General features: G+C 40.0%; 50 protein-coding genes and 3 tRNA genes (1 of these 53 running past the window's edge). 28 read left to right on the top strand and 25 right to left on the bottom strand.

The features are described from left to right. Both pta and G4Y78_RS08085 read left to right on the top strand, forming a co-directional pair. Positions 1–1,417, top strand: partial view of a phosphate acetyltransferase gene (pta, locus tag G4Y78_RS08090; protein ID WP_163832545.1) — the 3' portion only. 692 nt of this gene lie to the left of the window's left edge; the window shows 1,417 of its 2,109 coding nt (coding positions 693–2,109); its start codon lies off the left edge, out of view; it ends in the stop codon at positions 1,415–1,417. A 398-nt stretch (positions 1,418–1,815) separates the two neighbouring features. Then, positions 1,816–2,727 (top strand): acyltransferase, encoded by a 912-nt coding sequence (locus tag G4Y78_RS08085; protein ID WP_163832544.1) that lies wholly within the window; start codon positions 1,816–1,818, stop codon positions 2,725–2,727. A gap of 62 nt (positions 2,728–2,789) precedes the next feature. Here G4Y78_RS08085 and G4Y78_RS08080 read toward each other — a convergent pair whose 3' ends face one another. Further along, complete coding sequence (locus G4Y78_RS08080; RefSeq protein WP_163832543.1) at positions 2,790–4,607, bottom strand: hypothetical protein; 1,818 nt, start codon at positions 4,605–4,607, stop codon at positions 2,790–2,792. A 553-nt stretch (positions 4,608–5,160) separates the two neighbouring features. On the opposite strand from G4Y78_RS08080, the gene G4Y78_RS08075 reads away from it, so the two are divergent. The 7 genes from G4Y78_RS08075 to G4Y78_RS08045 all read left to right on the top strand — a co-directional run bounded on the left by G4Y78_RS08075 (position 5,161) and on the right by G4Y78_RS08045 (position 10,576). Continuing rightward, positions 5,161–6,579 (top strand): ATP-binding protein, encoded by a 1,419-nt coding sequence (locus G4Y78_RS08075; protein ID WP_163832542.1) that lies wholly within the window; start codon positions 5,161–5,163, stop codon positions 6,577–6,579. 19 nt (positions 6,580–6,598) lie between these two features. Further along, positions 6,599–7,273 carry a response regulator gene (locus G4Y78_RS08070; protein WP_163832541.1) on the top strand — a complete coding sequence of 225 codons (675 nt, stop codon included), beginning with the start codon at positions 6,599–6,601 and terminating at the stop codon, positions 7,271–7,273. 303 nt (positions 7,274–7,576) lie between these two features. Further along, entirely contained in the window at positions 7,577–7,996 is a 420-nt protein-coding gene (locus G4Y78_RS08065; RefSeq protein ID WP_163832540.1) for a Spy/CpxP family protein refolding chaperone, read from the top strand. A gap of 416 nt (positions 7,997–8,412) precedes the next feature. Further along, positions 8,413–8,787 carry a COG4315 family predicted lipoprotein gene (locus G4Y78_RS08060; RefSeq protein WP_163832539.1) on the top strand — a complete coding sequence of 125 codons (375 nt, stop codon included), beginning with the start codon at positions 8,413–8,415 and terminating at the stop codon, positions 8,785–8,787. Between the two features lie 24 nt (positions 8,788–8,811). Further along, positions 8,812–9,318, top strand: coding sequence for a sigma-70 family RNA polymerase sigma factor (locus G4Y78_RS08055; RefSeq protein ID WP_163832538.1), 507 nt, complete (start codon positions 8,812–8,814; stop codon positions 9,316–9,318). After that, the gene (locus G4Y78_RS08050) at positions 9,315–10,100 is read left to right on the top strand and encodes an anti-sigma factor family protein (protein WP_163832537.1); all 786 of its coding nucleotides are present in this window, start codon (positions 9,315–9,317) and stop codon (positions 10,098–10,100) included. Before G4Y78_RS08055 ends, G4Y78_RS08050 begins: the two co-directional genes overlap by 4 nt. 83 nt (positions 10,101–10,183) lie before the next feature. Next, positions 10,184–10,576, top strand: a complete 393-nt coding sequence (locus G4Y78_RS08045) for a hypothetical protein (RefSeq protein ID WP_163832536.1) — start codon at positions 10,184–10,186, stop codon at positions 10,574–10,576. A 64-nt stretch (positions 10,577–10,640) separates the two neighbouring features. Here G4Y78_RS08045 and G4Y78_RS08040 read toward each other — a convergent pair whose 3' ends face one another. The 3 genes from G4Y78_RS08040 to G4Y78_RS08030 all read right to left on the bottom strand — a co-directional run bounded on the left by G4Y78_RS08040 (position 10,641) and on the right by G4Y78_RS08030 (position 14,655). Beyond that, a complete protein-coding gene (locus tag G4Y78_RS08040) occupies positions 10,641–11,291 on the bottom strand; it encodes an OmpA family protein (protein WP_222937662.1) in 651 nt (216 codons plus the stop codon). A gap of 346 nt (positions 11,292–11,637) precedes the next feature. Beyond that, positions 11,638–12,819 carry a response regulator gene (locus tag G4Y78_RS08035; protein ID WP_163832535.1) on the bottom strand — a complete coding sequence of 394 codons (1,182 nt, stop codon included), beginning with the start codon at positions 12,817–12,819 and terminating at the stop codon, positions 11,638–11,640. 192 nt (positions 12,820–13,011) lie between these two features. Then, a complete protein-coding gene (locus tag G4Y78_RS08030) occupies positions 13,012–14,655 on the bottom strand; it encodes a fatty acid--CoA ligase (RefSeq protein WP_163832534.1) in 1,644 nt (547 codons plus the stop codon). A 201-nt stretch (positions 14,656–14,856) separates the two neighbouring features. On the opposite strand from G4Y78_RS08030, the gene G4Y78_RS08025 reads away from it, so the two are divergent. Then, positions 14,857–16,038: an acetyl-CoA C-acyltransferase gene (locus tag G4Y78_RS08025; protein WP_163832533.1), complete on the top strand. Its 1,182-nt coding sequence runs from the start codon at positions 14,857–14,859 to the stop codon at positions 16,036–16,038. A gap of 81 nt (positions 16,039–16,119) precedes the next feature. Continuing rightward, positions 16,120–16,311: a DUF3094 family protein gene (locus tag G4Y78_RS08020; RefSeq protein WP_163832532.1), complete on the top strand. Its 192-nt coding sequence runs from the start codon at positions 16,120–16,122 to the stop codon at positions 16,309–16,311. Positions 16,312–16,401: 90 nt separating this feature from the next. Here the strand turns inward: G4Y78_RS08020 and G4Y78_RS08015 are convergent. The 3 genes from G4Y78_RS08015 to G4Y78_RS08005 form a co-directional block, all read right to left on the bottom strand. Further along, positions 16,402–16,477: transfer RNA gene (locus tag G4Y78_RS08015), tRNA-Lys, on the bottom strand. 9 nt (positions 16,478–16,486) lie between these two features. Beyond that, a tRNA-Pro gene (locus tag G4Y78_RS08010) sits at positions 16,487–16,563 on the bottom strand. A 2-nt stretch (positions 16,564–16,565) separates the two neighbouring features. Beyond that, a tRNA-Asn gene (locus tag G4Y78_RS08005) sits at positions 16,566–16,641 on the bottom strand. 450 nt (positions 16,642–17,091) lie between these two features. Here G4Y78_RS08005 and G4Y78_RS08000 point away from each other — a divergent pair. The 7 genes from G4Y78_RS08000 to G4Y78_RS07970 all read left to right on the top strand — a co-directional run bounded on the left by G4Y78_RS08000 (position 17,092) and on the right by G4Y78_RS07970 (position 27,122). Continuing rightward, positions 17,092–19,560: a DUF1631 domain-containing protein gene (locus G4Y78_RS08000; protein WP_163832531.1), complete on the top strand. Its 2,469-nt coding sequence runs from the start codon at positions 17,092–17,094 to the stop codon at positions 19,558–19,560. A 55-nt stretch (positions 19,561–19,615) separates the two neighbouring features. After that, the gene (locus G4Y78_RS07995; RefSeq protein ID WP_163832530.1) at positions 19,616–19,960 is read left to right on the top strand and encodes a PilZ domain-containing protein; all 345 of its coding nucleotides are present in this window, start codon (positions 19,616–19,618) and stop codon (positions 19,958–19,960) included. 692 nt (positions 19,961–20,652) lie between these two features. Continuing rightward, positions 20,653–21,117, top strand: a complete 465-nt coding sequence (locus tag G4Y78_RS07990) for a hypothetical protein (protein WP_163832529.1) — start codon at positions 20,653–20,655, stop codon at positions 21,115–21,117. Between the two features lie 88 nt (positions 21,118–21,205). After that, positions 21,206–21,601: a hypothetical protein gene (locus tag G4Y78_RS07985; protein WP_163832528.1), complete on the top strand. Its 396-nt coding sequence runs from the start codon at positions 21,206–21,208 to the stop codon at positions 21,599–21,601. Positions 21,602–21,745: 144 nt separating this feature from the next. Further along, positions 21,746–23,746: a type VI secretion system Vgr family protein gene (locus G4Y78_RS07980; RefSeq protein WP_163832527.1), complete on the top strand. Its 2,001-nt coding sequence runs from the start codon at positions 21,746–21,748 to the stop codon at positions 23,744–23,746. Positions 23,747–23,759: 13 nt separating this feature from the next. Then, a complete protein-coding gene (locus tag G4Y78_RS07975; protein WP_163832526.1) occupies positions 23,760–24,962 on the top strand; it encodes a DUF4123 domain-containing protein in 1,203 nt (400 codons plus the stop codon). 501 nt (positions 24,963–25,463) lie between these two features. Next, positions 25,464–27,122: a hypothetical protein gene (locus tag G4Y78_RS07970; protein ID WP_230425714.1), complete on the top strand. Its 1,659-nt coding sequence runs from the start codon at positions 25,464–25,466 to the stop codon at positions 27,120–27,122. A 9-nt stretch (positions 27,123–27,131) separates the two neighbouring features. Here G4Y78_RS07970 and G4Y78_RS07965 read toward each other — a convergent pair whose 3' ends face one another. Further along, a complete protein-coding gene (locus tag G4Y78_RS07965) occupies positions 27,132–28,013 on the bottom strand; it encodes a formylglycine-generating enzyme family protein (RefSeq protein WP_163832524.1) in 882 nt (293 codons plus the stop codon). A 174-nt stretch (positions 28,014–28,187) separates the two neighbouring features. Here G4Y78_RS07965 and G4Y78_RS07960 point away from each other — a divergent pair, with 174 nt between their 5' ends. Next, positions 28,188–29,012 carry a hypothetical protein gene (locus G4Y78_RS07960; RefSeq protein ID WP_163832523.1) on the top strand — a complete coding sequence of 275 codons (825 nt, stop codon included), beginning with the start codon at positions 28,188–28,190 and terminating at the stop codon, positions 29,010–29,012. Here the strand turns inward: G4Y78_RS07960 and G4Y78_RS07955 are convergent. Further along, positions 29,009–29,485: a DUF3592 domain-containing protein gene (locus G4Y78_RS07955; protein ID WP_163832522.1), complete on the bottom strand. Its 477-nt coding sequence runs from the start codon at positions 29,483–29,485 to the stop codon at positions 29,009–29,011. The genes G4Y78_RS07960 and G4Y78_RS07955 overlap by 4 nt on opposite strands. Before the next feature lie 310 nt (positions 29,486–29,795). After that, complete coding sequence (locus tag G4Y78_RS07950) at positions 29,796–30,704, bottom strand: formylglycine-generating enzyme family protein (RefSeq protein ID WP_163832521.1); 909 nt, start codon at positions 30,702–30,704, stop codon at positions 29,796–29,798. A gap of 406 nt (positions 30,705–31,110) precedes the next feature. Between G4Y78_RS07950 and G4Y78_RS07945 the strand changes: the two genes are divergently transcribed. Further along, positions 31,111–31,365, top strand: coding sequence for a hypothetical protein (locus tag G4Y78_RS07945; RefSeq protein ID WP_163832520.1), 255 nt, complete (start codon positions 31,111–31,113; stop codon positions 31,363–31,365). A gap of 400 nt (positions 31,366–31,765) precedes the next feature. On the opposite strand, the gene G4Y78_RS07940 is transcribed toward G4Y78_RS07945, so the two are convergent. Continuing rightward, positions 31,766–32,476, bottom strand: coding sequence for a tetratricopeptide repeat protein (locus tag G4Y78_RS07940; RefSeq protein WP_163832519.1), 711 nt, complete (start codon positions 32,474–32,476; stop codon positions 31,766–31,768). Positions 32,477–32,570: 94 nt separating this feature from the next. Continuing rightward, positions 32,571–32,981, bottom strand: a complete 411-nt coding sequence (locus G4Y78_RS07935) for a hypothetical protein (protein WP_163832518.1) — start codon at positions 32,979–32,981, stop codon at positions 32,571–32,573. 310 nt (positions 32,982–33,291) lie between these two features. On the opposite strand from G4Y78_RS07935, the gene G4Y78_RS07930 reads away from it, so the two are divergent. Then, positions 33,292–33,576 carry a hypothetical protein gene (locus G4Y78_RS07930; protein WP_163832517.1) on the top strand — a complete coding sequence of 95 codons (285 nt, stop codon included), beginning with the start codon at positions 33,292–33,294 and terminating at the stop codon, positions 33,574–33,576. A 237-nt stretch (positions 33,577–33,813) separates the two neighbouring features. After that, the gene (locus G4Y78_RS07925) at positions 33,814–34,503 is read left to right on the top strand and encodes a tetratricopeptide repeat protein (RefSeq protein WP_163832516.1); all 690 of its coding nucleotides are present in this window, start codon (positions 33,814–33,816) and stop codon (positions 34,501–34,503) included. A 182-nt stretch (positions 34,504–34,685) separates the two neighbouring features. Here G4Y78_RS07925 and G4Y78_RS07920 read toward each other — a convergent pair whose 3' ends face one another. Both G4Y78_RS07920 and G4Y78_RS07915 read right to left on the bottom strand, forming a co-directional pair. Further along, positions 34,686–35,810, bottom strand: a complete 1,125-nt coding sequence (locus tag G4Y78_RS07920; RefSeq protein WP_163832515.1) for a M29 family metallopeptidase — start codon at positions 35,808–35,810, stop codon at positions 34,686–34,688. Positions 35,811–35,887: 77 nt separating this feature from the next. After that, on the bottom strand, positions 35,888–36,049 hold the full coding sequence (locus G4Y78_RS07915) for a hypothetical protein (protein ID WP_163832514.1): 162 nt from the start codon (positions 36,047–36,049) through the stop codon (positions 35,888–35,890). 318 nt (positions 36,050–36,367) lie between these two features. Here G4Y78_RS07915 and G4Y78_RS07910 point away from each other — a divergent pair, with 318 nt between their 5' ends. Beyond that, positions 36,368–37,207, top strand: coding sequence for a TIGR02285 family protein (locus G4Y78_RS07910; protein WP_222937661.1), 840 nt, complete (start codon positions 36,368–36,370; stop codon positions 37,205–37,207). Between the two features lie 306 nt (positions 37,208–37,513). On the opposite strand, the gene pmbA is transcribed toward G4Y78_RS07910, so the two are convergent. Beyond that, complete coding sequence (gene pmbA, locus G4Y78_RS07905; protein ID WP_163832512.1) at positions 37,514–38,878, bottom strand: metalloprotease PmbA; 1,365 nt, start codon at positions 38,876–38,878, stop codon at positions 37,514–37,516. Positions 38,879–39,093: 215 nt separating this feature from the next. Between pmbA and yjgA the strand changes: the two genes are divergently transcribed. After that, complete coding sequence (gene yjgA, locus G4Y78_RS07900; RefSeq protein WP_163832511.1) at positions 39,094–39,633, top strand: ribosome biogenesis factor YjgA; 540 nt, start codon at positions 39,094–39,096, stop codon at positions 39,631–39,633. A gap of 258 nt (positions 39,634–39,891) precedes the next feature. Here the strand turns inward: yjgA and tldD are convergent, their stop codons facing one another. From tldD to G4Y78_RS07860, 8 genes are all read right to left on the bottom strand, one after another. Next, positions 39,892–41,334 (bottom strand): metalloprotease TldD, encoded by a 1,443-nt coding sequence (gene tldD / locus G4Y78_RS07895; RefSeq protein ID WP_163832510.1) that lies wholly within the window; start codon positions 41,332–41,334, stop codon positions 39,892–39,894. A gap of 94 nt (positions 41,335–41,428) precedes the next feature. Beyond that, entirely contained in the window at positions 41,429–42,289 is an 861-nt protein-coding gene (locus G4Y78_RS07890; protein ID WP_163832509.1) for a carbon-nitrogen hydrolase family protein, read from the bottom strand. Positions 42,290–42,297: 8 nt separating this feature from the next. After that, positions 42,298–46,167, bottom strand: coding sequence for a YhdP family protein (locus G4Y78_RS07885; RefSeq protein ID WP_163832508.1), 3,870 nt, complete (start codon positions 46,165–46,167; stop codon positions 42,298–42,300). A 45-nt stretch (positions 46,168–46,212) separates the two neighbouring features. Beyond that, entirely contained in the window at positions 46,213–47,688 is a 1,476-nt protein-coding gene (gene rng, locus G4Y78_RS07880; RefSeq protein WP_163832507.1) for a ribonuclease G, read from the bottom strand. Positions 47,689–47,743: 55 nt separating this feature from the next. Further along, complete coding sequence (locus G4Y78_RS07875; RefSeq protein WP_163832506.1) at positions 47,744–48,349, bottom strand: Maf family protein; 606 nt, start codon at positions 48,347–48,349, stop codon at positions 47,744–47,746. A 51-nt stretch (positions 48,350–48,400) separates the two neighbouring features. Further along, positions 48,401–48,889, bottom strand: a complete 489-nt coding sequence (mreD, locus tag G4Y78_RS07870) for a rod shape-determining protein MreD (protein WP_163832505.1) — start codon at positions 48,887–48,889, stop codon at positions 48,401–48,403. Further along, positions 48,879–49,772, bottom strand: coding sequence for a rod shape-determining protein MreC (gene mreC / locus G4Y78_RS07865; RefSeq protein ID WP_163836409.1), 894 nt, complete (start codon positions 49,770–49,772; stop codon positions 48,879–48,881). The genes mreD and mreC overlap by 11 nt, the downstream gene beginning before the upstream one ends. A gap of 246 nt (positions 49,773–50,018) precedes the next feature. Beyond that, complete coding sequence (locus tag G4Y78_RS07860; RefSeq protein ID WP_163832504.1) at positions 50,019–51,056, bottom strand: rod shape-determining protein; 1,038 nt, start codon at positions 51,054–51,056, stop codon at positions 50,019–50,021. Between the two features lie 585 nt (positions 51,057–51,641). On the opposite strand from G4Y78_RS07860, the gene gatC reads away from it, so the two are divergent. From gatC to gatB, 3 genes are all read left to right on the top strand, one after another. Continuing rightward, positions 51,642–51,929, top strand: coding sequence for an Asp-tRNA(Asn)/Glu-tRNA(Gln) amidotransferase subunit GatC (gene gatC, locus G4Y78_RS07855; RefSeq protein WP_163832503.1), 288 nt, complete (start codon positions 51,642–51,644; stop codon positions 51,927–51,929). Between the two features lie 72 nt (positions 51,930–52,001). After that, on the top strand, positions 52,002–53,459 hold the full coding sequence (gatA, locus tag G4Y78_RS07850) for an Asp-tRNA(Asn)/Glu-tRNA(Gln) amidotransferase subunit GatA (protein ID WP_163832502.1): 1,458 nt from the start codon (positions 52,002–52,004) through the stop codon (positions 53,457–53,459). 11 nt (positions 53,460–53,470) lie between these two features. Beyond that, positions 53,471–54,916, top strand: a complete 1,446-nt coding sequence (gene gatB / locus G4Y78_RS07845) for an Asp-tRNA(Asn)/Glu-tRNA(Gln) amidotransferase subunit GatB (RefSeq protein WP_230425712.1) — start codon at positions 53,471–53,473, stop codon at positions 54,914–54,916. Positions 54,917–55,084: 168 nt separating this feature from the next. Here gatB and G4Y78_RS07840 read toward each other — a convergent pair whose 3' ends face one another. Then, on the bottom strand, positions 55,085–55,402 hold the full coding sequence (locus G4Y78_RS07840; RefSeq protein WP_163832501.1) for a hypothetical protein: 318 nt from the start codon (positions 55,400–55,402) through the stop codon (positions 55,085–55,087). Between the two features lie 251 nt (positions 55,403–55,653). Here G4Y78_RS07840 and G4Y78_RS07835 point away from each other — a divergent pair, with 251 nt between their 5' ends. Next, positions 55,654–56,589, top strand: coding sequence for an IS1595 family transposase (locus G4Y78_RS07835; RefSeq protein WP_163830705.1), 936 nt, complete (start codon positions 55,654–55,656; stop codon positions 56,587–56,589). 164 nt (positions 56,590–56,753) lie between these two features. Here G4Y78_RS07835 and G4Y78_RS07830 read toward each other — a convergent pair whose 3' ends face one another. Beyond that, a complete protein-coding gene (locus G4Y78_RS07830) occupies positions 56,754–57,344 on the bottom strand; it encodes a class I SAM-dependent methyltransferase (protein WP_163832500.1) in 591 nt (196 codons plus the stop codon). Positions 57,345–57,671: the final 327 nt, after the last annotated feature.

Raw genomic sequence — 57,671 nt, 5'->3', positions numbered from 1 at the left:
AGGGGATATTGAACACCGCCGAATAACGGGTAAAGTGCTGTGTGCTAGAACAGCAGCCAATATTTGTCATTTACTCAAGCCAGGTAAACTCATTATTTGCCCTGGCGACCGGGATGATATTATTTTAGCCACTTGCATGGCTGCAAGTAATGGTGTGCCACTTGCTGGACTATTATTAACTAATGGTATTGAGCCCCATGAACAAATAATGAACTTATGCAAAAAAAATGTTCAGCAGCATGGGCTCCCTATTTTACTGACTCAACTCAATTCCTATAACACGGCAACTACCCTAGATCGACTAAATAATGAAGTGCCTATTGATGATAGAGAACGCATTGAGTTGGTAATGAACTCAGTGGCCGATAAGCTCAATGCTGAATGGCTTAAAGAACGTTGTGGCACTCAGGTAGAAATACGACTCTCGCCGCCTGCTTTCCGCTATCAATTAATTAAACGGGCCAACCAGGCTAGCAAGCGAATCGTTTTGCCAGAAGGTAATGAACCAAGAACCGTCCGAGCAGCGTCTATTTGTCATGAACGAGGCATTGCTGAGTGTATTTTATTAGGTAAAACCGAAGAAATTCACCTAGTAGCTCAAGATCAAGGCTTTCAGTTACCCGACAGTGTCATCATTATGGATCCAGATGAAGTCAGGGGCCGTTATATAAAACCCATGGTTGAGTTAAGAAAATATAAAGGCCTTAACGCCCCAATGGCTGAAGCCCAGCTGGAAGATAATGTAGTCTTAGGGACTATGATGCTCGCTCAAAATGAAGTAGATGGTTTGGTATCAGGTGCCGTACATACCACGGCCAACACTATTCGCCCAGCATTCCAATTAATTAAAACCCACCCAGATGCAAAACTGGTGTCTTCCATTTTCTTTATGTTACTACCAGAGCAGGTATTGGTATATGGCGACTGTGCAGTAAACCCAGACCCGAATGCTGAAGAACTAGCAGATATTGCTATTCAAAGTGCTGACTCTGCAGCCGCCTTTGGTATTTCACCTAAAGTCGCCATGATTAGCTATAGCACCGGCAGTTCAGGCACAGGAAGTGATGTGGAAAAAGTGCGCGAAGCAACCAAAATAGCCCAACAAAAGCGGCCCGATTTATTAATAGACGGTCCGCTACAATACGATGCCGCTGCAATCGAAAGTGTCGCCAAGAAAAAAGCACCCAACAGCCCAGTAGCAGGTAAAGCGACAGTATTCGTATTCCCTGACCTCAACACAGGTAATACGACATATAAAGCCGTTCAGCGCAGTGCTGATGTAATCAGTGTCGGCCCCATGCTACAAGGCTTGCGTAAACCTGTTAATGATTTATCACGGGGAGCATTAGTGGATGATATCGTCTACACCATCGCCCTCACCGCCATTCAAGCGGATCAGTTTAGTAATAGGAAATAATTTCTTCATCCACCTTTCTGAAGACTAAAGTAAAAACAAGTTGATCTTGGATGTCGTTTTTGTCTATTCATAGAACAAGATCTATGAATAGGGCTAGATGAACGATATAGGCATGGATGCCGAGGGATAGACTCGCTGCGCGCTCTGTATCGGTTATATAGCCCTCATATCACCAAAACTCTTCTAGCCACCTAATATTCACACTCTCGAAGCAAAGTGCTATTTTACTGTCATAATTTAATATACCCACTGCGAATGGCTTTTAGGGGCGGCTGTCAAGCTACGAAGCCTCATGAGCCTATAAATAATAGGTGATTGAGGTGAGGAGTGATGACAACAAACCCTAAAAATCATACGCGAAGGGTATAAGCAGTAACCTAATAGGATGTACCTTTCATATGCTTAAAAAACTGCCTCCACCCATTAAAGGCTGCATTGCCAGTTTAATGCTGGCTTTAAATACCATCATACTCAGCTGTCCATTACTGATCATTGCCCTGTTAAAACTATTGATCCCTATTAAAGCCTGGCAACAAGCCTGTGCAAAAATACTGATCAAAATCGCTGAACTGTGGATGAGCATAAACAGCTTATGGATGAAACTGACCCAACAACTTACATTGGATATAAAAGGCTTAAGTAGCCTAAAAAAAGACGGCTGGTATTTAGTGACCAGTAATCATCAATCCTGGGCAGATATCACCTTATTACAGCATGTCCTTAACCGTCGTATCCCCATGCTTAAATTCTTTATCAAACAAGAACTCTTCTGGGTCCCTGTTATTGGCCTATGTTGGTGGGCATTAGATTTTCCTTTTATGAAACGATACAGCAAAGCCTATTTAGAAAAACATCCCGAAAAAAAAGGCCAAGACTTAGCCACCACTCGTAAAGCCTGCGAAAAATTCAAAGAAACCCCAGTCGCCGTATTTAACTTTATAGAAGGTACCCGCTTTACCGAGGAAAAGCACCGTGACCAGCAATCCCCTTTTAATCACTTATTAAAACCCAAAGCCGGCGGCATCGGCTTCGCCCTCGGCGCCATGGGCGATCAACTAAAAAGCTTATTAGATATCACCATCTACTACCCAGAAAAACAACTTAGTTACTGGGACTTCCTCTGCGGAAAAATCAATGACATTGCTATTCGAATAGAGCAAATCGAAATCCCCAAAGAATTTCTTAATAAAGATTATATTAATGACGGCCAATTCCGCGAGCAGTTTCAGTTATGGGTAACAGAACTGTGGGAGAAAAAAGATCAGTTGCTGGGTGAGTTGAGTAAACAAAAGCCTTCCATTCAACATTAAAACGCCTATACCAAAAAGCCCGCATAATGCGGGTTTTAATATCTGTATATTAGCAATCTAAATCAATGTTTAGGCTGCCATGCAGCTGATAAGACAGGGGCTAACGAAGCTTGCACTTCAGCAGTTACATTACCGTCTGCGGTTTCATAGTCATTAAAGGCGGCCATGGCTTGCACAAGCACTTCTATATCATCTTTAACAAGTAAATGATCGTTGGTTTCAATAACATCAACTTGAACATCAACCTGCCGCCACTTATAAGAAGAATACCAATCTTCTATTATAAATTGGTCATTTGAGCCAATCACATTAATTTGTAAATTATCATCTTGTTGGCTAAACCATAGGTTATCTTTTGAAAAATCTCTTAGTTTTAATATGTTTTTATACTTATCGGCTGTATCAGAAAAAATATCGAGTACTTCTTGGCTATTGATAGTAAAACCATTCTCAAAAGTAATTCTGTTCACTTCATAATCATCACTATTAGGAAAAAATGAACTCCACGTTAGTTTAGCATTTGCTCCAAGTGCTGTTAGTACTACACTATCACCTCTTTTAATCACTCCTTTAAATACTTGTTCAGGTTGAATGCCTCCAGTAAATAATACTGTATCCCCGCCTTTTTTAGAGCCATATAAACTATCATGATCACTATCAGGGCTAACTATACAAATATCACCACCATCTAAGTCAATAATATCATCCCCCTGTCCCCCTATAAATATATCATTACCCTCACCACCATAAATGCTATCTCTGCCATCGCAGCCACTAATAATATCATTGCCTTCACCACCACTTAGCTCATCACTTTCAGCCCCTCCAATAATAATATCATCGCCTAAATCTCCTTCAATTGCATCTTCACCATTTCCACCAAGCAGAATGTCATTACCCTCTCCACCTTCAATTGAATCAAACCCATCCTCACCTTTTATGATATCGTTGCCAGCACCACCAAAAACGTCATCATCACCTTCACCAGCTAATATCTCATCAACACCACTTTGGCCATAAATTAGATCATCGCCCTCTGTACCTATTAGCTTATCTTTATCATCAACCGAATTACCTTGACTGTCTTTATAGCGGCTATCAGCACCAATGATTGTCTTATCGAGACCACCCAGATAGTCAGTGGCTATCATGACATGCTCATCAAAATGAGCCTCTGAACCCAACCCCATATCAACAAAGTATGATACTGCCATTGCTTTTTGCTGAGTAAGTGTATAAATAACTGCTTTTGCTTCTTCATCAGAAGTAGGCTCCCCCTCACCTTCATATAATGAAAATAGCTCTGCTTGCTGATCGCGCGTTTCTTGAACTAAATGACTCTTTTCAGTATTAGACTGATATTTAATTAAGCTCCAGAGTCTTGCTCGCTGGGTTGGATCACCTTCCCCTTCAGTGATTATATTTTTTATTGATTTTATACTATCTTTTAATAACTCACCCTTAGTTTCGACACTTTCCTTTAAAAGTGAAATTACCGCAATCCGTTCTTTGGACGCTGGTAGTTGATGGTTATCACCTAATAAATCGTCAAGCTGTTTTTCCAAATCATTCAACTCATTTTCTAATAAAGTTGATGCAGCTTCAGTCGATTTTAATCGAATATTAATCAACTGTTGTTTCACTTGATAAGGCAATAACTGTTTGCCATTGAACTTACTCCCTGGCCACTGTAACGCTTCATCATTAATATATGCTTTTAAAACGGCTACTTCATACGAAGTAAATGGATTCAATAAGTGTGGTTCTAAAGTTTTAACCACATCCTTTACAGAGTATTTTGATAAGTCGAATCCAAACCCTATCGCAAGGTTAGCTTTATTATCAACATAAAAGCCTAAGGGACCATAGCTTTCAAGCAAACTTCTATTTTTTACTTTTTTTTATAAAGTAGTTTCTTTCTTCAGAGTAGCTACTCTTAGAATAATGTGTATTTATTTTATTTAATGCCATCGTTATTTCTCGGTTTGTGTCATTTTAATCCAGTCAGTAGTTTACAAATATTGTTTTTTAATCAAAGCCTCTATTTATTTCTTAAGCTTTCTTATATACAGACTCATCAGAAGCAAAGCCCAATTATTTACTTTCCCTTATTTTTTAGACTAAAGATTCCTACTGACTACAGGAGGTAAAATTTGGTTGTTCCCTTGTTTATAAGGTTGATTACTATACCACAACTGCCATTTTTCAGCAATATTTCAAACCGAAAAGCCACTAATATATCCTTCTTATATCGCCACATTTTTAGCCATTTTCAACTACTAAGAAATAATTATTTTAAATACGATATTTACACCAATCCATATAAGCCGTCCTACTTTGCTAGCGCATAAAAATAGATCAATCAAACGTCGTTGATTACCCGTTTTTACTCCCTGTATTGCCCCACCCCCTGTTCCTGGTTACTATTAAACCATGAACGACAAATCAAGCCTGCTGACACCCCCTACTCCTAAAATGTTTCTCAGCATTCGCTGGAAGCTGTGTATTTTGGTTGTTATCGCTACTAGTTTGGTGGCGCTAATTATGTTTGGCTTAATGCAGTGGAGTTTTGATCGCGGGTTTCTACAGTACATCAACCAGCGTGATAGCGCTCAGCTTGAAAAGCTAGTGCCATCGTTGACAAGTTATTATCAGCAACAACAAAGCTGGCAGGCGCTTACGCAAAATCGTCGCCGCTGGAGCGAGCTAGTGATTTCCGCCTTATCTCCTAGGTTAGTTAATCGCCCACCACGACACCCGCCGCCTTTCAGAAGATATGTACGCCGTTTTTTGTTGTTTGATCAGCATAAGCAGCTGTTGATTGGTAGGGTGCCTGATAAAGTGACACCGCTGTTTCACCCTATTGAGCATCAAAATCAAGTGGTGGGTTATGTTGGATTAATTCCTCGTAGAGAGCTTACCGAATATAACGACATTACCTTTGCTGAAGAGCACCAACAGTGGCTGCTGGTTATTACTAGTATTGTTATTTTGGTTATGGCATTGCTGGCTATCCCATTGGCCAGCACCATTGTAAAGCCTATTCAACGGTTGCGGTTAGCGATGGACCAGCTTGCTAACCGCCAGCCTCATTCACCATTAATCAATAACCAACAGGATGAACTAGGCTTACTGGCAAATGACTTTAATCGACTCAGTGAGTTGTTACGTCAACAAGAGCAATTACGAAAGCAGTGGCTGGCGGATATTGCCCATGAGTTACGTACACCTATCAGTGTATTGCAAGCAGAAATGGAGGCCATCGAAGATGGTATTCGCCCGCTCAGCCAAGCCAGTATTCAATCATTAAAAAAAGACCTGGACCGGCTTAAACATTTAGTAAATGATTTACATCACTTGGCCCTTGAAGATATTGGCGCAGTTGCTTACCAACTGTCGCCACAAGCTATTATCCCTGTTTTAGAAAACATCCTTGATCGCCATAATCAGTTATTACACAACCAAAGTATTCAGGTCACACTTGATAGCAAGGTAGATAAAACGCTTAGCTTGCCCCTTGATAGCAGCCGAATACAACAGCTGTTCACTAATCTGCTAGTCAATTCCATTAATTACACTGACAGCCCCGGCAATATCAAGGTAACGGTTGAGCAACAGGCTATTGCCATTAATATTATTTGGGAAGATTCAGCCCCTGGTGTTGCAGATGCTGACCTGCCTTTATTATTTGAGCGACTTTATCGAGTAGACAGTTCCCGTCAGAGAGATAAAGGGGGAGCAGGACTTGGGCTGGCTATTGTAAAAGCGATTGTTGATGGCCACCATGGGCAGATTAACGCAGAACATTCTGCTCTGGGTGGTTTAAAATTAATTATCTCATTACCTTTCTGAAGGTGATGCTAAGTGTACTATGAAGCTAATACTGATAGTTGAAGATGAAGTAAAGCTCGCTAAATTACTAGCTGATTATATTGCCAATGCGGGTTTCGAGCCCACAATATTCCATGAAGGCACAGCCGTCGTGCCCTGGGTAAAAGCCAATCAGCCGGAATTAATTTTGCTGGATTTAATGGTGCCAGGTATGGATGGTTTGGAAATATGCAAGGCTATCAGAAGCTTTTCCAGTGTACCCATTATTATGGTGACGGCTCGGGTTGACGAAATTGATAGACTGCTAGGTCTTGAGCTAGGAGCCGATGATTATATATGCAAACCTTACAGCCCTAGGGAAGTCGTCGCCCGGGTTAAAGCGGTATTACGCCGAGCTCACCCCCACACCAATACAGAAGCAACAGTCACTAGCCCACTGCAATTAGATGCAGAACAGCTCGCTGCTACCTATTTTGGCAAACCAGTTCCCTTAACAGCGATTGAATTTAAGTTATTGCAGATACTCGCCGACAAACCTGGCCGCATCTTTAATCGTCAGCAGTTAATGGAACACATTTACGAAGATCATCGCATCGTCAGTGATCGCACTATTGACAGCCATATCAAAAAAATACGTAAGAAGCTGGCGGAGATTAATGGGGAGCAAGAGATGATTCATTCCATTTACGGAGCAGGTTATACCCTTCGCGAATGAATTTTAGGCTTTGTTATCCGTCGCTCTTCACCCCAGTCATTTAGCTGATCTAAACTCCTGGGGCTTCATCGCTCGATGGCCTCGCCTAAAATGCCCTTCGCTGTGGGTATTATTACTTTTTTTAACACCTAAAGATGAATCGTGATAAGTATATCCTTCGCGAAGAAGGACAAAACTAGTAGGTTCCTTATTTCTTCCACATTTCTTCCTCATTCGTTATGTATCTTTAAATCATCGACAAATTAGCAGCTCGATAGAAAGATAGAAAAACTGTTTGTTATAGCAATGGACGAGGTAAAAGAGATGAAAAAATTTGGTTACAGCTTAGCAGCCCTAGCACTGACTATTCCATTAGCTTTTAATAGTTTTGCTTGGGAAGGTGGTCACCCAGGTAAGCACAAAGGTCCCCGTCTTGTTAAAGAGCTATCAATGACAGACGAACAAAAAGAAGCCTTTCACTCCATTATGAACAGCCAACGCAAAGAACGCTGTGCCATTCATGAAAAGTATCGACCACAAATTCAAGCAGAAATGGAACAAGTTCATCAAAACACCGTCAACCAACTTACTGGTGTATTAACACCAGAGCAATTGGAAAAATTTAATCAGCTACACGAAAAACGTAAAGAACGCCATCAAAAACACAAAAAACGCATGTGTGAAGATAAGCCCCATGATTCTAAAGGCAAGCGTTCAACAGAAGGAGAAAATGCAACACAATAATCCTTGCTTTTTAAACAATTAATTTAAAACAAAAAAGCCATCCTCTAAAAAAAATTTAATAGGATGGCTTTTTTGTTTTTATTTTTGCCAGTAGCTCTATTTATTTTTAATTCCTATCTGCAATACCTATCACCACAACAATCAAAAACAATAAATAACCGACAAAGATTTTTTTAACAACTTTGGGAATAAACAGATAAAAGCTCCTGTTAACTATTACGACTGTTACTTAAACAGAATTTAACTCGTTATTACCATGATAGAGGGTGTCGCAAAAGATTATGAGCGAAGCAAAGACATGGCAAAAATCGGCGAAAAAGCGGAGTTTATACTTAATAAATGAGCATTTTGAGTCGATTTTTAACACAGCATTTGCAAGCGCAGTAGTTTTGCGACAGCCTCGATAGGAGTGACTAATGAATAAACTAAACCTAACCATTGCTGCACTATTTATTACGACGACAGCCGCTTGCGCCAGTGCAGGACATGCCCCAGCACAACAACAAAACGGCATATTAGTTGGGGAAAATGGCATGACCCTTTATACCTTTGACAAAGATGTCGCCAATTCTGGAAAAAGTGTCTGTAATGATAAGTGTGCCAGCCTGTGGCCACCCCTGTTTGCTAAAAAAAATGCAAAACCAACTGGAAGCTTTTCTATTATCACCCGTGATGATGGTAGCAAACAATGGGCAGTGAAAGGTAAGCCTTTGTATTTCTGGGTTAAAGATAAACAGCCTGGTGATACCACAGGTGATGGGGTTAAAAACGTTTGGCGTATTGCGAAGTAATTACTGCTGTTCATGAGGTGATGTATGGATAGCTTTGAAGTCTATCTGCCCCGTCTGCGTCGTTATGCTATAGCACTAACAGGTGATCACCATGCAGCAGATGACCTAGTGCAGGACACTCTAGAAAGGGGCTGGAAAAAGCTATCCCTGTTTCGGCGTGGCAGTCGGCTGGATAAATGGTTAATGACCATCATGCATAACGTGTTTGTTAACCAATATCGTAGCCGAAAGCCTATTGCTGATGCTTTACATGAGCTTCATGAAGAGCCCAGCACACGAGCCACTCAAACCGATGCATTAGAGTTACGTGATATTCGCAGTGCTATCGCTCTACTGCCAATTGAACAACGAGAAGTATTGCTACTAGTAACCCTTGAAGAATATTCCTATGCTGATACAGCCAATATTTTAGGTGTCCCCCAGGGAACAGTCATGTCGAGACTGTCCCGGGCACGTAGCAAACTAGCCAAACTACTTGCAAAAGAGCCAACTCCCCCTGATAAGCAGCAATCGCTGAGGATTGTGAAATGAACAAGCCAAGTGAAAATGAATTACATGCTTATGTGGACAATCAGCTTGATGCAGCTCGTCAGCATGAGCTAGAGCAGTGGCTAACAGAACACCCTGAAACTGCTGAAAAAGTAAATAATTGGAAAAAACAGCAACAAACTATTCAACAAGCTTTTGCGATTGAATTATCAGCTCCCATACCAGGCCATTTAAAACTAGCTGCTCGCCGCCCTACAGCTAAAGGCCCAGCCTGGCTGCGAGTAGCTGCTGCTGTTGCCTGGATGACGCTGGGAGGTGTAGTTGGCTTTAATCTTCAAGGCACTCAAAAAGCACAGGGTGTTCCACCTATAGCTTCCAATCCCCCAACATCAATATTGCCACTTGCCCAACAAGCTACGTTAGCTCATGTGGTTTACACCCCTGAAGTACGCCACCCAGTCGAAGTAGGTGCTGATCAAGAAGCTCACCTGGTTAAATGGCTTTCAAAACGGTTGGGTACACAACTACGTATCCCACAACTAACAAGTCAAGGCTATCACTTAGTTGGTGGACGGCTGCTGCCGGGTGATAAAGGGCCTGTCGCTCACTTTATGTATGAAAATAATGCAGGTAATCGCCTTACCCTTTATGTACGTCATGATGCAGCAGAAAATCGTGAAACTGCCTTTCACTACACTCAAACCAATAAGGTAGGTGTATTCTATTGGGTAGATCGTGAACTAGGCTATGCCCTAACGGGAGAGTTACCACGAGACCAATTATTGAACTTGGCAGAGCTGACCTATGACCAACTAAGCTCATAATTCCATGTGCTTTGGCTATAGATACCTCATTTCTCGCTATTTTCGTCTAGTTTTTATAAACAAAACTAATTGATGGCATTTCAATGAAAAAACTTATGATTTATTTTGCGGCGGGTTGCTTAGGTGCCTTAGCCAATAGCTTAACCGTTTGGCTATTTGGTCATTTTGAAATTACCAAAGCAATGGATGTTGCTATTGCACCAACATTAAACCCTGCTTGGCTTTATCCACGTATTGTTTGGGGGGGAATCTGGAGCCTATTATTTTTACTGCCTTTTATGAAGTCAAAGTTACTGCTTAAAGGCACCCTACTTAGCTTAGCACCAACTGCTATCCAACTGTTTGTGGTATTCCCCTATAAAGCCCATAAGGGAATGGCAGGTCTCGAACTTGGACTACTGACACCCTTGTTTGTCGTGTTTTTTAATTGGGTTTGGGGCTTCGTAACAGCACTTGGAATTAAGTTTGCAAGATAGTAATAATCAGGCCAATGTTATAGATACCTAAGGCATCTATAACATAAGCAATCATTAGAAGATATTAATATTGAGCCGGCGGCTGCAAGTTAATTTCAACCCGGCGATTCTGCTGACGACCGCCAGCTGAGCTATTGTCAGCAATTGGGTTATCAGGGCCAGCTCCATAATAGCTGACTCGGTTTGGTGTAACACCTTGGTTTATCAAGTAACTGGCAACACTTTGTGCCCGCTTCTGCGACAGTTGCTGGTTGTATTGATACCCACCCGTACTATCAGTGTGTCCAACAACTTCGACACCATTCTTATCAAACTCTTTCAACACAGTTGACACTGAATTGAGTACTCGATAAAAACCAGCTTGAATGTCGTATGAGTTGGTATTAAAAGTTATGTTACCTGGCATAATCAAACGTAAATGGTTACCCTGGCGTTGTACTTGCACGCCTGTACCACGAAGCTGAGCTCTTAGCTTGTCTTCTTGTCGATCAACATAGTAACCATACCCAGCTCCTGCTGCAGCACCCACAGCAGCACCTTTCAGCGCACCTTTTTTTCCATCCGCGATACCACCTACGACAGCACCAGCCAATGCACCAATCCCACCGTATTTGGAAGTTTTATTAAACTCTCCTTCCCCGGTATATGGATTCGTCGTTTGGCAGCCCGCCAATACTGTTACAGCCAAGGTTGTCGCAGCAATTTTCTTTATCATATAAGCATCCTATACAAAAAGTGGATTACTTTCATAAAGCTATAGTGACCCATTGGCCACTTTTTTAGTTCGACCGATTGTAACCTCATTACCTTACGACAAAAAGTAAACGATCAAAGTTTGTGAATTTGGCAATAAAAAAGATATACATTAAAAGGTTATATACAACACGTTATACGCATAGCGAATGATATCAGTTAAGCTAACTAGTGGCGTATATACCCAATGCAAAGGGTTTTTAGGTAAGACCATCAAGTAACGAAGCCCCATGAATCTATATAAATTGAGGAACGACGATAACAAAACCTAGAAATGATTCGCGACGGGTATACGTTAATTTGTGACTTTATTTTGCACATGGACCACTAGCAAGCAGTTCTGAAATTAACCTGACCCGATCAGTTACTTTATTGGATAACACAATGTCTGCCATTCGGTATATCATTTGTTCAAAGTCTTCATCTAAACAGATTCCCTTTTCAAGCAAGCTATCGAATTGCTGAATACTGCTACTAATAATACGATCACAGTGTGTTAGATCATTATCGTCGATAGGTAAACTAGCGACAGCCTCTTCCAGTTCATGTGCAGTATTTTCCGCTACTTCAGCAATTTGGCGCATCACCTCTTGATAACCATCTCCAGTTTTTTGCACATAACGATGCACCCGAAGTACCAGCATTTTTAAGATTTCCCGCTGCTCTTTAAGTTGGTTATGCTCTTCTAATACTAAAAGTTGACGGTCAACCACTCGGATAATTTTTTCAATTAATACGAAGATTAATTTTTTATCTTTCGCTATTTCTGCTGGAATAGATTTAACCAATAACGAAACATTTCCATAATTAAAGATACATTTTTTACCAAACTGATACCGATCACCCATCCCTCTAAGCTGGTCTAGCAACTGCGACTCTAGCGCTTTCGCCATACCATGGGCTTCCATATTTTTTACCGAGTGTTGACATCTTAACTGCAAGCTACACTCTAAATTAAACGCCCTCATGGTTTTAAATACTTGTTGGCTGAGTTCATCTATATTTGCAGCATGAACAGCTTCCACACTAAAACGAACTACCTCTTTTAATAAATATTTTTGCCTGTCAGCGGTAAATTCTGGTCGTTTGAGTTGTAATCTTTTTTTCAACTGGCGACTGGCAATTGAATGGTATATTTCTTTAGTTATTCGCGCATTTAATTCCTGATCAGATACAGAGCTAGCAATTAAGTCATGACAACCCATTTCCAGAGCTTTCACTTTAAAATCTAGTTCTTGACAATCAGAAACCAGCACAACTGAAATGTTATTAGCTTGGTCAAACTCATATAATTGCTGACACAATGTTAATATTTTTTCATCACGATCTTTTACTCGTAAAATTATTACCTCAATAGCAGGGTTTTCTGCAGCAGTAAAACAATCATCAGTCACCCGGAGTGGAACCACTTCGAAATATTTCTTAAGCCGTTCAGTCAAAGGACCATTAAATGACTCATCATAAATAGCAATGGTAGGTTGAGACGACATACCCCCCTCCTTGGCAAAGTGCAAGTCGATCTTGATTATATACTACCCCCCTCCTGCTATACCCAATGGGCAAGGTATAAGGCAGTTACTGACTAATTGTAGCTGATAGTGATAAAAAATTGGGGGCTTACCCCAAATATTCCATAGGATATTTAAGGTAAGAGATAAGTGGCGGTAATTACAGATATAATATTATTGCATATCTGATCGAATTTTTTTCTTATCAATTTTTCCTACACTCGTTCTTGGAATCGCTTCTACAAATTCAATGCGGTCCGGTATAGCCCATTTATTAATTTCACCTTCTTCTACATGTTTTTGTAAATGTTGTTTAATATCATCAGCTGTTACCATTTGGTCTTTTTCCAGCACTAACATGGCAAACGGCCGTTCTCCCCAGCGATCATCAGGTATCCCCACTACAGCAGCCTCTGCGACTGCTGAATGTTGTGATAGTAAGTTTTCTAGATCAAGGGATGATATCCACTCACCACCCGTTTTAATAATGTCTTTCATCCGGTCACAAATCTGAATAAAACCCATTTCATCAATGGTGGCCATATCTCCCGTATGTAACCAACCGCCTTGCCATAAATCTTCGCTTTTTTCGGGCTCTTTAAAATAGCCTGGAGTCAGCCAAGGGGCACGACAAACAATTTCTCCTATCGATTCACCATCATGGGGTAAAATATTGCCACTCTCATCCATTACTTCTAAGTCAACCAAAGCGGAAGGTACACCGGTTTTAATCCGATAATTTAATTGTTCATCTGGGCTTAATGCTTGTAAATCTTCATTTAAATAGGCAACAGCTAACAGTGGACAAGTTTCGGACATACCATAAGCACCATTTAGATGAATCCCAACTTCTCTTGCTGCAACAGCTAATCCTTTGGGCAATGCAGAGCCTCCAATTAATACTTTCCAATTATTAAACTTAATATTATTAGCCTTTGCTGCCTGGACAATCATAAACATAATGGTAGGCACGCAGTGGGAAAAGGACACTTTTTCTTGCATGTACAGCTTGAGCAACATTTCTGGCTCATAACGCCCTGGATAAACTTGCTTAGCACCTAACATTGTTGCTGCATAAGGTACCCCCCAACCATGCACATGAAACATTGGAGTGATAGGCATATACACATCAGATGACTTCATTAAATTATGGCCAGATAAAGTGCCTAGCGCCTGAGCAATAACCAAAGAGTGCAACACTAATTGTCTGTGAGTGAAATACACTCCCTTTGGATTACCAGTAGTACCTGTCGTATAAAAGGTTGTGGCCACACTATTTTCATCAAAATCTGGGAAATCATAATGCGTATCTTCATCTGCCAAGAGTTGCTCATACTCCCCAATAAAAGGCAGCTTGTCTGGAACAGTGGCATCTTTATTGTCAGACATTAATACATAATTAGTGACCGTTTTCAGTTGATCATGAATACCTTCAATAATGGGTAAGAATTCATCATTCACTAGTACTAAAGTGTCATCTGCATGATTCATGGTATACAACACTTGTTCAGGTGACAGACGAATATTAACTGTATGGATAATCGCCCCAATCATCGGAATAGCAAACATACATTCGAGGTAACGATGGCTATCCCACTCCAATACACCTACCGTATCGCCAGGTTTTACCCCAGCTTTTACCAATAAATTGGCTAGACGACAGATACGCTCCCTTAAAGAAGCATAGTTATAACGAACCTGGTCACGATAGACAATTTCCCGCTTGGGCTCATAACGCCCTCCTGACAACAGTAATCGCTTCAGCAATAATGGATAGTCATAAGCTGACTTAGTAGGCTTAATTATTTTAGTTTCCATTAATTTGTATTCCTTTCTCTTGTAGTATTTCTATTTAGTCTTTTTGAAAAGGTCTTACCTAACTTTTTGTTACACTTGATCAAAAACTTAGCATACGTCAATTGACTAGTAGCACTGGCATAAATAAACCTAGAAAAATCTAATAGAGCACGATAAAGTCATATCAAAAAATAACGCGGTTATCACCAATTAGGATAGATCATGAGTCAGGATTCGATTGTTATCGTCAATGGTGCACGCACCCCAATGGGGGGCTTCCAAGGTGTACTTAGCCCAGTTACCGCTCCTCAACTAGGTGCAGTCGCAATAAAAGAAGCAATTAACCGCTCCCAACTTAAGCCTGAAGAAATAGAAGAAGTAATTATGGGATGCGTGTTGCCTGCAGGTTTAAAACAAGGTCCTGCCCGTCAGGCCTCATTGTTAGCAGGACTCCCGCCTGCAACAGGTTGTACCACAATTAATAAATTGTGTGGTTCGGGTATGAAGGCTGTTATGTTAGCCCACGATCTTATAAAAGCAGGCACTAATAAAATTATGGTTGCAGGGGGAATGGAAAGTATGTCCAACGCCCCTTATTTGCTGGATAAAGCACGCGGCGGCTACCGAATGGGCCATGGTGAAATTAAAGATCATATGTTTCTTGATGGCTTGGAGGATGCCGAAACTGGCCGACTAATGGGGTCTTTTGCTCAGGAAACGGCTGACAAACATGGTCTGACTCGGGAAGCTATGGATAACTTTGCCATTGCTTCTCTAAAACGAGCTCAGCAGGCCATTGAAAAAGGAAAACTAGACACGGAAATTGTGCCAGTGCCAGTCAAAACCCGTAAAGGGGAGGCGTTAGTTAACATTGATGAGCAACCTGGTAATGCTCAGATAGATAAAATCCCTCATTTAAGGGCTGCTTTCAGCAAAGAAGGCACGATTACCGCGGCTAATTCCAGCTCTATTTCCGACGGTGCTTCTGCTTTGGTGTTAATGCCTGAGTCTGAAGCACAAGCACGGAGCATTAAGGCAATGGCAAGAATTGTGGGCCATGCCACCCAGTCGCAACATCCATCATTATTTACGACCGCACCAGTAGGCGCCCTTACCAATTTATTTAATAAAGTAGGCTGGAATGCTGACCACGTGGATCTGTTTGAAATTAACGAAGCCTTTGCCATGGTAACGATGCTCGCTATGCAGGAGCATGGTTTACCTCACGAAAAAGTGAATGTGCATGGTGGTGCCTGTGCCCAAGGCCATCCGATTGGCTCAACAGGCTCACGGATTATTATTAGTTTGATGTATGCACTGCAGCATTACGGCAAACAACGAGGGGTTGCTTCATTATGTATTGGTGGCGGTGAAGCCACAGCTGTAGCAATTGAGATGTTATAACTCATATGTTGGATCCCCATATCGTCTAACCTTTTCGACTGCCTCCTCTAAAAAGAGGAGGTTAAGTGTGGAAGTAGTGAAATGACTAACAACAAACTTTCAGAAGAAGATATGCAGCGGGTGGAGCAGTTTCTAAACACCCCAGTTAATCAAATAGAACGACAACCATTCAAGCCTATGAAGTTACTTATCATCATTGCTTTGATTGTTGTAGGGTTTGGCCTATTGAGCCGATTAATTGGCTGGATTCACCTAAACAACATAGTTAATTAACAAGTACTGATAGTGGCTAACGTAGGATCGAACAAAGATAAAAATAAGGAGCTTTTAATAAGGTTTATAACTAGAGGCGGTGTTTAAATATGGTGGGTCGTGCTGGACTCGAACCAGCGACCAATTGGTTAAAAGCCAACTGCTCTACCAACTGAGCTAACGACCCTTAGAAAAGTGGTCGGGGTAGAGAGATTCGAACTCCCGACATCCTGCTCCCAAAGCAGGCGCGCTACCAGACTGCGCTATACCCCGAGTGGCTCCCCGAACTGGACTCGAACCAGTGACCCAATGATTAACAGTCATTTGCTCTACCAACTGAGCTATCGGGGATCTTCATCAGCGGATGCTTAACTTACTAGTTTAAACATCTGCTGTAAAGTGATTCGCTTCATTTAACCAGGCATTTTCAAAACTGTTTACCAGTTAATCCTGCTACCTGCTATAGAAGCTTGTTTTAGAAGCAGTTTTGGCTGCCCCCTCAACGTTGGTGGCGCGCATAATACCTTAGTGAGAAAAACTGTCAAGGGTTAGGGTAAAAATTCTTATGCTTTTTCTTGCCTCCCCAACTACTTTGCATAAATCTTAAACTATAAAGCAATTTTGATATTTCTTAATCCACTACCTGGGCGGATACTATACTACTAGTTAGTGTACAGTGACCGTAGCCCAGCTCACTTGTGAAATTTATCTTCCGGCTACTTTTGCTTAAAATCTTAGGACTTCAAGAGTTCCTTAGGTTAGTCTCAACGATTTGCATGGATTCACTTCACAAGGATCCCTATGAGCAAGCAGGATAACTCCAAAGTAGTTAACTTACATAGCAAGCACCCTCAATTTAGAGAAGGCAACGATCAACATGCAGAGTTATTGCAAGCATGCCGTAAATCAATGATGAATTTTACTGCCAAAGCCTTGGCAGAAATGTTTGATCATGTTGATGACGCATTATTCGATGCGGCTGATAAAGCTGAAAGTAATAAGGTGCAGTCACTTTTTTTTGATGGTATGCGAGAGCTGCGCATTCAACGACCACAAATTGAGCGGGATTTTCATCAAAAGCTATCAATGCACTTTCAACAGTTCATTGACTCTATTACTCCCAAACAACAAGCTGAAGATACACAGCAAGTATCGTTTGAGGAACTATCTGTTCTTCATGATGAAGCTTATGAAGAATCAATGATCTTACTTAACATTGCCACTCGCGCCACTGGCCAATGTGCAGAGGTTCTTTATGGTTTAAATCAGCGGCTTTCTATTTTAGTTGGGGGCCACAAAATCACTGATGAAACCAACCCTATTGCCCCTAAACAACTTACCGAAATTTTAAGTGAGGCCCTGCAACCTGTACAAGTTGATCGCCGGATAAAAGAAGCCCTTTATCAGTTATTTGACATTTATGTGATTGCCAAGCTACCAGACACTTATCAAGCAATTAACAGTCGCTTTATCGAAGCCAATATACTGCCCAACCTAAAGTTTACCGGGACCTCCAGCGAACATAAGACGAGAGCAAGGCCCCAGCCAACCAATACAACTGAAAGTGATATGACGGCTGTCACTGAAGCAGCCAAAATTGCAGCCGCATTCACTGCTAATAAACCCATTACTGAGCAGATGGCTAAAGAACCACCTGAAGAAGATCAAGCAACAAAAACCACAGTTGATGCTTTATCAACAAATAGCCCTTACATTGCCCATGCCCCTGAACAGTGGGATGAAGTTAGCCAACAACTGTTTGAATCTATTAACAGCCTTATTGATTTACAGCGTAAATACAATTTAGTGGGGTCCAATAACGAACCTTGCAATTTTAAAAGTATCTTGAGTTTCCCTGACTTACCTGATGAACCCAATGCCGAAACCTTTAGCCAGGAAGAGCTGCTCTCTGCTTTAGGCACCTTACAAAAAAGCAGCCTGCAGAATGATCAACTTAACTTTGAAAAGCCACAGGCTATTGATCAATTTCAACATGAATTTGTTAGCGAGCTTAGTCAAAACAAACAAAGTCATACTATCGCTCAGGCAGATGCCGATATTATCGACTTAGTGGGCATGCTCTTTGATTTTATTTTGGATGATGAGAACTTACCAGATGTATGTAAAACCACGTTAAGTCATTTACATACCCCTTACCTGAAAATTGCTTTACTCGATAAAGAGCTGTTTGTAAAACACCAACACCCAGCTCGTCGGCTATTAAACTCTATGGCTCAAGCAGCCGTATTGTGGCCACCCGGAAAAAACGACGAGCGAGGTATTCTGGCAAAAATCCAGCACACGGTTCGCCGTATTGTTAAAGACTTTTGCGGCGATGCCAGCTTATTTGATGAGCTATTGGATGAGTTTAAAACATTCACTGAAACAGTCAAAAAACAAAACGATATCATTGAAAAACGTGCTGTCGAGGCAGCCAAAGGTAGAGATAAATTGGTTGCTGCTCGCAAACGAGCCAATTTAGTCATCAATAAAAAATTATCCGCTACTGCCTCCCCCCCCACGGCTGTCATCGAATTCATCAAAACCCAGTGGCATGACGTATTGGTTTTTATTTTGTTACGTCATGGCACTGATAGCCCTGCTTGGCACAAATCGCTACAAATAATTGATGAAATCTTCTGGAGCGTTTCGCCTAAATACACTGGCGAAGAAAAACAATTATTAAAAGAGCGTCAACCTCATTTAATGCACGATATTAAACAAACATTGATAGCATTAGGCAGCTACCAGGCAAATGATATCACCACTGCCATCAAACCCATCGTGCATTGCCAGCGCTCAGCCTTAAAAGCCAAGCCACCCACAGAAAACATACAACCTGAAGCAATCGAAGCCAGCGCCAACACTCAGAAAGTACAAAACATTCCACAAACCGAAGCGGAACCAGCTGGTATCCACCTAGAACAAGACCTAGAGGGCATGCCTGCTACATTAGAAGGCATTGATGAAAGCTTGATCGAACAGTTGAAAACCTTGGAGTTTGGTACCTGGTTTAAGTTTAATGCTAAACAACATACTACCCATATGAAGCTATCTTGGTTCAGCCCAACTACCTGGAATTACATGTTTGTTGATAAATCCGGTAATCGGGTGATCGTCAAATCCATCGATGTATTAGCAAGAGAACTGACCAGCGGTGAAGCTGAAATAAGCTATATAGAAAAAATTCCACTTATGGATAGAGCACTGGATGCGATCCACGGCGTATTAAAACGCTTAAGCAAGAAGCAGGCTGCTAATGTCTCCTAGATAATTATTTGAAGCAGCCTAAATACAGATTTACAAGCAACAATAGGTATCAGCCATGGAAAAACGTCAGCAACTACGGACACAAGCGATTCAGCCTGTTAATGTATATGACTTGCTTTCAGGTGAATATCTGGGAGCACTGGCTAATATTTCCACCGAAGGATTTATGCTGATTACCTCTAAACAGCTTTCAAGCAGTCAGCTATATCAATGCCAAATCCAAGTAACCTTTACTGCTGGAGATAAAAATGACATTGAACTGACCGCTGAATGTTTATGGGTAAAAGCCAGTAATACCCCTGAAAACAATTGGGCAGGATTTCAAACGATTGATATATCAGAGCATGGTCTGTGCCAAGTACAAAAACTGGTAGAGCTGCTGGAACAAAAAACAGCTTAACGCTATCCGGCCTTACACAACACAAATAGTATTATGTAGAGCGACCTAAGGTATCAGCTGGTAATACTTTGCTGTTTAATTGGACTCTTCTACCACTCTTGAATACCCTACCCGACGACTGAATGTAGCCACTAAATACATGATATTTAGCCAGTGGCTGTTATTATCAAACCTGGTTTTTGTATAAATAAAATGAAACTCATAAGGACATTAACTCGTAGCACTTTTTCAATAGCACTGGCCTGGCTGATCCTTTCTCTCATTGGTCAATCATTTGATAGCTGTACTTGCTATAGCACACCATTGCTGTTACAACCGCTCACTTTAATCGAGGCTTTAAACGATTCACTGGCCTGGAGCTATGGCTTCAGTAAAACAGTGGCCTGGTTCATCACTTATAGCTTTTGTTTCATTACATTTTTTATCTTATTGTACATTAGCCATTTTCCGATAAAAAAATTCGGCAATTTTAATTTTTAGTTATTGCATAACTCATTCGCTCTCACTAAGCACTTTAACAAGCAAGCTTGACTCCTGCTGTAAGAAACATAGTTTTTGAGTCAACATCAACATATCAATTGACCAAGTTAACAAAAACATTGTTTAGTACACGTGTTTATGAGATATTTATGTTTTCGTTTTAACCTATGTAATTACCACTTACCTCAATGACCAAAAACATTCTCGCCATAATGAGCACTATATTATTGGCAGCTTGCACGACCTCTTACCAGCCTACATTCAACGGCCCAACAGCAACATTAAAAACATTTTATCAGGGGGTTATATTTACCAACCAGGATAATTGTTCTAATGGGGAATATTTTAACTATGCTGGTAGCATCTTCCATCCCCAAGTAATTAAAATACCTGCTACCAAGGTGAATACTTTGCTGTTTGTTGGCACTCCTCCCTATGGCAATAATATTTGCCAAATGATCATTGAATTTTATGCTGAAAAAGACGAGCAATATACTCCCCTTTTTCAGTTACCAACCGACACAACCACCAGCAGTACCAATGACTGCAGCATGACTATTTTAGACAAACAGAATCAACCTATTGAATATCGCACTCGCCAACTAAAGGCATTTCGCTTAAGCAAATATAGCCCCCATTGCTACTCAGCTACCCAAACAGACCAAGCTGAGGTATAGTCGACTAACAACAATAATGAACATGGAACTCCCCTTAATAAAACACATTAGGGTTTATTAAGGGGGTAAACGTAAGGGATATAAAAAAATGAGAATACTCACTTTACTGCTAACTAGCATTTGCCTGATTACACCTACCCTCTCCTTCAGTGAGCCGACACCCACTAATAATCAAACTCTTGATGAAATCCTCAAGCAGCAGGGCCTTGATGAAAAAACCAGAGCAGCCCTAAAAGCCGTTTTTAATCAGCACCAACTGACTTTAAAGCAAGATGAATTTGGTAACCCTACTATTATTAGTAAAGCTGATAAACAAGGCAGTTATTCTATTAAAATAACACGACGTCAGGGGGCTGATGATCTCACCGACTCACTTGACCAAAGTTACAGCGAGCGATTAGTTAAACTGGAGCAAGAAATTAGTCAGCTAAAACAAACCCTTAATGACATGAGCCAACTTCTTAGCCAGCTCAAAAATCAATAGCCGATATTCTTCGCAAATGATGCTCCATCCTAATTAATGAGAATATGTCAAAGATTTATTAGGATGCAGCACCAACAACACCTGCTACTCTTATCTTTGTGAATTTCAAGCTTTAACTTGTAGTACTGTAGTTAACGTAGTCATATGCCAGTAGCAGCCAATAGAAGTCAATTTACCATCAAGGTTTCAGGGTGTAAGGAGGAGCTACGTGTTGTTTCTTTTTCAGGCACTGAAATTCTATCTGATACCTACTGTTTTGATGTAACCCTGGTTTGTGAAAACCCTGATCTGGACTTTAAACAATTTTACCAACAAGCAGCAGTACTGACCTTATTGGATGATCCACATTCCCGTATTATTCATGGTGAGGTAAGCCAATTTAGCCAGGTAACGGTGGGACGACGTTTTAGTCGCTATCAACTACAGATTGTGCCTAAACTATGGTTTTTAAAATTCCGTGCTACCAGCCGTATTTTCCAACAACTCACCACCCCAGAAATTATCAAACAGGTATTGGACGATGCCAATATCAGTGGCGAAAATTACGAGTTCCGTTTAGCCAATAATTATCAACCGCGTATCTATTGTGTACAAAGCCAGGAAACTGACTACACATTTATCTGTCGCCTAATGGCTGAGGAAGGCATTCATTTTCATTTTGAACATCAGGCAGAGCAACACACCCTTATTTTTGGCGACAGCAAACCTGCTTTCAATTTTATTGAAGCAAAAACGCTCATGTATCATGCTAAAACCAGCATGGTGCCAGAACACGACACAACATTTGGTATCAAGACCAAACGCCAAGTTGGGGTCGGTAAAGTATCACTGCGGGATTATGACTTCAAAAACCCACGGCTGGATCTGGAAGTTAGTCAAACCGCAGATCGTTACCAACAACTGGAACGCTATCATTATCCAGGCCAATATCATCGCCCAGATGCAGGTAAAAAACACAGTACACGTCAGCTTGAAGCCGACCAGGCAAGTCAAATTACAATAAAAGGGCTAAGCACATCTGTACGTTTAATTGCCGGTTATCGAATGCAATTACAACAGCATCCCTCCAAGAAAATTAATCAAGAAGTGATTATTAAACAAGTTAGTCACTATGGCGATCAACCCCAGGCAGAAGCCGAGGAAGCCACGAGTAAAGGTAGTCAATACCATAATAAATTTGAAGCCCTCACAGCAGAACAGCCCTTCCGGCTAAAAAGCCAGCAAACCAAACTACACCTAAAGGGAATCCAAACTGCTATAGTTAGCGGCCCTGCTGGAGAAGAGATTTATACCAATAATTATGGCCAAATTAAAATCCAGTACCAATGGGATCGCCAAGGCCAGAATGATGAAAACACCTCAAAATGGGTACGAGTCATTCATAACTGGACCGGCCCCCAATGGGGGCAATTCACCTTACCCCGTTTGGGTCAGGAAGTTATGTTAGACTTTGTGAATGGCGACCCAGACTACCCGATTGTTTTAGCTAGGCTTTATCATGCTACTAATAAACCACCCTATAAACTACCCGCTAATAAAACCCGTATTACCTTAAAAAGCCAGAGCTCATTAGGGGGTAATGGTTTTAATGAAATTCGCTATGAAGATAAAAAAGGTCAAGAGCAAGTTTTTTTTCACGGCGAAAAAGACTGGAATTTAACCGTTAAACATGTCCAACGGGAACAAGTTCAAGCTAACCGACATTTAATTGTTGATGCATCCCGGCATGAAACCATCAAAGGCGAACACCATCGTAAAAAAGACCAACTAGCTAACCGCCAAATCGGCCAATCCGAAAACATCACCAGCGGCCAACAATATCAATTAAAAACCGCCAGTTTACACACCGAACAAACCGGCACTGAACAACTCTTCCAAGCCAGCATGAAAATCGTCATCGAAGCCGGCAACGAAGCCACCGTCACTGCTGGTGGATCTTTTATTAAAGTAAATTCCGCAGGGGTGTTTGTGTCACCTAAATCGACGATAACAGCTGGGAAAGTGGGGCATGGGAGCTTTGGTTTATCTTTACCAGTAGGGGTTGTTAAAGGTTTGCTGGCTACATTGAGTGCTACAGCATCAGCACCATCAACCGCAGAAGACTGCCAGCTCAAAGAAGAATGCAAGGATTGTGACTTAACATAAACTTTAAATAATCATGAATATACATCAGTACATTGAGCAACAACAAAGTACAGGGCAACATTGTTATGCATTGGCAGATGGTGCAGTCATTAACAATCTTCTTGAAAAATTATACGACACTGAGGGCAACCCGACCTTTTACCCTATCTATAAAGAAACCGTACTTGAAGCCGTTTTGGAAAAAACACCTTGTTTGGTAGCAATTAAGTCAAACTCGCCCTTTTTAACTTATTTATTACAAGAACCCACTGAAGAAGAAAGCTGGGTAATTCTATTTAGCCAACATTCCCTATCAACATTGGTAAACCACTGGCAAAGCTTATTGTATACGACAATACCAGATAATGGTAAAGAAGTGTTGTTTTTTGCTTACCGCTCAAGGGTATTTAAGCAACTGATGGCGGGTAGCAGTGAATTAGAGAAAAGCCAGTTGTTAGGCCCCATAGAACAAATACTTACATTAGATTCAGCAGGCACTGAAATTGATGGCTGGCATATTTGGCACAATACAGAAGCATGGAATGGTCAAATACCAGAGGAAAGGCCTTGGTATAATTTGAGTGATAAGCAGTGGCAGCATTTACAAACTATCCACCATAAAAAAGTGGTAAAAACCATCTTTATCCGGTTAGTTCAGGAAAATAAAAACTTTGCTTTAACCAGCGAAACTCAATTAATCGCATTAATAAAATATTGGCTAAAAAAAGCAGAATCTTATCAAATTTTCAACACAGAACAGGTCATTAAGCTTATTCAGGTTATGACTGAATTTGGAGAGCATCTCCCGGACGAAACCTTTGCTCAAATGGAAAATAACTTACTACTTAATGAACAACTTTCAGCACAAGAAAAAATCAATTATCTGGAAAACTACGCTGCATTGGTTTATGAGCATCCTAACTACCCAATTAACCCCATGCGGTGTTTGGCGTATGATAAAATTTATCAATACACAAAAATAAATCGTCGTGCTATAGATCCATTCAATGATTCCGATAGTAATCTTCGGCTCATTTTTATGCAAGCTTATCAAGAGTTACTACCTTACCGAGAACAAGCATATCAAGGAATGCAAGCGATGTATCAATATTATGGAAACCAGTTGATTGACCGAGAAAGACATTATTTAGCAATTAGTTATTTTTCCGACAGGGATACAACCTATCGAAATACTTTATATCATTATTTTAATCAACTGGTTGAGTCTCATGTATAACACAAAACCTCATTATAAGTAAAAGAACTCTTAATAATGCAATTACACACTACACGTCATGGTGAAGATTTAAGCAGTATAGCTGCTAAATATGATACGACAGTTGATGATATTTTAAACTATAATCAACATCTGGCCAATGCAACTACCCTACCTGCTGGCAGCAAAGTAATTATTCCAGTACAGGCAGTAGAATTCGATACTGACTCAGTATCAGCAAGCAGCCCTCATCCCAAAATAAAAAAGGTTAACTCTCAGCCAGAGAAAATACCCAGTACACCAAAAGGTCCAAAAATAGAAACTGCAGAATCAGACAAGCAAATTAAAAATACACACCCCGAAATAATTAAAAGTACTAGAACAAAAAAATCCCAAGTAAATAATAACCAGAATATAAATACTTCATGTGGAGCATGCACTAGCTTTTGTTCAGTGGAGCTTAGTTGTGCACACCGAAAATACCGTATTAAGGCAAATACTCTCAGCAAAACTGGTAATACAATGGAAGCAACAGCCATTGAACCATTTGAAGTCGTTCCAACTCGAGCTAAACAACTTGAGAATTTTCATAAAGATTCATTGAAAGTCATTATTCAAGGTAACAATGCACCAGAAAAAATCTACTTAGATAATAAAACTATTTCTACACATTATAATGATACTGGGAAAGTATTTGAAGTAGAAATTCCTTATCCTGAAGAAGACCCACTAGTACCTATTAAAGGGTTTTCGTACTTAATAGATTATATGAACCATAAACCCAAAACTTATCAATTAAATACAGTATGTGGTGGGACAATCCCCATAGTCGCTTATGCACCTGATGTATGGTCACTAAATATCAAATTTCCTAAATGGGGTGGACGATCAGTAGGAAGGCATCATTTGAATATGGACGGTACCCCAACTGTTCAATTGCGTCGAGAAAGAACCACCAACTTTGGTCGTGAAGTCTCTCGAACCAATACCGATCTAGTCACTAATACAGATACAGGGGTAGTAGGAATACAGGTGGCAGAGGATGACACTGGTGGTACTCCAATCCAGGAGAAAGCTAAATTTGGCGTAGAGCTTAAGTGCAATAATAAAAAATTAGAGTTTAACGGCCTTGGTTGGATAAAACCTGTTATTAAAATAGGTGACCAAATAAGCGAGTTAGGGCGACTTTTCGCAGATCTAAGGTCTTCTTTTTCCTACGGATGGCATTTAAAGTGGGAAGTAAAGTTTTTTGAAGGCACTTTAGAGGTTGAATGGAAAAATGTTGAGGACCCAAAGACTAATCAAGTATATAGCTTATTTAGTTGCAATGTAGATATTTTAATTGCAAGCATCAGTTGTGAACTTGGGATTGGTATCCAAGCAACAGAAAGCATTTATGCCAGGTTATACTTTAAGCTAGAAGTTTATAGTAATATAAAAATTAACCATACAGATAAAATAGGCCAAACCACCAAGGAAAAATTCATTGCAGCTGAATTCAAAGTTGGTGCAAAACCAGGAGTGTATGTAGAGGCAAAGGCCAGTGATTTTCTAGAAGTTAAACTAAGCATTGAAACAGCTATGGAGTTAGTAGGAGACGTTAAAATTTATCGAGAACCTAAAGGTAAATTTGAAGCAGAAATGTTTTTAGAGGTAAAAGATACAGAACTCAGCTGGAGCGTTAAGCTTGGTACCAAACAAGGAGAAGATGATGGAGTACAGCCCAGTGGATCTGAAGGAGAAAAATACGTAATATTTAAGGGCAATCAGTTTAGTTTAGGTAAATGGCCTGATGATAGTGATACTATTAATAAATACGATCCAAGTAAAGGATTTGTAGAGAAATCAGAGCTTGAAGCTATGTTGGTTGAAGCATTTCACCACTATCAAGATATTAGAATTAAAAATTCAAAAAGCGGCTATATATATCCTATAGAAACTATTGCTAATAAAATTTCAATAAAAATAATGCAACGCAATGATATTAAGCGTGATGCTAAAGCGATGGAGGCTTTAGTTCAAGAATTTGATGAAATACTGACTAAACAGTCTGTTCATGGAATTTTCATTAAATTCATAGAAGCATCTGACTTTGAATTTTTCCTCGAAAGCACATCATTTCAGGAAATTCTTGATAAATATGTTAGTCCCGCAGTTGCAGTCAACAACAGTATTAATTAATGAATATTATTAAGTATTAATTACACAACGAAAGCCTATACCTATTGTTGATTTTGTTTGAGGATATGAATTTCTATAATAAAGTAACTGAGATTTCTCATCAAAGCTTGAGCCCCTAACAACTCTATGCTGTTGTTTATTTAATATGGCTCCTTGAGGATCATTAGATGGTGAGTTTTTAAAGTAATTTTTATTGTAAAAATCCTTTGTCCATTCTGCAACATTGCCTTGCATATTATAAATACCCAATTCGTTTGGTTGATACTTATTTACTTTATGAGAAACCCCTTGAAATCTATTTTCTATATTTATACCAAGTTGTAGCTTACCATTATTAGTTGCATATTCTACTGCTTTTCCTCTAGAACGCGCCGCATATTCCCACTGAGCTTCAGTAGGCAATGTATATTTTTTTCCAGTTAGACTACCAATCCAATGGCAAAAAGCTAGTGCTTCATGCCAGGTAACAGAGCTTATTGGGTGATCATCTGAAGTAATTTTCTCGAAAGTTTTATAGTCATCACTTGCCTTTCGCTTAACTTTTGATGCCTTTACATAGACATAAAACTCTTTTTTAGTAACCTCATACTTGCTGATATAAAAATCCGACAGTGTCACTTCATGAGCATAACGGTCTAAATACGCTTTGGGATTAGCCTTAATATATTCTTCATCCTGATCTCCCATTATAAATGCTCCTCCCTTCACAAACATCATATTCGACTCTATGTTTTTAATGACGTCATCAACATCTGCTGCAAGTGCTGAGCGTGAACTATTGTCACAAGCAATAAGCAGTATGCAAGCAATAACAATACAACTAGCTCTAGACGATCTAAGCCAAGTAGTGAATGAAGAGAACAATAAACCAAACTGGTGTATTAATTGCATATAACTATACCAATGTAATGCTGATAATAAATTTATTAATGCTAATTATTATATCAGTGTTAATTGCTACTTTAGATGCTAATAGTAAGACAAAGAACTTTAATATATATTTTACTTAACAGCATAAATAACTTCTGTAAAGAGTAGATTACTTTCATCAGGAAAAATATAACAATGTTAATCCTAGATTACAATTTCCCCCGATGTTTTGTTGAAATAAGATTGAATGGGTTACCTGCACTTAATAAAGCATATGAAGGTATTGGTGCTGGCTCAACACCCGTTAATGAATTTCTTGTTACAGGTAAAAATAACATTGAAGTCCTGGCTTTTCCTTACATTGATGTAGACGATCTTTCCAATGCTGACCTTGCCCCTACTAGCTTTGATAAAGAAATTAGTCTTAATCTACGAGAGCGTGGTGTTGAGACGCCTTTAGCAGCTGTTGAGTTGACAAAAGAAGATTATATTTATCGCAATGATTATCGTGCTTTCTATTGGCAAGGAGTATTTCAATGGTCAAAAACTGACATTACTCCTTTTCTTAATAAACTAGACTTTATTCGTGATAATAATCAAATAATAGAGTTTGCTAATTTTTACCTACACTCAATAAAGTTTGCTAACAGCTCAGTTTTAACTAAGTTACTTGATTTAAAAGCAAGTATAATCGAGTTATCCTACAGTGAAAATAAAGACAAATATATTAAAAACTATTTTAGAATATGGAATAATAAGATAGTTGCTCGAGGAGGACTTTACTATGAAAATTATAATATAGATCAGATCCTTATATTAGATTATTTAAATTCTCACTATAAAGCCCTATATGCTAAACGACCAGAAACAGATAGGATTGCTGAAGCAATTCCCAGTCTTGCACCACATTTACTACCAAAGGAAAAAGGTGTTATTTCAAAAAAAAGCAAAATCAACACTTATTACAAAGATAGTATTAATGTTATATTTACCAACGGTGAATATAAACTATTTATTTAAAATTTATCGACTTTTCCTTTCTTGGAATTTGCTAATAATGTATCTTTACCTCGAGCTAGAGCAATAAGACCGGTAGCTCCAAATAAAAAAAATAGCAAGCCAACACCAATCAATAATATTAATGGGATAAAAAAATGAACAAAAGAAAAAGATAGAACATCATGAGGATTGAGAGGATTGTAATAAACAGTTACTTTTTCCCCTACACTATAATTTGGCTCTGCAAACCCGATCCTAACTACTGCGTTTAACTTGATAGATCGATCTGTAACAAATTCTACTACAGGGTATGAAATGTCCTGCTCTTGGTACCGCCACTTATGATCAATACTATAACCAACTACGGTCCCTGATGCTTCATTACCTTCAAAATAAAGCCAAGTTATTTTAGAGTACATGAAATAACCAAGACCTAAGCAGACTAAACCAATAACCACAAATATAATGCCGAATGTAATACCAGATTTATTCATAATTTAGTCAAATACAATTGCAAACTTATTTAAGAAAGAATTATAATGGTAAAATAAGTACTTGAAAAGTACCATCAACTTTAGCTTAAATTCACGAGTCTACAATTTTTTTATAAAAGGTACTATTAGTATCTATTGATTGAGACGATCTTATACCACTAGTAAGCACTACAGAAAAGCATTTTGATGGTGTCTATTCTTTAAAAACTGCTGTAGTTAAGTATAAAGGGCAAATGATGCTGTTTGTTTAATGAGAAGCTAGTGAGCCAAGTAAATAAAACTAAAAACTATATTAGCAACTAACGTACTTTTACTGAAGAGGATTAGACTGATTCACTACGCAGCGTACACCTACACCACCTCTAGCGGGTTTATTAGGGTCTAAAAGACCTGGCTCATTATCCCCCTGTGCTCCACGTGTAATAGTAACATTTGATAATTCAAAGCCAGCCCCCCCTCCTCGGCGGACATGTTTATCTCCAGACTCAGGTCCTTGCGGGTTATGTTCTGGTGAGTACTCATAATAATCTACTGCATAAATATCTTTGACCCATTCACTGACATTACCCATCATGTTATATAAACCTAGCTGATTAGGCGGGTACTTTTCATTTACATACAATCTGGTTTTTGAGCTCCCTGTATCCGAGCCATGCATTTTCAATGGTGGGTGTAACTTGCCAGTTTTATCAAAGAATCCTGTTGCAGTGGAATAAGGGTGTTCTTTACCTCCATTCCTTGCTGCATACTCCCATTGTGCCTCAGTGGGTAAGTCAAAGGGTAATTCCGTAAGTTTGCCCAACCAGTCACAGTAGGCTTTAGCCTCTTTCCATAATAAGCGCATTGCAGGCATATCATCAGCTGCTTCTGCTTTATTGTACTTTGGCAGCTCCCAATCAATCGGGTTATATTTTTTAAATATGTTTATCTCCCAGTTATTCACTTCATATTTATACATATAAAAACTATCCAGGGTTACTTTATGAACGTAATCATCATCTTTGTAGCGCGTAACCCTTAGACGTTGGCCATTTTGTATTATCCCAAAATCCCCCATCATAAAGGAACCACCTTTAACAAACACCATATTGTCTAAGGTATGCTTAATCAGCTTTTTAACATCTTCATTTTGAGTGACATCGTCACTTTCTGCATTACACCCAGTACTCAGTACGATGGTAAGAGAAAGCCAAGGAAGTAATGTATATTTCTTCAACATGATTAGTTATCCCACGCTCACTTACCTTAAGTGTAATGAAGAATATGCCTTGATTGAAGTACAAAGACTAAAAAACTTAGAATATCTTACTCAATTAGCTATGCCATCTACTCAAACAAAACATTTCCAAACTGTAACTCCAAAAAACAGCCTTCTCCTATAAAAGATGCTAAGATCAAACGATGTGGCGTGCCCAATATAAGAGCTATGGACTCCTTAATAGGGGTTGAAAATAGCTTTCAATCTCAGAATTTTCGCTGACAGAGAAGAAGATGCTAATATATCGTAACTTTCAGAGGGAAATTATCTACTGACCACGATGAAGCAGTCATAAATGCAATTCCAGAGGTAGTTTTAAAGAACTTAGTATCAATGATGCAGTGAAGAATGTAAAAGGCAAACAACAATGAAAGTTATTTATTCTCAGCCATATTCATATCTAGTAGTAGAAAAGGACAGCAGTTGGTATCTAACATTTTTTACTGGTGGTCCAGTAGAGATTGATATCTGTGTAAAGCTAAATGACCAAGAAATAACCGAATCAAACAATAATAAAGAGTCTGTAAAAACGCTTATTGAAAAATTTAAAAAAAGCCCGGACACTTATCAAGGACGACGAGTTATTCCATTAGTCTATCCAAAAAACAAAATTCAAAAGTAATTGCATGAAATTAAATAAAATTAATTTTGAAAATTTCATAGAAATACTTGACAAAGAGAAACATACCGGCTTGTGTGAATACTGCAATAAGACTCATCTTTCAGATTGGAACTCATTTAAAAAAATATGGAAGATAAATTAGACTTAGTCGGTGAATTTTCTTTCGCTGAAGACTCTATAAAAAAATGCCTATACAGAATACCACCCAGGCGGTACGAATTATTGGAGCGAGAATGCTCCTATAGCAATTCATTATTACCCATATCATGAATCCTACACTTGTGGAGAGAATAACTAATGGCTTATGTAATATGCATTTAAACCCACGACAGTTTAAAGCAGGGTAATTTAGAAAGAGTCTCCCTTCATAATCTTAAATCAATATGAAGGGATTAAAAAATCACTCCCCCATCTTTTTCTTACACTCCCTGACACAACGGCTAGCGACTGCATGTTTTGGGTATTTATCTAAGAATTGTGTGAATGCGTCGATGGCATCTTGATATTTGCCTAATTCTTGATATATATGCCCCAAGTTAAGTGCTGCACTAGGGAAGTCATTACTTAATTCCTGTGCTTTTTGATAAGCTTCAATTGCCGCGGGGTAGTTCCCATCATTGGTTGCTAACCAACCTAAGTTATACCAAGCGGCTGGATGTTTTGGCGTAATTTCCAAACATTTATCCACCATTGCTCTAGAGAGTTTAAAGTTTTTATTATGAGCAGCTGCAGAGGCTCGCTGCAATAATTCTTCTGTTTCCCACTGAGGTAAAACATCCTCAGCCAGAGCTTTAGCTATTGCCTCATCACTTGAAAGTACAGCTTTTTTTTGTTGCTCTTTAAGATCATTAATAATGACATAAACATAATTCATAAAACCACAGCGACAGCGTAAGGCTGCTTTATAATACAGCAGTTCTCCACACGTCCGTTTTGGCCCTATATCGCCGGTTATATATTGACCTTTTTTTTCACAGGCTATACAAAGGTGGTTAGCTGTTGACTCTTCTTTTTCAATATTTGTTGTTGGTCGAAACCCATGATACAGCGATAATCCCTTGAAAGCCGTAGCTACTACATTTTGACTTTTATCATTTTCTTTACTAGTCATTCTTTATTCCTTTTTACATTATACTCTTCGCAAATGAGTATTAGATCTAAAAATGCTTCATGGTAGGTATAATAAAGGAAATACCTAAAAATAGTTATTCACTCATTAATACTCTATCCCGACTAAACAACACTTTGAGCCTACCAAATTCAGCATCTAGTTTCTTCTCTACTAACATGTCATCATTCATTTTTTCACTAATATCTTTCTTATTTGGCAGCCTCACTTTAAGCCCTGGGTGTGGTTCTATTATACCATCCCCATCACTGTCACTATGACCAGTGTCCGACTTAGCTTTTGGTCTTTCTGGCGGGCCATATTCCATCCGAATAGGCAACTCAATTTCAACCCTGTCTAAATTGTAATGGTAATTACTACCTGATTTTTCCATCAGGTTATTAGCACTTTTTAATGTGTTATAAATTGCAAATAGCAACTCATGAAGCTCTCGTTGTACTTCGTTATCACCCTGCGCTCCACCTTCAGGGCTTTTAGTCTTATCCATGTTATTCTCCAAAAACACCTTTTATTTCATATTTATGAAAAATTAATTTACATCCTACTTACATGATATTTATTTTTTATTTCACAATACAAATCGCATAATAAAGTTAACAAGTATATTTATTATAGCTTGGTGTCTTAGCAAAACATCTTTTGTTTTACAAATACAGTTTACTGATAAATAAATAGTTGACCGATTATAAAATAGTATAAATTTTAACAAGCTATACCACACCTACTTTGCTATACCTTTCAATGCATGTTAGGAAGGAACTTATAAATTATATTTCTTTAATCAAGGAGAGTATAAAATGGCTAATGCTGCTGAACTTTCAAAATATATCGTTGCTTTCGCTGGTGCCGCTAGAACTGCTCAAGCTGCTATGTCAACTGGCACAGACCCAATGACAATTGCTGAGTATAAGTTTGAAGTTAATATTACTGCAGACTTCCAAGTTAGCTCTGAGACTGATGTAGCGCTTACTATCTGGCGTCTCAATATTAAACAAAAATTGTCTTTAGACTACAAAACTCATATGGGTATTAGCGTTACCTGCGTAATTAAACCAGCTGCTACTTTAGTAGAAGCCGGATAATATTTTAGCTTTATCTTCTTAGCCAGCTGCTAGCTAACACTAGCAGCTTTTTCACATAAGTTTAAATGGCCGTCATAACTCTATTACATTTATATCACTTATATTTATTGTTATTTCCTCACCTAAAACACCTTACTTTAAACTAGAATACAATTAGGGCTACTTTTTCCAAGTCTGCGATGAAGTTAAATTTTTATTTAAATGTTGTGACTTATTGATGTAAGTGGTAGTAATGTTATGGCTAAAGTTGTAGAGTTATCATCCCGGCAATTGAATCCATCCAAACGTCCAGGCCTCTCTCTTAAATACGCTTACCGTCCACAAAATAACCAAGAAAGGAATAAAGTCCATACTATTCATCCTTGCTTATCCTGTGGGCGAAAAGGACATATTATTAATGGGGACTGCGGTCCAGAAAGAAATAAAGGAGATATTATCTACTTTCGAGTCGCTTTAATATGTGACTGTAGTTATATGAATTTTGTTAATGTGATTGTTAATGAGTTACCTGAATACGCTAACAAAGCAAAGCACCCAATAACAGAGTCAATGTTTGACTCTTTACCCGACTGGCGAATCGAAGAACTGCTGCAACTCTCAGCTGCATCAGGTCATTTGGGCAATTTTACTATGGCTAGAAAACTGATTGATCGTTGCATTCAGATTGCCCCTGATAGCCAGGGAGCTTGGTATAACCTTGGCTGGTTACATGTGAATGATGGAGATTATCAACAGGCAATTGACGCTTATAAAAGGGTATTAGAATTAGGCAGTGATTTTCCCAGCGCACTATTTAATCTTGGTAATATCTATAAAGACTTACAGTGGTATAATGAAGCTTGTGATGCCTTTAATCAATTTTTAAAACTCTATCCTAAGCATATTCAAGCTAAAAAAAGCTTAAAGGAGTGTGAAGCAAAAATTTAATTTTATACAGTAACTCCAAATATCCAGCATATATACCATTCTCATTGGATATACGTTATCTTGAAAATGTAGGGTTTGTGATAATACAATAAAAGCAAACCCTATTAGTTTAGTCATAGCAAACTAAATCTACTTAATAATGTAAAAAGGCATACAACTAAAAGAAGGTTTACATAAGCTTTCTAGTTTTTTGTTAAACCACAGCAGTCATCTAGTTCCATATCTTGCTGATCGACGGGTGACTTTAGATCTTCAGCATATAAATTTTCTGGATGAGCATTTACTGAAGGTTTTATTTCTTGTAAATCAATTGGAACAAGTTCACTATCTACCCAAATTGTACCTCCCTCACAAATCAGATCTAGATGAGAAGAGCATTTATAATTTGCAGTTTCAGGAAGTTGATTATGATCCCCAAATCCTAGGTGAATACCGGGTACTCTTTCATTTATATGGGAATTAAGAGGAATAGCTCGCTTTATACCAATATTTGTACCAAAACCTAGCTCACCTACAACTTTACCATTTTTATTACCGAAGCAGTGGTTAACTATTTCAACTACATCCTTATTATTACATTGAAAGTCAACAGCTCTACCATTGACAATTTTAACTGTTACAGGGCTATTTACTAGCCTTGCATCCACATCAGTAATTATATTTACATTAAATGCAAATTCAGCTACTAAAGTACCGTTAATATTAGCTGGAAATGTAGCGACTTCTCCGGCAGGCAACATCATAAAACTACTGTCTTTTATTATACCTCTATTACTTATCCATCGATATCTATTGTTATCTAATACTACCGTTAAATTAGTCCCACTCTTGGTTGTAATAATTAAGTCTTTCGCTTTCATTAGCTTTTCAAGTATCGCTGTATTTCGCTTAGAGAGCACTTCTGGCTTAACAGCTAGTGACTGAGCAAAAAATTCATAACCAGCACTTATTACCCTTATTACACGACACTGTTTTTCATTGCAGTTCATTAATATTTTTCTAAATACGTTATTATGAGACATTGTATTTTTTTCAAATGTTAAAAATACAATATCTCCTTTTAGTGCAGCTGCATTAGGTAGCAAACAAGTGAGTTCATATAAAAACTCCTCATCACTCAATGGATTTATCATAATAAAATGATGCTGTACTTTTTTAAGTTTTAAAGACTCACTTAACAAAGCAACAGACTCTGCACTGTCTTCCGTATATGCCATTATAACCAAGTCATCTAAGGAAATTTTAGCATAATCATTTATTAATGACTCAACACCATCACAAACCTGTTGATTTAACTGAAAGTCCATTTACCCACCTGTATTTGGATAGTTTTAGCCTATAAAATTTTTATAAAAGCTCAGGAACATGCCCTGAGCTTCGTTATTTATTGTTTATCTTGACTTGTCTCCCATGAAATTTTCCAAGTAGGTGCATTATTCCCACCGTTATTCAGTTCTATCTTTTTACCAGGTTGTTGCTCTTTGCGCTCAATTTCCTTTAAAGAGTTTATAATTTGATCTGTCATTTCTGGGGTTAGTTTTGACATATTTATCTCCATCAACTGAACTGGTATTATCAATAGCTTAAGAGGTATAAAAAACTACCCCAAAATACTAACTCGCTGCTCCAACAGCTTACAGGAACTCTCACTACGATTTTTAGCCATTATACAATATATCTTTGACAAGACATCTTGTATAATCTATATGTTAAAAATTAGTTATATTAAAATAGCTAACAGATAATTTTAAACACAATAACTAAATTAGAAATAGTTATTAGTTTACTTAAAAATATAAGTACGTTGGAGTTAGCATATTACCCAACCTTTATGAAAAAGATTTTTTGTTTAGTTATTTTCTTTTTGTGTTACTTATCTTGCACTACTCTAAATGCCAGAGAAAAAATACATTGGCAAATCATTCACTGGCCACCATGGATGATTCTCGAAGGAAAAAATAAAGGGCAGGGTTTTGCTAACAGAGTACTCGATATAGCCGAAAAAGAGTTATCCGAATATGAACACATTCCAGTTAATATGAACTGGGCTCGGTTTTGGTTAGCAGTTCAGAAAGGGCAAAGTTATTGCAATGCTTTATCAATTAAAAATCCAGAGCGGGAGAAAATTGCTTACTTTTCTGAACCTATTTCTATAGTTCTCAATAATGAAATAATCACCAACCATTCGACAGCTCAATTATTAGGAACCCCCACTATGAAATCGATTCACTCCCTTTTGGCAGATGATCGATTTCATGGCGGGATTGAAATGAAGCGTTCCTACGGGATAATCATTGATGAGCTAATCAAAGGTAATAATAAAAATGTTAGTACTTATGCAACCAGTGCATCCAGCTTATTATATATGCTTTCTCATGGTCGAATAGACTACATAATAGAATACCCTATCGTTGTTAACTATTTTACCCAAAATAACAAGCAGGCGAGCTCTTTAACCAAGATTAGAATTGAAGAAGTACCCGAAGTATTTTATGGCTATATTGCTTGCACTAAAAATAACTGGGGAGCAAAAGTTATTAGCCGATTGAGTCAACTTCTAAAAAAAGTAAAGCCCACTAAACATTACCAGCGGCTGCTTGAATCAGGTTATACCAGCTCAGAAGACTTGGCAACCCTGAGGCAATACTACCCTTGTTTTATAAATAACACCCTTGAACAGCAGTGCACAACTCTTCACAAATAATCCATCATTTATGATATATCTCGAAATACATATACCCAAAGTAAAGGTTTTATAGGCGAGGCCATCGAGTAATGAATACCAATAGCACTTTTATGTAAGTTAAGGTAGCTGCCGCAAGCCTTGCTATACCAGACTTGCCCCAGGTGCTTATACTGGGGTGAATACAGTTTATTTCTCCTCGGCAATTGCTCCTGCATTGCTCTAATTGGTTGCGTCCATACCACCATGTATAAACTTGTATTCACCTCCCCCCTAGTTTTTAACGAAGATAACAAAACCTAGAAAGCAATCACGAAGCGTGTATTTTCAGTGCCCGGCTACCGTCATACTCTCAATTAAAATAGAGCCCGTACGGATATTACCTCGGTAGTCTACATCATTGCCTACAGCAACTATCTTACTAAACATATCTTTCAAATTACCGGCAATCGTAACTTCTGAAACTGGATATTGAATTTCGCCATTTTCTACCCAGAAACCTGCGGCACCACGAGAATAATCACCTGTTACAATATTTACTCCCTGCCCCATTAACTCTGTAACTAGCAGCCCTTTATCCATTTTTTTCACCAACGATAATAAGTCTAAGGAGGGCTCCGTTGGGTCAACAATTAAATTATGTACCCCACCTGCATTAGCAGTGCTTTGCATTTTAAGGCGTCTAGCAGAGTAAGTGCCCAACATATAGCTGGCCAAAATACCATCCCTCACAAAATCTTTGGCATAAGTTGCTAAGCCATCATTATCAAATGCAGCACTACCAATCGCTTTCAGTATATGGGGTTGCTCATGGATATGAATATAATCTGGAAAAATTTGCTTACCTAAATGGTCTAGCAAAAATGAAGACTGTCGATATAAACTAGAGCCACTGATGGCACCGGTGAGGTGAGATAACAAACTACCTGCTAATTCTGCTGAAAATAATACTGGTACTGTTGTGGTTGGTACTTTTTTGGCACCTAATCGTTTTAATGTTCGCTCAGCTGCTTTTTTGCCCACATCTGCTGCTGATTCTAACCAATGGGCATCACGGTTAACCGTGTACCAGTAATCACGCTGCATTTCTTCTTTTTCTTGGGCAATCAAAACACAACTAATACTGTGTCTTGATGAAACATAACCACCGATGAAGCCATGGCTGTTGCCATATACCCGACAGCCTTGGTGACTAGATACCGATGCACCTTCAGAATTGGTTATTTTATTGCTGACTTTGAAGGCGGCGGCTTCTGCTTCTTTAGCAATTGTTATCGCTTCTTCAGCATTGATTCCCCAAGGGTGATATAAATCCAAGTCGGGAATTTCCTTTGCCATTAATTCTACAGCTGCCAATCCTGCATACTGATCTTCGGAGGTGTATTTAGCAATATTTAGCGCTGCTGTAACAGTGTCTTTAATGGCTTTAGCTGAACTATCAGACGTACTGGCAGAGCCTTTACATTGATCAAGATAAACGGTTATACCAAACCCTCGATCACAATTAAACTCAACCGTATCAACTTCTCCTTTGCGAATGCTGGCTGACAATCCGGTATCTAAGCTCACCCCCACTTCGGCAGCAGTCGCGCCCTGCTGTTTGGCTTCGGCCAAAATATCTGACACTAATGTTTCTAGGTGTTGTTCTTCTACTTTTGGATTAAGCGACTGATTATCACGTTGTAAAGTCATAAATTATTAGCTTTTATCATTAAACGTATTTTTCGCCCGGTATGAAGGGCATTCTTGTTTAGTGTATTGTAGCTTGCCCCTCAATGCTTACCAAGATATCTACTGACGCTAAACAGCCATAAATTGTTGTAATCAAAGTTTAGCTCTACATTAACGGTGTTTTTAGCGCTACAATTGCTGTTTAGTGATATCAGCTGTACAGACTAGCAACGATTATGAGTGACAACGAGCAGTTCGAAGATGATGAACTTGAGTATAAAAGTAAAACTCAAGTCAAAAAAGACATGCATGCTTTACAGGCCATGGGCGAGCGCCTATTAACGTTGCCTGCGAAAGTATTTGAACGACTCCCGCTAACCCCAAGGTTGAGAGAAGCATTAGAAGAAAGCAAGCGAATCACCAGTTTTAATGCTCGTAAACGCCATTTTCAATTTATTGGCAAGTTGATGCGAGATCAAGACCTGGAAACTATCCAAAATGTTTTAGACCACTTTGATACCGCAAGTGATGAATATAACCGCCTGTTTCATTTAATGGAGCGCTGGCGTGATCGGCTGTTAACTGAAGGTAATACAGCACTTGCCGAGTTTGTGGAAGCCTATCCAGCAGCTGATCGACAGCACTTACGACAGTTGATTCGCAACGCCCAAAAAGAGCAGCAGCAAAATAAGCCACCTGCCAGCTCACGAAAACTGTTTCGTTACATTCGAGATCTAGCAGAAGAAGCTTGCTTTAGCCCTGACCACTCGAAGTAAATAAATATAGAGGGGCATATCATATAAGGTAGAAAATTAGAAGTATGGCGCTACCCAGCCTCCTCCTTTGAAAAAGGGGGAACTGCTTTCTAGTACTCTCTAAATTCTTCGGATATGCCTGAATAAGAAGCGAGCAATTTGCTCTTAAATCGATAAGGGGAAAATACCCGAAGCGCAGTTTACTTGCTGGTAAATGAGCATCGGAAGATTTTTCCCAACAAAGAGTTAAGAGCAAAGGGCCGCTTCCTTGGGGATATCTTACTCGCCAGTTCCGCCTACCGTGATCTCTTCTATCTTAACAGTAGGCTGGCCAACACCAACCGGCACCGACTGGCCTTCTTTTCCACAAACACCGATTCCACTATCCAATTTTAAATCATTGCCCACCATAGATACTTTATTCATCACATCTGGACCGTTGCCAATTAAGGTAGCGCCTTTTACTGGTTTAGTAATTTTTCCCTTCTCGATCAGATAAGCTTCACTGGTCGAGAACACAAACTTACCAGAAGTAATATCAACTTGACCGCCGCCTAAATTGGCTGCATAAATGCCTCTATCGACAGAAGCAATAATTTCTTCCGGGTCATGTTCACCCGCCAACATATAGGTATTGGTCATACGAGGCATGGGTAAGTGAGAATAAGACTCCCGTCGGCCATTACCTGTTGCTTTATGCCCCATTAGTCGGGCATTAAGCTTATCTTGCATATAGCCTTTTAAAACACCATTCTCAATTAATACAGTGCATTCGGTGGTGGTCCCTTCATCATCTATATTTAATGAACCACGACGACCAGCCAACGTACCATCATCAACTACAGTGCACAAAGGTGAGGCCACCCTTTCACCGATCCGGCCAGAAAAGGCAGAGCTACCTTTACGATTAAAATCCCCTTCTAGACCATGACCAACAGCCTCATGCAACAACACTCCAGACCAGCCTGGTCCAAGCACCACTGGCATCGCACCCGCAGGAGCTGGCACAGCATCCAAATTAACCAAGGCCTGACGAACAGCTTCCTCGACATAGCCCTTAGCTCGGTCATCCTCAAGAAAATACTGATAACTGGTTCGCCCACCACCACCAGCAAATCCCCGCTCCAAGCGACCATTTTGCTCAGCAATTACACTAACATTTAATCGAATTAAAGGGCGTACATCCGCAGTAAAGGTGCCATCACTGGCTGCAACCAAAATAGTTTCATAAACACCCGCCAGGCTAACCGTTACCTGCTTAATCCGAGGGTCCATTGCTCTGGCTTGCTTATCAAGTGTTTGTAATAACGCTACTTTGTCTTCTTGCACCAAAGTAGATAAGGGGTTGAGAGGCTGATACAAATCCAACGGTTGGCTTCTATGCCAAGCTTGTAACTGTTTATTCTGCCCTTGCTTGGCGATACTTCTGGCAGCAAATGCAGCTTGCTCCAAAGCAGGTAAAATAATTTCATTGGAGTATGAAAATCCGGTTTTCTCACCACTGATAGCCCTTACCCCAACGCCACAATCAACGTTGTAGCTGCCCTCTCTAACAATACCATCATCTAGCACCCAGGATTCATGATTGGTGTGCTGAAAATATAAGTCAGCGGCATCAATGGTATGACCCAACATGCCATTTAATACTTGCTGAATCTTCGCTTCGGTTAGCTCACCAGGCGTGAGGAGCTGCTGTTTAACTGATTTAAGTATATCCGACATAAGTAGCCTGTTTTTTTAATGGTAAAGAACAGTGCACGCAGTAACTTACTGATTTTTCTATTTTAATGGAAGCTATTTCGCGCATGCTCCTCCTTTAAGAATAGTGATAAACCTTGATGTTTCGCAACAGCTGATCTTGTCGGTGTTTTAAGCTGGGCATTCGCCCACGTAGTTGATGAAGCCGATTCAAATCAATCTCAGCCATTATTACTTCTGGCTGATCAGTTTCCGCAGCAGCAATTACCTTACCCCATGGGTCTACTACCATAGAGTGGCCATAGGTTTCACGACCATCAGCATGCACACCAGCTTGATCAGCCCCTGCCATATAACAAAAATTTTCAATAGCACGGGCTCGCATTAACACATCCCAATGGGCAGCCCCTGTCACCCCAGTAAAGGCGGAAGGCAAACAAATAATCTCAACGCCATAATTAATCAGTACTCGAAATAGCTCAGGAAATCGCAAGTCATAGCAAATCAATGGTGCTAATCGGCCGATCGGCGTATCTACAATTAACAAGTGGCTGCCCGACATATACTCCTTCGACTCTTGATATTGGCCTTTACTGTCAGACACAGTGACATCAAATAGGTGAATTTTACTGTAATGTCCTAGCTCTTTACCTTTATCGTTATAAACAAAGCAGGCAGAAAAAGCCCGGCGATCTGCACTGTTTTCTTTTGGTAAAAAGGGAATCGACCCCCCAATCAACCATACTTTATGCTGTGCTGCCAACCTGGCTAATAATTGACGAATCTGGCCATTGCTATCACTTTCCTGTTTAGCAATTTGCAAGGTATTTTTCCCTGCATAACTGGCAAAACATTCAGGTAGTACAATCACTTTGGCACCACGAAAGGCCGCTTGCTGAATCAGCTTTTCAGCTTGAATGAGGTTATCCTCAACCACATCAGAGGAGTTCATTTGTAATACAGCTAATTGCGCAGCCATATCAATCCTTATTGTTGCTTCGTTTTATTGGTAAAAAATTTATCTAACGCAATAGTCGGGTTAGATAATGAGCCTGTCAGGGTATAACGGGCACTGGCAAACTTCTCAACTTTATCACCTAATAACTTATCAAACAGATAAATTGCACCCCCTACTTGGGGAGCTCCCATTAATACAGCGAGAAAGGGTAAATTATTGGTTACCGGCAAAGTCACTAATAACGACATATTCAGTGTATCGTTGATTAGATTAGCTTTACCCGATAAGGTAAAGTTTGAAGAAGGCCCTTCTATTTTCGCAGGCTCTTTAAAGTACATTGCACCATTAGCAAATTGCGTGGTGGCTTTAATTTTGTCAAAACTGACGCCAGACTTTAACAAATCAGAAAAATCCAGCTTAATCCGTCTGGCAATCGAGTTGAAATTCAACAGGCCAAAAACTCTTAATACATTGGCAGAACCATTAGCTTCCAGAAAACGACCATGTTCAATTTTGCTATAAATCTCGCCATTCAGTTTTGCCATGGCTAAGTTGAGAGGGCTTCCAGGCCAATTAACATCAATGGTGAATTTTGCTTTTTTACTGGTTATGGGGGCTGCATGTCCCCATGCCTCCAACACATCGGCTAAGTCGACTGCTCTAACGATCCCTTTAAAACCTGTCTGCTGTTTACCCCAAAAAATATCCCCTTTTACGCCTAAATGATTGATTTGGGCTGATATATTGCTAACTTTCAATACCTGCGAATCTGATCTTAGTTTTGCAGAAAGATTACCCGACACTTGATTACCTACTTTTAAATCAGCTATATCAATATCCAGATTAGGGATAGTCAGCGGGTTAAAGTCAGCCAGAGGATCTTGCTGGCTATTTTGATTAGTTGCTTTAGTTTTAGGCAATGTTGGTAGATGCAAGTGCTTTAAACCAATTTCATATGGTTTTAACTGACTATTAAATGGGATTACCGCTCGCCCAGCTAGCTGGTTACTTTCTACATCAGCCTGCCAGACATTTTGGTAGGTATTTAGCGATAACACCATATTATCCAGCGTTCCAAGTGGTGAGTGCAGTTCCTCTACTGCAAACTGATCAACAGAGATTTGCCATTTTGGGCGCTGTCTTTGCTGATTTTTACTGTTTGCTGATTGCGTAAATAAATTGCCCCATGACAACCACTTAGTTAAGTCAAGCTCATTTAAATGGCCTCGCACGGTAAACTGCTTTCGCTTCAACTTACCTGGCTTTCCTTGACCAAACACAATATCAGCACCTGCCAACTGACCTTTTTGTGCCAACCATTCAGACTTTAACAATTGTCCCAGTTGAACCCGCCAGCGATCCGTTTCGCCAAACTGGTTTAATACCACCCGTACATTCTGTTGGCTATTTGCACTCTTGCCAAACGGCTCGGGCAGATTAAGAGCAGCCCCTTTTAAATTGGATTTTACTGTTAACTGAAAGTTTTCTGGCTGGTTAAATGGCATTGTTGCTTCAACATTGTAAGCAAATTGGCCTTTTGCAATGCTGTTAAATTGTTGCTGCTGTTTTGTAGTTAACTGTTTCTTGAGTTTAAATTGCAGTTGCAACCAGTCAGCCACCTGCGTTGCATCAGCTTTACCTGCTAAGCTAAACTGCTGTTGCAACTGTCGTTTATCCTGTTTAGCAGCCATATCAAGGCGCACAGGCTGGCCAAACAATTTGAGTTTAATATCCTTACCACTCACTCCTTTAACTGAGTGGTATTTTATCTCGCCATTGATTTGCTCTGCTTTCAACCCTAAGTTAGTTAAGGCAATAGCCCCCTCTTGTGCTTGGGTAGTAACAGCTATCTCCGTTTGCTCAGGTTTATCAATGGGTATCATTAACCCTAATTTAGAATCAAACTGCCCTGTCACCTGCAAATTTTTAGCATTGTCATCTTTATTATTGATACCCATAGCTTCCCCTATGGGTGATTGGATTAATAAGTGATTAACTGTAGATCCAGGTACTTTCAAATCACTATCAACTGTGACTGCAAACCCACTTTTACTCTCCTCAGCCACTCTTAACTTCAGTTGCTGTATGCCTGCTTGATGTACTGAGCCACTCGCTATATTGACATCAACTTGCTTATTATCAACTAATACCCTACCTGCCAAATTTTCAGCTTGAGGCCATTTTGCATCATATTGAACAGTGCCTTCCCTTACATTAAAAAACAAACCAAAACTGATATCATTTTCCGCTTCAGTTTGAGTAACAGGGCCGTTATATAAAAATGCTCCCTGCTCAACTTTACCTGCAACAATGCCATCATCCAGCCATTTAACGAGCGCTTCAGGCAACACATTATGCTTGGCAGGAATATATTGGTAAGCAAGATCAGCATTGGCATTTTGCAAGCCGGCTTCTAGTGCCATCGTAATTGGCCCTTCTGTAAAGGGAAACACTAGCCGCAGCTTGGCATTATATTCAGCCCCCTTGTGCTTTAGTTGAGCTTGATTGGTATATAACTGAAACTGATCATTCGTTTTATGCCAGGCTAAGTGAGCTGCTGCCCGTTGATAATACCAGGGTTTTCTAAATAGCTCGGTCATGCCTAAACTAAAGCCTTTCCGCGTGTTCAAATCAAACCAGCCCTGATCAGCTGTGGTGTAGAGTAACCCAGAAACACCTGATGCCGAGGGTGCAAATCCTTTGGCTGCTACCTCCACTTGTTTCAGTTGGCTCACCACCTGAAAGTTACTTTTTTCAGGTGACCAATCAACCACTATCTTTTGCAGCAGCCCTCTTGGATTTAGCTCCTGAGCAAGCTGTGTTGGTAATTGAGGTAATAGTTTTGTGGTAAGGGAGGAGTCCTTCAACAAGTTTAAATCCAACTGTTCACTGGCAAACGTCCATTTTCCCTTCTGAAAATCTACAAAAGCATCATTAAAAGGAGCAGCAATACCATTTAAACGAAAATTGGCAGAAGGCAACGCTAGCTGCCAACGATCATTCGCCTGACGTCTAAAACTAAATTGCAGATATCCCTTGGTTAACTGCTGCTGTGGTAAGTCTTGATACTGGATATTTAAATCAATATTTTCCAGCAGACCGCTCAACGTAAGTTGTTTATTCTGCCAAGTTAACCAAAGTTTCCCCCCCAAGTTCAGCTTACCTAGCCGAACATCATTAGGTGCAATCAGTGCAACCCAAGGCCGCCAATTATTAGGAGAAGCATCTATAAATACCTGAAGACTACCTAGTGACTTTGGCGACACTTGTTGCATTTCTGCAATCAGTTTTGCTTCTCCCCCTTGGGATTGCTTGACAAATCCATCCAGCCGATAGCCCTGGCTAGTTTTATTAAAAGCTAGCTTAGCATCTTCGAGTGTTTCAATTTGCCCTTGTTGATCCTGAAAACGGATGGTGGTGTTAGTAAACTGAATGTGAGGTTGCTTAAGTAGTGAGGTCAAAACCAACTTTGGATCCGCTTCACCTGCCGTACGATTAAAGCCCTTTAAATGCCATCGTCCAGATTGGTCCTCAACAAGGTCTATCTGTAAGCCTTCTACCTGCAAATAACGAAAAACAGGAGATTGCTCAACCAATGAGGAAAACACATCCAACTCAGCAAGCACTCGATCAGCACTGAGCGACTGCAATTCAGCCTCACCAATTCGCACAGTGCTAATATCTAACGCAGGATTAAAACCAGACCAGGTACCTGTTAACCCAGCAATTATGACAGGAGTATTTAATGTAGTAGACAGTTCCTGTTGTAGACTTTGACGATAATCAGTCAATAATGGTAGTAACATTCTCCCCAAACTGACGTACAAAGCAAGCAACACAACGCCAACAACACAAAAACTCCAAATCAGCCGGGTAAATAGTTTTGCAAAACGTTTCACTAACAAATTCCATCAGTACAACTTAAATCCAAATGCAAGTACAAATTAAATTAACACCACATCAAACTGCTCTTGCGTATACATAGGCTCAACTTGAAACTTAATAGTGCGATCAATAAAGGCTTCTAAATCAGCCACATTATCAGACTCTTCATCCACCAGCCGATCAACCACTTTTTGCGAAGCCAACACTAAATAACCTTCACTTTCATAAGCCCTAGCTTCCCTCAAAATTTCCCTGAAAATTTCATAACAGACAGTATCTGCCGTCTTTAGCGTACCCCGCCCTTCACAGGTAGGACAAGGCTCACATAACACATTTTCCAGGCTTTCCCGAGTGCGTTTACGGGTCATTTCAATCAAGCCAAGCTCAGAAACCCCAGTAATATTAGTTTTGGCATGGTCACGTTCAAGCAGCTTTTCAAAAGTCCGCAACACCTGTCGTTGATGCTCAGCCTCTTCCATATCAATAAAATCGATAATAATAATCCCCCCCAGATTTCGCAGCCTGACTTGTCTGGCAATAGCGGTTGCAGCTTCCAGGTTGGTTTTAAAAATGGTTTCTTCTAAGTTACGATGACCAACAAAAGCGCCTGTATTAACATCAATAGTGGTCATTGCTTCAGTTTGATCAAAAATCAAATAACCACCTGACTTTAGCTGCACTTTTCGGCTTAGGGCTTTTTGAATTTCATCCTCAACCCCGTATAGATCAAAAATGGGGCGTTCTCCAGGATAATATTCAACCCGTCCTTCAATCTGTGGAATAAGCTTTTTTACAAACTTGCAAACTTTTTGATAAGTTTCTCTAGAATCAATCCGTACCTTTTCAATTTTCGGATCTACTAAATCTCTCAGAGTACGTAAGTGCAGTGGTAAGTCTTCATAAACGGCTTCTGGTGCTTTTACTTCTTTGATGGCTTCTGAAACTGACTCCCACAACCGATGTAAAAACCGAATGTCAGCTACAACTTCCTCTGCTCCAACTCCTTCAGCTGCTGTACGGAGAATAAATCCTCCTTTTTCTTCAGCCTGCTCTGCCACTAGAGCATTTTCAACTAACTGTTTAAGCCGGTCCCGCTCTTCCTGGTCTTCAATTCTTAGCGAAATACCCACATGGTTAGTATCAGGCATATACACCAGGTAGCGGGCAGGAATAGAAATATGGGTGGTTAGCCTAGCGCCTTTTGTCCCTAGCGGGTCTTTGGTTACCTGCACCACCAGCGACTGACCTTCATGGACCAGCTCATAAATCAGGGGTTCGGTTGAGTCCTCGCTTTCTTTAACATCATTCTTTGGCGCTATTTCACTGACATGAATAAATGCAGCCCGCTCTAGCCCTATATCGACAAAGGCAGCTTGCATTCCCGGAAGCACCCGCACTATTTTGCCTTTATAAATATTCCCGACAATGCCACGCCGCTGAGTTCGTTCAATATACACTTCTTGTAAAACGCCATTTTCCACCACCGCCACACGAGACTCCATTGGGGTGATATTCATTAGTATTTCTTCGGACATGGCTTTTCCTACATTGTCAGGAACCATTAATTAAGGACAATTCTTTAGCATTATTTCAAATACCATGGCTTTGCCAGACATCTACCTCAAACTGCGCCAACAGTTGCGCCGTTTCGGTTAATGGTAACCCTACTACCCCACTGTAACTACCTTTAATGCCTGCAACTAATACCGCACCTAAGCCCTGAATACCATAAGCACCTGCCTTATCATCAGGTTCTCCTGTAGCACAATATTGGTCTATTAATGTTTCTGTGAGTGGCTTAATAAGCACATCGGTAATACTGGTAGTGATTTTTGTTGTTTCAGCATTAACTACAGCTACTGCTGTCATCACCTGATGCTGTTTACCCGACAGCTCAGTTAGCATAGCCTTAGCATCAGCAATAGAAGTGGGCTTTCCTAGGATCACTCCATTTAATACAACTGCCGTATCTGCAGCTAACACTGGTCGCTGTGCTAGTCCACTGGATTTCAATAACTGCCAACCAGCTTCCGCCTTGGACTCAGCAATACGCTCTACATAGTGTTGTGGATGCTCATTAAGCAAAGGAGTTTCATTAACGTCTGATGCAATTACTTGGTAACTGACCCCAATTTGCTCTAGTAGTTCTCGACGGCGGGGAGATTGAGATGCTAAATAAATACTTGGAACGTCCATACCTATTCTTAGTATTTGAGGGTGTAGCCCGAAGTAAATGCAACTCCCTCTTTAGTTAACTTTATAACGCCTTCTTATATCACGTAACAAAATAAACAACCATGGCCATAATAAGGCACTGACAACCGTTGGCAACAAAAACAATAAGTTAGGAGGTGTACGACCACTGAAGGATTTAGCCCACAGATTAAGCATTTGGTAAATTCCAATCACCACAAATACCACCATAGACTGCTGTAATAAAGGGTATATTCGCATGCGCCGATGTAGTTTATGAGCCACATACACAACAATTACCATGCCCAGTGCATTTTGCCCAAGCAACACACCTTGCATCACATCAAGCATTAAGCCAACAATCCAAGCAATCATTAGCCCAATGCGATCAGGCAATGCTAACGCCCAATACAGCACAACCATAGCTAACCACTCAGGCCTCCCTAACTCCAAGTAGGATGGCATGGGTAACAAGCTCAACACATACGCAAAAAATATTGTCGTCCAAATAACCAGGCGGCCCCGGGGTCGATCAGTTGACATTAAGCGGTTCACTTACTTGAGTTTCATCCACTGCAATCACATCACGGTTATCATTAGCTTCTTTGCCCCTAAATACCAATAACACATGACGACTGCGATCCAGCTTTGCAGAAGGTCTTACTTTGATGATAGCGAAAGGCTTACCAGGGTCATGTATAACCTCAATGACTTTGCCTACAGGGTAGCCTACAGGAAAACGCCGCCCTAAGCCTGAGCTGACTAAAATATCACCTTCTCGGATGTCAGCATTATCAGGCACATGGCGAAGTAATAACTCATCCAGCTTACCTGATCCAGCAGCAATTGCTCGAGCACCATTTCGGTTTACCTGAACAGGTAAACTATGATTAGCATCAGTAATAAGTAGCACCCGACTGGAAAAAGGGCTGACTGAAATGACTTGCCCCATCAAACCACTAGCATCAAGTAATGGTTGCCCAACAAATACACCATCTGTGGAGCCTTTATTGACAATGACCTGATGGGTATAAGGGTCTGGGTCAACCCCCACCAGCTCGGCAATCAATACTCGCTCATCAAGCAGCTTTGAGGAGTTCAGTAATTCTCTTAAACGAATATTTTGAGCGGTAAGAGCAGCCAACTTTTGCAGGCGCCGCTCAAGCAGTAGATTTTTAGCTTCTAATTTAGCATTTTCAAGAATCAGCTCTTTACGGGATTTCAGAGCATCATCAGCCATCCCCCACATTTGTGCAGGCAAATCAGCCACCCACTGGACAGGCGTGGCGACTACAGTCAACCAAGCTCTAACCTTGTTTAGGCCACTATCCAGACCATGAAATCTTTGTTCAGCAAGCATCAAGCTGACTGACAGCACGATAAAGAATACCAGCTGTGCAGTAAGCGATTGCTGTTTAGAAAATATCCGCTTAATTGGCGACTCCCACTATTTGCCTTTTATTACTACGGGAGGTAACAGATACACTGCATTCCACTAGCATTTTTATACCGGTCATTGCTAGCTAGCAGCCATCAAGGTAACGACTCACTATAGCAAGCAAGTAAGCAGTTATTGACAACCTCCGTTGCTACTGAGAAAAAGCACCCGACTTAGCGGGGCTACTTTATCAACCAAACTTGCTTAAGAACTACCTTGTCCTATTGGTTTTGACTACTCAGTAGACAAAAGATCAAATGCATGGCGTTCCATTATTTCAAGGGCACGACCACCCCCTCTGGCCACACAGGTAAGAGGATCTTCAGCCACTACCACAGGTAAGCCTGTTTCTTCACTTAATAAGCGTTCTAGTCCTTTTAATAACGCACCACCCCCCGTCAATACCATGCCTCGCTCGGCAATATCAGAGGCCAGCTCAGGTGGGGACTGTTCTAAAGCACTTTTAACGGATTGAACAATGGCTGCTAAAGATTCTTGCAGCGCTTCCAAAATTTCATTGCTGTTTAAGGTAAAACTGCGTGGAACCCCTTCTGCCAAATTGCGGCCTCGAACATCAATTTCACGTAGCTCATCACCAGGGTAGGCACAGGCGATTTCCTGTTTAATTCTTTCTGCAGTGGCATCACCAATTAAGCTGCCATAATTACGACGAACATAAGTAACGATGGCTTCATCAAAACGGTCACCACCTACGCGTACAGACTCTGAATAAACAATGCCACTAAGGGAAATAATGGCAATTTCAGTGGTTCCCCCACCAATATCCACTACCATTGAGCCATGAGCTTCTTCTACTGGTAGCCCAGCACCAATAGCGGCTGCCATTGGCTCTTCAATTAAGTAGACTTCTCGAGCACCAGCTCCTAATGCTGATTCACGTATCGCCCGCCGTTCAACTTGAGTTGATTTACAAGGCACACACACCAGTACGCGTGGACTTGGCTGAATAAAACTATTTTCGTGTACCTTGTTAATGAAGTGCTGAAGCATTTTTTCAGTGACACTAAAGTCAGCAATCACCCCATCTTTCATAGGCCGAATCGCGGTAATATTGCCAGGTGTTCTACCCAACATGCGCTTTGCTTCAGTACCCACTGCTGCGACAGTCTTCTGGCTCCCATGATGACGAATAGCCACCACCGAGGGCTCATTTAACACGATCCCTTTATCTCTAACATAAATCAGGGTATTGGCAGTACCTAAGTCAATTGACAGGTCACTTGAAAAAAATCCCCGTAGTTTCTTGAGCATGTGTGGTATTCTTCCCAACAAACAAAGAATGTGAATATGGTTGCAGTGCTTTACACTAGAAATTAGCTGCAATTTAATAAAAAGATCAGCGCAACCGGCCAATAAAACAGTTTACTTTCTTGCCTCTATTATCCATCTAACTCGCTAACCCTCAACCACCTTGCAGAACAAAGCTAAATACAATTTAATGAGCAATCATACCAGCTGCTCTAGTCAATTGTGGTGAGCGAGTCAAATAAATATCGATATGGCTATGGTTTTTATTCATGATCTTGCAAATTGCTGCAAACTCTAACAACCGCTGTTACATAGAGCAAGCTAAGAAGCTATCTTGAAGCAAACAATTATGCCCTTAGTTGAGGGCAGGCTTGCCAGTTATGACTGACTTAAGCTTGACTACTCAAAACAGCGTCTTACTTATACTGTAGTCTAATGTGTTACTTGATTGACAAATATCTGTCTTCTATTTCTACATTTTCATCGATTATCTGTAGAGTACCTCTAATAATTGTTTCCGCCCAAGCGCTTGAGATTATCATTGCAAACCCCTACATTTGCAGTTTGGCTTTTAGTTGGAGAGCACCCATGGCCCTTGACCAAACTGATGTTGAAAAAATCGCCCATCTGGCACGCATCGCTATCAACAAGCAAGATATTGCAAACACTACAGAAGGGTTAACGCAAATTTTAGCTATGATAGACCAAATGCAAGCAGCGGATACGGATAATGTCGAACCATTAGCTCACCCTCTAGAAATGGAACAACGGCTCAGGCCTGATAAAGTGACTGAAACCAACCAACGGGAAACGTTTCAAGCAACTGCTCCCGCTACTGAAAATGGCTTGTATCTAGTGCCAAAGGTAATCGAATAACGGATTGCACTTTACAGAGCAACAGCACTGACATTTTCAGTATCAATCCCCGTTTTAGGATCTAACATTACCATGTTAAACAAAACCGTAGCGCAATTGGCCGCTGGATTAGCCAAAGGCGAATTTTCTAGTGTTGAGATAACCCAGCAATACCTGAACCAGATTAAACAGCTCGATAGCCAGCTAAACAGCTTTATCAGTGTTACAGAAGACCACGCACTAGCCACCGCCAAAGCAGCCGATAATCGCCGTGCAAATAACAATGCAGGCCTATTGACGGGTATTCCAATAGCTCACAAAGACATTTTTTGCACAAACGGCATTAAAACGACCTGTGGTTCTAAAATGCTCGCCAACTTTATTGCTCCTTATGAGTCAACTGTCTCACAAAAGTTCCAAGACGCAGGTTGTGTAATGTTGGGTAAAACCAACATGGACGAATTTGCCATGGGGTCATCTAACGAAACCAGTTACTTTGGTGCAGTCAAAAACCCTTGGCAATTAGACTGCATCCCAGGTGGCTCATCCGGTGGTTCCGCTGCAGCTGTTGCTTCCCGATTGGCACCAGCGGCTACAGGTACAGATACAGGCGGTTCCATTCGCCAACCCGCTGCACTTTGTGGTCTAACAGGGCTAAAACCCACCTATGGCCGGGTATCCCGCTGGGGAATGATCGCCTTTGCATCCAGCCTTGATCAAGCAGGCCCAATGACCCAAACCGCTGAAGATGCCGCTTTATTAATGAACATCATGGCAGGATTTGATGAGAAAGACTCAACTTGTGCAAATGAGCCTGTACCTGATTACACTGCCAGTCTTAACGATAGTATTGCAGGTTTAAAAATTGGCTTACCCAAAGAGTATTTTTCTAAAGGGTTAGATAGTAAAATTGCCACTAATATTGAGCAAGCTATCAAAGAATTAGAAAAGCTTGGTGCCACGGTTAAAGAAATCAGTTTAGCAAACACCGACCTGGCCTTACCCGCTTACTATGTCATTGCCCCTGCAGAATGCTCATCAAATTTATCCCGTTTTGATGGTGTACGGTTTGGCCACCGCTGTGAAAACCCAGGAGATTTAGAAGACTTATATAAACGCAGTCGTGCTGAAGGGTTTGGTGCGGAAGTGAAGCGTCGTATTTTAGTAGGCACTTATGCACTATCTGCTGGCTACTACGATGCTTACTATATCAAAGCACAAAAACTAAGAAGGTTAATTAAAAATGATTTTGTGGCAGCATTTAACGATGTAGACATTATTGCCAGCCCTACTACCCCATCCCCAGCATTTAAGTTAGGTGAAAAATCCAATGACCCTGTTGCAATGTATCTGTCGGATATTTATACCATTTCCACTAACCTAGCAGGCTTACCAGCCATGTCGATTCCCGTTGGTTTTGCTGGTGGGTTGCCAACTGGCATGCAGTTAATCGGTAACTATTTCGCCGAAGCTAAATTATTAAATATTGCTCACCAATATCAGCAACAAACTAATTGGCATCAACAATTACCAACAGCAATTCAGGCATAAGGGGATTTATCGTGAAATGGGAAGCTGTTATTGGGCTGGAAATTCATGTTCAGCTCGCTACAAAATCCAAGATTTTCTCTGGTGCCAGTACCGCTTTTGGTGCAGAACCTAATACCCAAGCATGTGCTATTGACTTAGGGCTACCAGGTATTTTACCTGTGCTCAATCAAGAAGTAGTGAGAATGGCAACGATGTTTGGCATGGCAATTCATGCGCAAATTAATCAGCGTAATGTTTTTGCTAGAAAAAACTATTTTTACCCAGACCTTCCTAAAGGCTATCAAACCAGCCAAATGGACTTACCAATAGTGGGTCCTGGTTATGTGGATATTACTTTAGATGACGGTGAAACTAGACGGATCGGCGTTACCCGTGCTCACTTGGAAGAAGATGCAGGGAAGTCTTTACATGAAGATTTTCATGGCATGACAGGTATTGACCTAAACCGGGCTGGTACGCCATTACTGGAAATTGTTTCTGACCCTGACTTACGTTCAGCCAAAGAAGCCGTTGCGTATTTAAAAACTATTCATTCGATTATCCGTTACTTAGGGATATCTGATGGCAACATGGCAGAAGGCTCCATGCGTTGCGATGCCAACGTTTCCATTCGCCCGCAAGGCAGCGAAAAATTGGGCACTCGCACAGAAATAAAAAACGTCAACTCTTTCCGCTTTATTGAAAAAGCCATTAATTTTGAAATTGAACGGCATATTGATGTATTGGAAAGTGGCGGCAAAATCATCCAGGAAACCCGCCTGTATGATTCCGAAAAAGACGAAACCCGTTCTATGCGCGGCAAAGAAGAAGCCAACGATTATCGTTACTTCCCCTGCCCTGACTTATTACCCGTGGTACTTTCTGTTGAGTTTTTAAATGAAGTAAGAAATTCACTTCCTGAACTCCCTGAACAAAAACGTCAACGTTTTATTGATGAGTTAGGCTTGAGTGAATACGACGCAGGTGTTCTATCTGCCAACCGCGAAACTGCCGAATATTTTGAGGCTGTCACCAAGCAATGCCAAGACCCGAAATTAGCAGCTAACTGGGTCATGGGCGAACTGGCCAGTCGTCTTAACAAAAACCAGCTGGAAATCAGCGAAAGCCCGGTTTCTGCAAAACAGCTAGGCGAAATGCTAATCCGCTTAAAAGACGAAACTATTTCCAGCAAAGGCGCCAAAACTGTTTTTGAAGCCATGTGGAACGGCGAAGGTTCAGCCGATGAAATCATCGAAAAACGCAACTTAAAAGCCATCACCGACACTTCAGCCATTGAAGGTATGATTGATGAAGTTATCGCCAATAATACTGCACAAGTTGAACAATACCGCAGTGCTGATGAAGCCAAACAAGGCAAAATGATCGGCTTTTTTGTTGGCCAGGTAATGAAAGCTTCTCGTGGAGCAGCAGAACCAGGGGTGGTAAATAAACTGTTAAGGGAAAAATTGAAGGGATAGTGTCCCATATAGAGTAACAAGGTATTCATCGCCGCTACAGAATACCCTGTTACCCCATACATTCAGACTTTAGTTATAACAGTTTTTATCCTTTAGTTTATTTTTTCCTATCTAAGTATTTTAGTAACACATAAATTAACTAAAATACATTTAGCGTGAGTAATGTTGTTAATTAACTATAATATAAATACATATTATTAACGTAGGCACACCAACCCAAATAAAAGGAGATGCAACCCAGGACATAGGTTTTGAAAGCTCAGGCTTAGCTTCTGTTTTAGAATTAATCGATAAAACCAGATAGCTTATTATTGTAAAAACAAAGAGAAAAACTATAATTTCAATAATAAATTCTAAAACTATAAACTGGTTATTTAATATCTTATTTATAAGCTTACTTATTCCAAGTATACCGACGAAGATTAAGCCATCTGTAAATGACTTCATTAATCTTTCTTTATCAATATGAAGCTTGCCATTATTCATTATATGCATCCGCAAACTATATAGCAGTACATTGTTATTATAGAGACCAATGGCCGTTTCATGAAAGTTAAAGTCTCAGAATTTATGCTGTTACCACTATCGACTATAGTGCACTTCTAAAAAAACCAGAAACAACTGATTTCCTAGAAGCACCTTCACAATACATACTAATTCCTAATTATCACTATACCTAAGCCATTAACTGCTGTATATTTGAACAGCATGGAAACTTAATTGAGAAGGTATAAATAATGGCTATCAACAAAGTTCAATTTCAAAAAGGCCTGAGTTTAAACGAGTTTCTCAAACAATATGGTACAGAAGAACAATGCTTTAATACCTTATACAAATTGCGATGGCCAGAAGGTTTTCAGTGCCCCAATTGTGGATACGACAAATGCTGTCAACTCACTACTAGAAAGCTTCAGCAGTGCTATAAATGTCACCAGCAAACATCTGTAACTGCAGGTACTATCTTTGAATCAACCAAATTACCATTAAAGACTTGGTTCCAAGGGATGTATTTGATCTCCCAAGACAAAAAAGGTATATCAGCCATAGAATTACATCGCCATTTAGGTATTTCCTATCAAGCTGCCTGGAGAATGAAACATAAGCTCATGAAAGTGATGCAAGAAAGAGAAGGCACCAAGCAATTGTCGGGTTTTATTGAAATTGATGATGCCTATCTTGGTGGTGAGCGTACAGGTTGCAAAAGAGGTAGGGGAGCAGATGGGAAAATACCTTTTGTAGCAGCCGTAGAAACAACAAAACAAGGTCAACCGACACGAATTAAACTGAGCATTTTAAAAGGGTTTAATAAAGAAGAGATAACGGCTTGGAGTAGGCAGAATTTGGCCAAGGGCAGTACCGTAATCTCCGATGGACTGGCCTGTTTTAATGGTGTCATAGAAGCAGGTTGTCTTCATGATAAAATTGTATGCGGTGGTGGTCGTGCATCAGTAGAGGAACCTGAATTTTATTGGGTTAACACCATCCTTGGAAACTTAAAAAGTGCTTTACGTAGTACTTATCATGCTATTCGCGCTAAATATGCACAACGTTATCTTGCTGAATTTCAGTATCGATTTAATCGAAGATTTAGCTTAGTAGAATTTATTCCTAGGCTAGCATTTGTAGCACTGAGAACACCTCCACTACCAGGTAAGCTACTAAATATAGCTTAGGTATGATGATAATTAGGAATTTGTATTAATCATGTTCAATTTAAATTGATGATAATAACAACTACTACTTTTTCTTTAAAACAAAATCTACCCACCCTAGTTCATCAATTTCCTCTTCTTTTTTATTGAAGTTTTCAACAACACCAACTATTTCTAAGTTTGTTCTACTCAAAAATGGCTCTATGTCGCTGATAGATTGTATGATACTCAATCAGCACAAGCTCTCCATCAACCAGAAATTCATCAATCCAAATGCCTCTGCCTTTTTTTCTTTCAGATAAATCATAACGAGGTCTATAGAAAGCGATTTTTCCCTTATACTGAAAAGTAAATTTTTCTATAGTATGCCAATAATCTTGATGGTAATAACTCAACGAAACAAGCCCGTCTTTTGCTAACCATGAATCAAGCTTTGTAAAAAAGGCTTTTATTTCCCAATCTTTAGTCAAAAGGCAAAATGAATTAAACCCTGAAATAATCCTATTAAAAGTTTTCTTTGGAGTAAATTCTAATACATCACAGGTATGAATTTTAGAACTGGGCAACTGAATATGTCTTGAGTAATTTTCAAGCAGTTCAACAGCTTCCAGATCAATACCTTGATTTGCTAGGTAGTTACTCACTCTCCCAAATCCAGCAAATAAATCTAAAGTAGCATGACCTTTTGAGAAGTTTAAGTAATAGACATGGTCATAACAGTACTTCTGAGTAAAAGCTTTGTTTATTTCATAAATTTCTGACTGAATATTACTCATTGCTGTTCTCTTAAAAAGCTTCAAACGGGGTAGTTTACACTTTGCTTAGTTAGGTAAATACCCTGCACTGTAGGTATTTCAACTAGTGTTAACAGGCCCTAGCATAAAACTCATCACTGACGTGATGGCCATCTTCGTTACACATAATAACGATATCTGTCAGCTGCTCCCGGTAATGATTATTCATACAATCCATAAATACAGCAAATGCTTCCTTATTTATTTCACGACCACCTGATTTATATCATGAACTACATCATCTGATAAAAGCGATAAAAAGGTTGTCATATTGTCGGTATTAAAAGCAGCATCATAGTTGTGAATGAG

Origin of the sequence: Spartinivicinus ruber (assembly GCF_011009015.1) — a bacterium.
Classification (GTDB): domain Bacteria; phylum Pseudomonadota; class Gammaproteobacteria; order Pseudomonadales; family Zooshikellaceae; genus Spartinivicinus; species Spartinivicinus ruber.
Note: the sequence above shows the minus strand (reverse complement) of the source record. Positions and strands in the feature narration are given on the sequence as shown.

Bases quoted from the DNA above. Each gene is read 5' to 3' on its own strand.
- G4Y78_RS08085 (WP_163832544.1), top strand. From the start codon at position 1,816: ATGCTTAAAAAACTGCCTCCACCCATTAAAGGCTGCATTGCCAGTTTA.
- G4Y78_RS08075 (WP_163832542.1), top strand. From the start codon at position 5,161: ATGAACGACAAATCAAGCCTGCTGACACCCCCTACTCCTAAAATGTTT.
- G4Y78_RS08070 (WP_163832541.1), top strand. From the start codon at position 6,599: ATGAAGCTAATACTGATAGTTGAAGATGAAGTAAAGCTCGCTAAATTA.
- G4Y78_RS08065 (WP_163832540.1), top strand. From the start codon at position 7,577: ATGAAAAAATTTGGTTACAGCTTAGCAGCCCTAGCACTGACTATTCCA.
- G4Y78_RS08060 (WP_163832539.1), top strand. From the start codon at position 8,413: ATGAATAAACTAAACCTAACCATTGCTGCACTATTTATTACGACGACA.
- G4Y78_RS08055 (WP_163832538.1), top strand. From the start codon at position 8,812: ATGGATAGCTTTGAAGTCTATCTGCCCCGTCTGCGTCGTTATGCTATA.
- G4Y78_RS08050 (WP_163832537.1), top strand. From the start codon at position 9,315: ATGAACAAGCCAAGTGAAAATGAATTACATGCTTATGTGGACAATCAG.
- G4Y78_RS08045 (WP_163832536.1), top strand. From the start codon at position 10,184: ATGAAAAAACTTATGATTTATTTTGCGGCGGGTTGCTTAGGTGCCTTA.
- G4Y78_RS08040 (WP_222937662.1), bottom strand. From the start codon at position 11,291: ATGATAAAGAAAATTGCTGCGACAACCTTGGCTGTAACAGTATTGGCG.
- G4Y78_RS08035 (WP_163832535.1), bottom strand. From the start codon at position 12,819: ATGTCGTCTCAACCTACCATTGCTATTTATGATGAGTCATTTAATGGT.
- G4Y78_RS08030 (WP_163832534.1), bottom strand. From the start codon at position 14,655: ATGGAAACTAAAATAATTAAGCCTACTAAGTCAGCTTATGACTATCCA.
- G4Y78_RS08025 (WP_163832533.1), top strand. From the start codon at position 14,857: ATGAGTCAGGATTCGATTGTTATCGTCAATGGTGCACGCACCCCAATG.
- G4Y78_RS08020 (WP_163832532.1), top strand. From the start codon at position 16,120: ATGACTAACAACAAACTTTCAGAAGAAGATATGCAGCGGGTGGAGCAG.
- G4Y78_RS08000 (WP_163832531.1), top strand. From the start codon at position 17,092: ATGAGCAAGCAGGATAACTCCAAAGTAGTTAACTTACATAGCAAGCAC.
- G4Y78_RS07995 (WP_163832530.1), top strand. From the start codon at position 19,616: ATGGAAAAACGTCAGCAACTACGGACACAAGCGATTCAGCCTGTTAAT.
- G4Y78_RS07990 (WP_163832529.1), top strand. From the start codon at position 20,653: ATGAGCACTATATTATTGGCAGCTTGCACGACCTCTTACCAGCCTACA.
- G4Y78_RS07985 (WP_163832528.1), top strand. From the start codon at position 21,206: ATGAGAATACTCACTTTACTGCTAACTAGCATTTGCCTGATTACACCT.
- G4Y78_RS07980 (WP_163832527.1), top strand. From the start codon at position 21,746: ATGCCAGTAGCAGCCAATAGAAGTCAATTTACCATCAAGGTTTCAGGG.
- G4Y78_RS07975 (WP_163832526.1), top strand. From the start codon at position 23,760: ATGAATATACATCAGTACATTGAGCAACAACAAAGTACAGGGCAACAT.
- G4Y78_RS07970 (WP_230425714.1), top strand. From the start codon at position 25,464: ATGGAAGCAACAGCCATTGAACCATTTGAAGTCGTTCCAACTCGAGCT.
- G4Y78_RS07965 (WP_163832524.1), bottom strand. From the start codon at position 28,013: ATGCAATTAATACACCAGTTTGGTTTATTGTTCTCTTCATTCACTACT.
- G4Y78_RS07960 (WP_163832523.1), top strand. From the start codon at position 28,188: ATGTTAATCCTAGATTACAATTTCCCCCGATGTTTTGTTGAAATAAGA.
- G4Y78_RS07955 (WP_163832522.1), bottom strand. From the start codon at position 29,485: ATGAATAAATCTGGTATTACATTCGGCATTATATTTGTGGTTATTGGT.
- G4Y78_RS07950 (WP_163832521.1), bottom strand. From the start codon at position 30,704: ATGTTGAAGAAATATACATTACTTCCTTGGCTTTCTCTTACCATCGTA.
- G4Y78_RS07945 (WP_163832520.1), top strand. From the start codon at position 31,111: ATGAAAGTTATTTATTCTCAGCCATATTCATATCTAGTAGTAGAAAAG.
- G4Y78_RS07940 (WP_163832519.1), bottom strand. From the start codon at position 32,476: ATGACTAGTAAAGAAAATGATAAAAGTCAAAATGTAGTAGCTACGGCT.
- G4Y78_RS07935 (WP_163832518.1), bottom strand. From the start codon at position 32,981: ATGGATAAGACTAAAAGCCCTGAAGGTGGAGCGCAGGGTGATAACGAA.
- G4Y78_RS07930 (WP_163832517.1), top strand. From the start codon at position 33,292: ATGGCTAATGCTGCTGAACTTTCAAAATATATCGTTGCTTTCGCTGGT.
- G4Y78_RS07925 (WP_163832516.1), top strand. From the start codon at position 33,814: ATGGCTAAAGTTGTAGAGTTATCATCCCGGCAATTGAATCCATCCAAA.
- G4Y78_RS07920 (WP_163832515.1), bottom strand. From the start codon at position 35,810: ATGGACTTTCAGTTAAATCAACAGGTTTGTGATGGTGTTGAGTCATTA.
- G4Y78_RS07915 (WP_163832514.1), bottom strand. From the start codon at position 36,049: ATGTCAAAACTAACCCCAGAAATGACAGATCAAATTATAAACTCTTTA.
- pmbA (WP_163832512.1), bottom strand. From the start codon at position 38,878: ATGACTTTACAACGTGATAATCAGTCGCTTAATCCAAAAGTAGAAGAA.
- yjgA (WP_163832511.1), top strand. From the start codon at position 39,094: ATGAGTGACAACGAGCAGTTCGAAGATGATGAACTTGAGTATAAAAGT.
- tldD (WP_163832510.1), bottom strand. From the start codon at position 41,334: ATGTCGGATATACTTAAATCAGTTAAACAGCAGCTCCTCACGCCTGGT.
- G4Y78_RS07890 (WP_163832509.1), bottom strand. From the start codon at position 42,289: ATGGCTGCGCAATTAGCTGTATTACAAATGAACTCCTCTGATGTGGTT.
- rng (WP_163832507.1), bottom strand. From the start codon at position 47,688: ATGTCCGAAGAAATACTAATGAATATCACCCCAATGGAGTCTCGTGTG.
- G4Y78_RS07875 (WP_163832506.1), bottom strand. From the start codon at position 48,349: ATGGACGTTCCAAGTATTTATTTAGCATCTCAATCTCCCCGCCGTCGA.
- mreD (WP_163832505.1), bottom strand. From the start codon at position 48,889: ATGTCAACTGATCGACCCCGGGGCCGCCTGGTTATTTGGACGACAATA.
- G4Y78_RS07860 (WP_163832504.1), bottom strand. From the start codon at position 51,056: ATGCTCAAGAAACTACGGGGATTTTTTTCAAGTGACCTGTCAATTGAC.
- gatC (WP_163832503.1), top strand. From the start codon at position 51,642: ATGGCCCTTGACCAAACTGATGTTGAAAAAATCGCCCATCTGGCACGC.
- gatA (WP_163832502.1), top strand. From the start codon at position 52,002: ATGTTAAACAAAACCGTAGCGCAATTGGCCGCTGGATTAGCCAAAGGC.
- G4Y78_RS07840 (WP_163832501.1), bottom strand. From the start codon at position 55,402: ATGAATAATGGCAAGCTTCATATTGATAAAGAAAGATTAATGAAGTCA.
- G4Y78_RS07835 (WP_163830705.1), top strand. From the start codon at position 55,654: ATGGCTATCAACAAAGTTCAATTTCAAAAAGGCCTGAGTTTAAACGAG.
- G4Y78_RS07830 (WP_163832500.1), bottom strand. From the start codon at position 57,344: ATGAGTAATATTCAGTCAGAAATTTATGAAATAAACAAAGCTTTTACT.